Raw genomic sequence first — 53031 nt, forward strand, 5'->3', positions numbered from 1 at the left:
TGGTAATGGGGGGGTGGCTGGTTGGGTTGTACCGTACCGCCGTTTATCATCACCCTTGGGCGGTCGACGCGGTGCGCGCGGCGACCCGGGGCGGCTGTGCCCCCCGCGACTCCTCCACCGACGATGACGTACCGCTGCCTGGTCATCCCACGTCCACTCTGATGATGCCGTCGTCGCCGACCTCGCAGGGGTAGCGGCTCAGGCTGCAGTCGTCCGGGTTGACCCCCTGACCGCTGGCGGCGTCGAACTGCCACATGTGTCGCACGCAGGTCAGAGTCGCACCGTCGAAGTCACCCTCGTCGAGTGCCCAGGCCTGGTGCGGGCAGCGATTCTGGTAGGCCCTGACGTCGCCGTCGACGTTCATCAGGAGCACCTTGGTTCCGTTCACGTCGACCGGGGCCATATCGCCTTCCCACAGGTCGTCGATGTGGATCGTCTCGTGCATTGTCTGCATCGCCGCCGCCGGGTTCATGACGTCCCCCCTGAGGGGGCACCGAGGACTGTGGACAGGAACGCCTGACGCGCAGCCTGTGCCTGGCCGGCGACCTCGTGCGCGGCACGTGGAGCCTCGGGCAACGTCGCCAGGAGCGTGCCGAGGCCTGCCGCGGCTTCGTCGGCAGCCGGACTCCACTTCCGGATCCACCTCTCGATCGCCGGCCCGGAGCCGGCCCGACTGCCGATCGCGAAGTGGGCGGCTGCCGCGCTCCACCTGTTCCGCCGCTGATTGTCCGCGTCGAGGAAGCTCTGCAGCAGCCAGGTCACGTTGTCACCGTTGTCAAGGGCAACTTCTCCGAACTGCCTGGTGAGAACGTCGTCCAGGGTCGGTAGCAGGACCAGGTTGAGCGCGGTGAACGACTCGCCCCAGTCGTAGGTGGCGAGGATCGACTCGACGGCCTTGCGAGTGGGTTGCCAGGCCTCGTGCTCGAGCCAGTGCCGTCGTTCCTGATCGGTGCCGATCGCGGACTCCGGATGTGCCAGTTGCAGTTCGCGGGTGCGGTAGGCGATGGTCGTCACCCGTCGAAGGAAGTCCGCGGTCGACAGCCCGGCCGGATTGGTGAGGTACGACGTCGGCGCCAGATAGCCGATGTACGCCTCGACCTGCTGGAAGCCGTGCACCGGATAGCGCGACGGTGTGTACAGGGTGCCGAGGGTCGCCAGCCAGCCCGGCGAGAGGGAGCGGTCGGCGCCCAGTTCGGCGTACTCCTCGAGCACACCGTGGATCTTCGTCTCGGCCTCCGCCTGCTCGTTCACGTACATCCGGTAGGTGAGGCTGTCCGGCTCGCGGAACTGTTCCCAGTCGTCGGCCTGCAACGGCGACTGGTCGCGATAGGTGAGGAACCACAGGTTGGCCGGCGACGAGGGGTTCTGCTCGAATGCCGAGGGGCGGTTCTGGCGCATCGTCCAGTTCTGCCCGTGGGTGACGATCTCGTACTCGCTGGGCATCTTCCGGACCTCGCCGAACGCGCTGAAGGTCCGGCGCGGCCGCGGCGTGCGTGCTGTCGTTTCGTTCATCGGACCGTTCCTCCTCGTCCGCTGGTGATCTTCTCCCAGACGATCTCGTCGCTGCTGTTGACCACGCGCCCGGCGAACGACGACATCATCGTGCCGAACGACCGGAGCTCGTAGTCGTGACCGAGGTGCTCCCGAAGCGTCTGCTCGGTGACGCGGACCCGCTCCTCGCCTTGGACCCGGACGTACGAACCACGGTCGATGACCTCGATGTCCTGGCCGGGATTGTCGGCGCGGATCGCGGCGACCACGTCGTCGATCTGGTCGCCCATCCGGAGCACTGGGCCGACTGGGTTCTTCATGGCGTTTCCTCCGGTACGTCGTACTCGACGGCGATGTGGTCGAGCGGCGCGATGCCGGCTTCGGCGACGGTCAGGCCGGCGGGCAGCCGGCGGCCGTTGTGGATGACGACCTTCGGGTAGGGCAGCGCCCGGACCCGTTTGCCTTCGACGTGATGGGCGACCGCGGCGGCCACCTCGGTCATGGTGTTGGCGCTGGTGACCGGGACGAGGATCTGGACGAAGTCCGTGGCGAACACCGCGTTCAGTGGTACCAGCTCGGGCGCGCGGTCCTCGGTGGCCGGCGCGGTCATGATCCGGCTCCGACGAGGCCCGTGGCCGGACGGCCGACGTAGTCACGGGTCCAGGCCTTGTAGTCCGGATCGTCACCCATGGCCTCGGGCGTCATGCCCATGTAGGTGAGGATGCCGCCGACGTCCATGGGCTGGATCTGGCCGGCCAGGAACCGGTCGACGAGCGTTTCGTGGTTGATGTTGTCGCGGTCCTTCCAGAAGATCTGGCGGCACGCGTTGGTACAGAAGTGGTACTTGTGGCCGTCGTAGTCGAGCTGCCAGCTCCGCACCCGCCACTTGCCGTCACGGGACTGCGTCGCATTGCAGGCCGGCAGGTGGCAGGTGCTGCACAGCCACGGCAGGGTCTCCGGCAAGGTGGCCTCGACGTGATCGGCGTTGACCTGGTCGATGATCACGTCCCACTTGTCGCCGTACACGGTCTCCCAGTTCGGATACTTTTCCTGCAGCCACTCACGTTCGTCCTTGGAGACGCCCGCCTTCGGACGCCACCAGAGAGTCGGCCGCCAGTACCACAGACCCATGTGCAGGCCGTGGTGCCAGGTGTCGAGGCCGCGCATGAACTCGTCCCAGAACCACGGCTTCTTCAGGCCGTAGTCCTCGATCGTGCGGATGAACTGGTCGATGACCCATTCCTCCATGAACTCCCGGTAGGACTGCTTGCGATGCTCGAGTGGCGTGTAGTAGTCCATCGCCGGGCCGGTGAGTGCGGCGAACGCCCGGGCCGAGCCCCAGAAACTCTTGTCGATGATCCACTGCGCACGGACCGGATCGTGCTCGACGAGGATCTCCATCGTCGGGCCACCCTGCTGCGAGTGCCGGGCCTCGTCGGTCTGGATGGAGGAGATCATGTTCGCGAAGTTCACGTCGCCGGACTCCAGCGCGTCCGCCGACAGCGCGACGAACTGCAGATTGGTGAATCCGGTCTCGAACGTGAACGGCAACTCGATCGCCAGGTCGACGACGTTGGGCGCGATCATCATCCCGTCGAAGAGGTTGCGCAGGCTGATCGGTACCCAGTCGTTGGTGTGGAACGTCTTCTGCGTCCAGTCGTACTGTGGGTCCTTGGCGATGAACTCGTGTCCGAAGAACGTGGTGATCTGGGCGTGCCGCATCTCGTCGAGCTGACCGAAGGTCGCCATGTTCCGCCAGGCGCCGTTCAGCCCGAACCGGGCCATCTTCAACTCCGCCAGCACGGCCGCGTACTCCACCAGGGCGACGCCGCCGAAATGCATCTTGGTCGCTGACTTCCAGCCCTCGTCCAGGTGCTCGAAGGTTCCGGAGCGTTGGAGTGCGGCCTTGACCGCGTACGCGGCCGATTCCTTCTCCCGCTGGGTGGCGACGTACTCGGGGTAGGTCACCTTGTACGACTCTTCCCAGCCGAGCCAGGCGTCCCGGGGAACCTTTCCGGTGCCGGAGTGCCATTCGGGGTAGACGGCCTCGTCGTCGACGTACGTGGGGGTCCAGTCGACGTCTCGGACGAATCCCTGCCATTCTTCCCGTTTCAGCAATGTCATGGTGTTCTCCTAGTCGACTTCGAGGTGGCCGAGCTGGCGGCTGATCGCGCCGTTGTTCCAGTAGGCGGTGACCGACGCGATGAGGCCGTCTTCGCCGATCCGGAAGATGAACAGGTGCGGCTCGTCGTACGTCTTGCCCTGGGGGAGTACGTATCCCCACGGCGACCGCTGCGTACCGCTGATGCCGATCTGGGCGACGACGTCACCGTCGTCGTTCGCGGTGACCGAGTGCACGACGTTGGTGAGGTCGGGGAACGAGTTGATCAGGCCGGCCCAGATCGCCTTGCCGACCGTTCCGACCTTTCCGTCGCCACGCAGCACACGTTGCTTGCCCCACAGCTCGAACGGCGGGTAGGAGAAGTCCGCGTTGATCGAGCACAGCTCTGCCATGCCCTGCACGTCGTGCCCGCGGTACCGGTCGAAGAACTCCTCGACCAGCGCGGTGTTCTGTTTCGCAGTCATCATCTCCGCCCTCCTCAGACGATCGCTACCTGGTCGAACCGCTTGACGGCGAGCCGGCGGTACAACTGCTGCTGGCACCAATAGACGTCGAGCGCGGTGATCCGGTCGCCGGTCAGCTGGAACCGCCAGCCTTCGTCCAGGTCAAGGTGCTTCTCCTGATTGATCGCGCCGGCATACTCGGCAGCCTGCGTGCCTTCGGCCTTGAGCTGGGCGGTGACGACGTCGCCGGTGATCAGAACGCGCTTCACGGTCACGAGCAGGTCCGGGAACGCGGTGGCGATGTCGCCGAGCGCCTCGAGTACGAGCTCGGGTCCGGTACCGCTGCGTCCGAGCCCGTGGAAAGTCACCTTCGCGTCAGGCGCCAGTTCCGCGGCTGCGGCTGCCGCATCCCGTCGGGCGAATGCTGAAAGGAAGCGGTGCGCGGCGGTGGATCCGGAGAGTGCCTTGTCAGTGCTCACGTCACGCCGCCTTCGCTGTCGTGCCACGGAGGGCCCTGACGACGGCGGCCGCAACTGCCTCGGTCGAGCCCGGGTTCTGACCGGTGATGAGGTTGCGGTCGACCACGACGTGGCTGGCCCAGGCTGCTGGTCCGTCATCGAAGACAGCGCCGGCGTTCTTGAGGGCGGTATCGACGTACCACGGCAAGCCGAGCCGGCCGGGTTCGGTCTGGTTCTCCTCCTCGTCGGTGAAACACGTCATCCGATACCCGTCGAACAGCCACTGCCCGTCTGGGCGCTCCGGTGCCGACAGCAACAGTGCGGGCCCGTGACACAGCGCGGCGATCGGTGCTTGCTTGCCTTGCAGCGTGGTCAGCAGCCGGGCGACATCCGGGTCGTCAGCCAGGTCGACCATCGGCCCGTGGCCACCGGGAGCAAAGACCGCGTCGAACGCGGCGAGCTGCTCGTCGCTGAGTGAGCTGAGATCGAGAGGACGCCGGAATCCCTCGATCGACTGCAGCCGGTTGTGTCGCTCGGCGGCGAGAGCTTCGCTGTCCTGGCGCTGCGCGTCGACCGCCGCCTGTGCTTCCGCTCGGTTCACGGTGGGGGAGAAGCCGTCCGACGAGACGACGTCGACCAGCGGCCGGTCCTCCCGCCAGGCGATCTTCGCCGCCCGGCTGACCGCCGCGTGGGCCGCTGCGGGATCCAGGCCGCCGGCCTGCAGGATCGCGGCGATGCGGCGGGCCGCTGCGAGCCCGAGCTCCGTGTTCTGGTGGAGGGTGAACCGGATGTCGTCGGGGTCGTTGGCGAACGTGCGTACGACCGAGTCCAGATAGTCCTTGTCCTCGTCGGGGTAGTGGAAGTACCAGCGCAGACCGTACGGATCGGCGGTCGGCGGCCTGCCGTCAGGCGTGACGACGGCCACGTCGAAACCGGCCGCGACGAAGCGGTCGTACGGCTTCACGGCCTCCTCGGCGAAGTAGCCGGTGGGATGGGCGCTGCCGTCCGCCAGCGTGATCTCGGATGCGCTCGAGACCAGATACGCGATGCGTGTCATCGTGCCGCCTCTCAGATGTTCGGGACGGGTGGGTCTGGGAAGTAGGAAACCCGAGTGCGGCGGGACGTGGTGAAGAGTTCCTGCACGATGTGTGCCCATTCCGCGCCGGTTCCCGCGGCGATGCCGCACTCCGGCGAGCTTGTGCCGGAAACCGACGGGATTCAGCCCGAACCCGCGCCGGGACGCCGAGGTGCGAGGGACCCTGCCAGGGAGCCGACATCACGTACCAGAAGGGGTTCTCGACCATGACAAGTGTCCTGTTCGCCGTCACCGGTTCCAGCTACTGGACTCTGCGGGACGGCACCAGGCATCCCTGCGGCTACTGGCCAGAGGAACTGGCGGTACCGCACGAAGTGTTCACGCAGGCCGGCTTCGAGGTCGTCGTCGCGACACCTGGTGGTGTGGCACCGGCCCCGGACGAGGCGGGATTCTCCGCGGAGATGAACGGCGGCTCGGTCGAGCCCGGGCAACGGTTCCGCGCCTACCTGGACAGCATCGACATCGAGCCGATCGATCTCGATCGCACCGCCGCCGCGGACTACGATCTGGTCTTCGTGCCCGGCGGGCACGGGCCGATGGAGGATCTGGCCGTCTCGAAGACCTTCGGCGAGTTGGTTGCCGAGTTCACCAATCTGGGCAAGCCGGTGGCGGCGGTCTGCCACGGTCCGGCGGCCCTGCTGGCTGCCGAAGGCCCTGACGGGTGGCTGTTCCGCGGCCGCCGGCTGACCGGCTTCACGAACGTCGAGGAGACTCAGGTCGGGTTGGCCGACCAGGCCCCGTGGCTGCTGGAGGATCGCATGGGTGAACTCGGCGGGCGGTTCGAGGCCGGCGAGACGCCGTGGGCGCCGTACGTGATCCAGGACGGCAATCTGTATACCGGGCAGAACCCGGCATCGTCCCGGCCGTTGGCCGAGGCGCTGGTGGCTGCCGTCAGCTCGCCCCGTCCCTGAGCGCGTCGAGCTGCACGCCCAGGGTCTCGGCATCGACATAGGCCCTGGGCGTCGTGCCGAACCGTGTACGGAACTCCTTGATGAAGTGTGACGTACTGGAGTAGCCGACGGCCCGTGACACGTCCGTCACGCTCAACCGCCCGTCCAGCAACAGTTGCCGGGCTTGGTCCAGCCGCAGCTCCTTGAGGAACTGGTACGGCGAACGATCGGTGATCTCCCGGAACAGGTGTGAGAACGACGACGGACTCAGACAGACCTGTTCGGCCATGTCGTTCACGGTGATCTGCTCGGCGTAGTGCTTCCTCATGTACGTCAGCGCCGCCGAGACCGGGTTCTGCCCGGACTGCTTGGCCGCGATCTGAAGCATCCGTGCGTACTGCTCGCGTTGCAGCACGCGGTACACGATTTCCTGCAGGTACATCGGGGTCAGCACGCGACGGTCGGCGCCGGTACCGAGGCTCTGCAGGAACCGCAGGACGGCACTCATCATCTCCGGATCGAGGGCCGAGACCATGCCCTTGTCCTGGTGGATGCGGGCGACGCGCTCCGGCGGGAAGGCCACCACGGAGCGGTGCTCGAGCATGTCCGCGGAGACTTTCTTGACCACGGCCGGATCGATCTGCAGGACGAAGGACAGGAACGGCTTGCGGGCAGTCGCCTCCAGAATCTGTGCCTGGAAGTGCAGGTGGCTGCTCAGGATCAGATAGTTGAACGGGTCGTACATATAGGTCTTGCCGTCGATGATCACCGCCTTGCGTCCCTGCGCGACGATGCCCAGCGACAGCGACTGGATCTCTTCCCACTGCGGCTGTGTCGGCTCGACGAACCGGTAGATCGTGAGCCCTGGCCAGCCGGCGTCGTTGCCGCCGAGCTTCGGTGCCCTGGCGGCGAGTTCGGCGATCAGGTCACCGGTGGTCACCAGATGTTCCATGTGAGACATCGACATGGTCATGCTGAGTCTCCCTTCCTGCCCGGCTGGCGTGGCTCGAGGGGCGTTCCGAGTGTACGTGACCCCGGTCACAGCGGACAGCTGACGTATTGTGCGGTGAGGTACTCGTCGAGGCCTTCGGAGCCGCCCTCGCGGCCCATGCCGGAACTCTTCACGCCGCCGAACGGCGCGGCCGCGTTGGAAATGACGCCGGAGTTGATGCCGACCATGCCGACCTCGAGACGCGCCGCGACCGCCTCGCCGGCCTCCTTCGTCGGCGCGCAGACGTAGCCGGCCAAGCCGTACTCGGTGTCGTTGGCACGCCGAACCGCGTCGTCGACCGACGCGAACCCGCTGATCGGCGCGACCGGGGCGAAGATCTCCTCGGCGAGAATCTCGCTACCTGGCGTCACGCCGCTGAGCACGGTCGGTTCGAGGTAGTTGCCTTTGCCATCTATCCGCCTCCCACCTGCCAGCAGACTGGCACCGCGCGCCACGGCGTCGTCGATCAGCCGAAGAGAACGCTCGACGGCCGTCGAGGTGATCAGCGGACCGATCGTCGTCGCCGGATCGGCGCCCGGACCGACGACCAGTTGGCGGCTGCGGCGAGCGAGTTCTTCGCCGAACTCCGCGATCAACGATTCGTGGACCAGGAACCGATTGGCAGCGGTGCAGGCCTGTCCCATGTTCCGGTATTTCGCGGTCATGGCCGCGTCCACAGCCGCCGTCACGTCGGCGCCCGGCAGGACGACGAACGGAGCGTTTCCACCGAGCTCCATCGACGTACGCACCACCTGGCCGGCCGCCCGCCGCAGCAGGGTACGGCCGACGGCCGTCGAGCCGGTGAAGCTGACCTTGCGGAGCCGCGAGTCCGCGAAGACTGCTTCGCTGACCGCGCCCGGGTCCGAGGTCGTCAGCAGATTCACCACTCCGGGCGGGCACCCCGCGTCGGCGAGGACGTCGAGCATCAACATCGCGGTGAGCGGCGTGAGCTCGGCCGGCTTGAGCACCGCCGTACAGCCGGCGGCCAGGGCGGGCGCGATCTTCCTGGTCACCATCGCCAGCGGAAAGTTCCAGGGTGTGACGAGGTAGCACAGGCCGACCGGCCGACGACGTACCTCGAGTGACTGTCTGCCCTCGGGCCAGGCGCCGGTGCGCCCGTTGCTTCGCACCGCCTCCTCGGAGTACCACCGAAGGAACTCGGCGCCGTACTCGACCTCGGAACGAGCCTCGTGCAGGGGCTTCCCCATCTCGCTGGTGATCGTCGCCGCGAACTCGTCACGCCGATCGCGCACGGCGTCGAACGCTCGACGTAACACATCGGAGCGTTCCCGCGCCGCGGACGCCGCCCACGCCGGCGCCGCGGCAGCAGCCGCGTCAAGAGCCCGCTGCGCGTCGGCGGCACCGGCGTCGGCCACTTCCGCGACGACATCTCCGGTAGCAGGATCGTGGACAGCGAAACGGCCGCCGCTCCGCGCATCCTCCCAGCGGCCGCCGATGTGTACGCCGGTACGCCCGGCGTCGATGAGTGCGGTCGAGGCGTTAGCCATCGCTTCCTCCTAGGAGCGCGCGCGGTCGCTCACGACCGTCAGGTGAGCAGCGAGGCTAGGCGGTCACCGCCCCCACCCACCAGCATGTCGCCGGAAGTCCGTTGCATCGGACACCGATCGCCCAGGATCCCGACATCACCCGGCCGCCCAGCTGTTCCTGTCCGTGAAGACCGTTGAGGGCAACCTCAGCCGCATCTATCGCAAGCTCTCGGTGCAGTCCGGGGATAGGTGCCGGTGCAGCGTGAAGCGTTTGCCTTCATTCGGAGTGGTTGCTCTCGGCCCGTTGTTAGGTTCCGGGACATGAGACTGAAGAGCAAGGTTCGGGCGGGGATCGCGGCGCTGGCACTCGGGGTGCTGGGGACCGCGGTGGCGGCGGTGCCGGCGCACGCGGGTTCCGAGATGACCGGGTATTTCCCGTGGATCAAGGGCTGTACCAGCGACCAGCAGCAGATCTACTCGACCGGCGTCTGGGACAAGTACGGGCGGTACGTCGGCCAGGCCCGCGTCTACTGGTCCGCGCGCTGCGTGACCAACTGGGTCCAGGTCGCGCCGAGCAACCCGAACGGCATGGGGATCTACGCGAGCATCAGCAACCAGTACGGGCGGTACGGCCAGTCCGCGAAGGACAACACCGTCGGCACCGGCGCGATGCTGTACTCGCCGGCCTCGGCACCGTGCCTGACGATGGAAATTCTCGTCAGCGCCGGCCCCTGGAGCGACACCTACAACGACCCGGCCCCGAAGTTCACGGTGTGCTGACGCGCTGACAACCGAACACCACAACAACACCGCGACCGGCTCTCCGGTCGCGGTGTTCTGCTGTGCCCAGCCGCGAACCAGACTCAGGCCGGTGGGCGCACCTCGCCGGTGAGGGCGAGCCCGCGAGCGCGCTCGACCGCGTCGACGTCAGCCTCGGCGGCGACGCCGTACGAACGGAAGAGCAGCGCGAGCGCCGGGATCTCGTGGCGGCCGGCGGTGAAGGAACGCTCGGCCACCCGGTAGGTGAGCTGGGCGCGCGGGGCCATCCCGCGGTGGAGCTGGTCGAGTCGATCGGCCAGCAGAACCAGTGCTGGACCCGGATCGCGGTCGAGCGACTGCAGAACGTGATCGCGTTCGTCGGCGGTAACGGTCATGACGGCGCCGTCCTCTCTTACCCATTGACGAGGCATATTGCATCGAATATACAAGATGCAAGAACGGTGTGGGGCAGTTCACACCGTCGGGCCTCGCCCGGCGAGGCCGCATTCCACCAAGGCAAGGAGTGATCGCATGCGCGTAGGCATCGACGGCCGCAAGATCCCCGGCTCGAAGGCCAACGGACCGCTCGCCGGCCTGGACCACGCCAAGGACCTCGGCGTCTCCGGCATCTTCTTCCGCACCGTCCTGGACATGTCGCCGACGCTCGACCCCGGTGAGCTCCGCGACATCCGGCAGCGGGCCGACGAGCTCGGGCTGTACCTGGAGTCCGGTCTCGGCAAGGTCAACCCGTACGCGATGGCCGAGGCGCCCGAGCTGCGGCAGATCGGCGGCGGTGACACGCTGCTCGGTTTCCGGCGCATGATGACAGCGTGTGCCGAGATCGGCTGCCTGGAGCTGTGGGCGGGTACGGCGAACTACAAGCCGTACCCCGGCCGGCTGGCCTATGACCGGTTCCGCACCGACGTCAGCTGGGAGGACCAGCTCGTCGCCACCGAGCAGTACCTCCGCACCCTCGCCCCGATCGCCCGCGATCTCGGGATCCACATCAACCTGGAGACGCATGAGGAGATCACGACCTTCGAGCTCGTCCGGCTGGTCGAGGCGGTCGGACCGGACGCGATCGGCATCGTCTTCGACACCTCGAACCCGATGCAGCGGGCCGAACACCCGGTGCGAGCGGCCGAGCGGGTCGCGCCGTACGTCCGGCAGACGCACTTCAAGGACGCCGCGCTGGCCGTCGACGCGGACGGCGTGCTGTACCAGGAACGTCCGCTCGGCCAGGGACTGATCGACTTCGAGGCGATCCTGCGGATCCTCGCCGTCCGGACGCCGGAACTCACGCTGTCGATCGAGAACGCGCAGCCGTGGGACGAGGTGGCGGTCACCTACCCGACGTTCCGCGCGGACCAGATCCCGAGCCGGACCCAGACCGTCGTCGAGGTGTTCGACGACGCCTGGCAGGCGGCCCATCCGGATCTGTCGGTGAGCGAACTGGCGGCGTACCTCGGGCTGGCCCAGGACGGCGGCCGCCGGATCGCGGCCGGTGACCTGGCGTCGATCGAGGACTGCACGCCGACGACGTTCGGATTCACCGACGCGGTCGACGCGGCCCGGTCGAGCATCAAGTACCTGCACGCGCTGGTCGACAGCCTCGGACTGGCGACGTGAACGCCCCGCGGCTCGGCGCCTACGCGCTCAGCCTCGCCGACGAGGACCTCACCCCGGTGGAGGTTCTCCGGCTCGCGCACGATGCTGGGCTGGGCGCGGTCCTGTTCCCGACGGCATTCTCGCTGAGCCCTGACCTGGACGAGGCCGAGTTGGCCGAGGTTCGCGACCACGGTACGGACCTCGGCGTCGAGGTCGTGGCCGGCTTCCCGAACCTGCATCCGCACCGGCTCGACGACTCGGTGGCGCTGCTGCGGGCCGGGGACGGTGACGCGCTACGTGGGTTCGCCCGGCTCGCCGCGGCCACCGACGCGTTCGGGGTTGCCGACGTACCGGTGATCATCGGCCTGATCGAGGACCGGTACGCGCGCCTCGTCCCGTGGCACCGGCAGCTCGACGCCTTCGTCGCTCTGACCGGCGTGCTGCGGCCGATCCTCGCGGACCACAACCTGCGGCTCGCGGTGAAGACCCACGAGGAGATCTCGACGTACGACGTGGTCCGGCTGGTCGAACGCTGCGGCGAGGACCTGATCACGGTCGGGTTCGACCCGGTGAACGTGCTGGTCAACCTCGAGGACCCGGTGGCGGCCGCCGCCCGGGTCGCGCCGTACACGCGGCACGTGTACGTCGACGACGCGCTGTTCGCCGCGGCCGCCGGGGGAGCGGACCGGCTGCTCTGCCCGGTCGGTGACGGCCTGGTCGACTGGCCGGTCGTGACGGACCTGATCCCGCCGGCCGGCCGTACCGTCCGGTACTGGATCGAGCTGCATCGCGGCCAGTTCCAGGTACACCCCTTCGACCCTGAGTGGATGACCAACCACCCCGATCTGTCCGTCGCCGAGTACGCCACGACCGTACGAGCGATGTCCGCGACGCCCGACCAACAGGCGCTGCGTGTACTCCAGGCGAGCCAGGCTCGCCCCACCAGCCGACTGGGCCGCGCCCTCGAGGCGTGCGAGCGGCTCGGCCTCCGCGAGGCCGCGACCGCTCCCGCCTGACACCCGTTCCGGTCCACAGCATCAGTACGAGGAGGACCAGCATCATGACCCACCCGACATCCCCTGCAGGGGGTCACCTCTCGCGCCGCGGCTTCATCCTGAGCGCCGCCGCGGCAGCCATCGCCCCCGCCCTCGCGGGATGCTCGAACTCGGGCAGTGCGACGGCCGGTGCCGCCGTACCCACCGGGCCGGGCCCCGGCCACTACAAGCTCGACCTCGGCGGGTACCGCGGGCCGGAGCTGCCCAGCAAGCAGATCACGGTGCGCTTCATGCGGCAGGACTACCCGCCGCAGGTCAACGCGTTCCTGCAGAGCCTCTACGCGAAGTTCTCGGCCGCGTACCCGAACATCACCGTGAAGGAAGAGATCGTCCCGTACGGCGACCTGGTCACCAAGCTCCAGGTGTACGTCGCCGCGAACAACGCGCCGGACCTGATGATGGGCCGCAACGACTTCACCGTGGCGTACTCGGTGGGTCAGATCGCGCTGCCGCTCGAGGCCTACCTGACCGACGCGTTCGTCAAGGACATCAGCGCGCCGCTTCGCGAGGCCGGCTCGAACAACGGCCATCTGTACTGCCTGCCGTGGGACAACAACACCGAGGTCCTGTACTTCAACCGCGACATCTTCGAGCGGGCCGGTGTCGCGCCGCCGCCGGAGCCGGAGGACCCGGCCGGTGGCTGGACGATGGAGCAGCTGTTCGACGCGATGCACGCGCTGCGGAACAACCTGCGGAAGAAGGGCGACACCAAGACCTGGCCGCTCGCGGCATCCACCGCGGGCAACGGCGGTCCGGGCTCCAACTACACGCAGCACGAGAGCTTCTGGATCCGCACGATGGGGGACCGGTCCGCCGCGAAGGACAGCTCGGCGTACCGCACCTGGGCAGGCGTCAGTGAGGACGGCCTCACCAGCACCGGGTACCTGGACACCCCCGAGTCCATCCAAGGGATGACGTACTACCAGCAGACCTTCAAGGACGGGCTCACTCCGGTGGGTGCCGTGCCCGACCAGCTGACGGCCGGTACGGCGGCCCTCTCGCTCGACTCGTTCAGTGTGGCGAACTACTACGGGAGGCCGGAGAACAAGCCGAGCTTCTCGTGGGGCGTGACACCGTGGCCGCGGGGCAAGGCGTTGTTCGGCTGCAGCAGCTCGGACTCGCCGATCGTCTGGGCGAAGACCGCCAACCCCGAGGCGGCCGTTGCCCTCGGCGCCTATCTGACGAACGACGCGAACCGGGTGCAGTTCCACCGGCTGTGGGGGTCGATCCCGGCCCGGGCGTCGCTGATCGGCCAGATGACGGAGTACCAGCATCCGATCCAGAAACTCGCGGTGAAGCTGAGCGAGCAGAACTCGCCGGCGCCGCGGACGGTCGGCTGGTTCGACTACTTCAACACGATGAACCCGACGGTCAAGGACATCGCGCTCGGTGCCGATCCGGCGCAGGCGCTGCACGCGGCCGCGCAGAAGATCGACCAGAACCTCAAGAAGTACAAGTAGCCGACCACGTCAGGTAGGGACGTCATGGCCGTTCATCTCATCGCGTCGCCACTGCGGCTGCGTCGCCGCGACAACCGGTTCGCGTACTGGATCATCCTCCCGGCGGTCGCCGGCCTGGTGCTCTTCCAGTACTACCCGGTGCTGCAGGCGCTGGCCGGCAGCTTCCAGTCGTTCAACCCGTTCACCCACGCGGCCGGCGGATTCGTCGGCCTGGACAACTACCACGCACTGCTGGCCGATCCGCAGTTCCGGCGCGCGGTCCTGAACTCGCTGCTCTACATCGCGGCGATGATCGTGGTCGAGGTTCCGCTGGGCATGCTGCTCGCCCAGCTGATCAACCGCCGGATCGCCGGTTCGGCCGTCCTGCGGACCACCGTGATCGCGGCGCTGGCCGCGTCGGAGACCGTCGCCATCCTGATCTGGAACCAGATGTTCAGCCCGAACAGCGGCGTACTCAACGCGCTGCTGAACGCCGTCGGACTGCCGTCCCAGCCGTTCACCACCAGTCCGCACCAGGCGCTCCTCAGCCTGGTGGCGATCTCCGTCTGGAAGGACCTGGGCCTGCCGACGCTGATCTTCCTCGCCGGGCTCCAATCGGTTCCCACCGAGGTCTACGAGGCGGCCAGCCTCGACGGTGCCAGCGAGCGCCGGACCTTTCTCAGTATCACCGTTCCCCTGCTGCGCCGCAGTACCGCGGTGGCCGTCTTCATGGCCACGGTCACCGGGTCCCGGGTGTTCACCTCGATCCTCCTGATCACCCAGGGCGGACCGAACGACAGCACCCGGAACCTCATCTACTACTCGTACCAGCAGGGCTTCCAGTACTCCGCCTACGGCACCGCGTACGCGGCCACGATCTGCATGCTCGTGCTGCTCGGTCTGGTCACCGCGGCCCAGCTGTTCTTCCTGCGAGAGAAGGACTCGGCATGACCCACGACAAGCTCACAGTCCTCGCCGTCCGGCACCAGACCATCGGCCGTACGTCGGCCGAGCCTCGGACCCCGCTCGCGCTCGCCGCGATCGGGCGGCGCCTGCGCACAACCCTCGTGGTCGCCGTGGTGGTCCTGCTGATCGGGTTCCCGCTGCTCTGGATGACACTCTCGGCGTTCAAGTCGACCGGCGACATCGTGAAGGACTCGTACCCGTTGAGCTGGCGCACCTTCGTGCCGGCACCCTTCACCCTGCACAACTTCACGAACCTGTTCGGCTCCCTCGGCTTCGGCCGGAACCTGCTGAACACCGTGATCGCCTCGGCCGGTCAGATCCTCGGCGCGATGGTCGTGTCGACGCTGGCCGGGTACGGGTTCGCTCGCGTCCGGTCCCGGCTCGGCACCGCGGTGTTCGGGCTGTGCATGCTCGGCGCGTTCATCCCGGTCGAAGCGGTCATCGTGCCGCTGTACAAGACGGTGCAGGGCCTCGGGCTGCTGTCGACGTACCCGGTCCTGTTCCTGCCGTTCGTCGCGAACCCGTTCGGCATCTTCCTGATGCGGCAGAGCTTCCGCGACATCCCCGAGGAGCTGTACGACGCCGCGGCGGTCGACGGCGCCGGTCCGGCCAGGACGTTCCTGCGGCTCGCCGTACCGAACGTGAAACCGGCGCTCGCCACGTTGGCGCTGGTGCAGTTCATCTGGTCGTGGAGCAACTACTTCTGGCCGTTGGTGGCGAACCAGGACCCGAACAAACAGGTCGCGCAGGTCGCCATGGCGAGCCTGCAGACCGCGGCGAACTATCAGCCGATGTACGGCGAGATGTTCGCCGCGGCGACCGTGATCACCGTCCCGGTCGTGGCGCTGTCGGTCGTCATGCAGCGCTACTACATCCAGGGCCTGCTCTCGTCGGGACTGAAATGACCGTGGGCTACCGGGCCGCGCGGGTGCTCACCGGCCGCGACGGCCAGGTGCTCCGCGACGGCGAGGTGCTCGTGTCCGGCGAGCGGATCGAGGCGGTGCGACCGGGGACGACGGATCCGCCGTACCCGGTCGTCGACTTCGGCGACGCGACGATCGTGCCGGGGATCATCGACGCGCACGTGCACCTCACGATGCCGGCCGACGGTCGCGACTACGCCGCCATGCACCGCGACCCGGACGAGCTGCTGGCGCTGGTCGCGGCGGCCAACCTGCGCCGGCTGGCCGCGGCCGGCATCACCACGGTGCGGGACAACGGCGGCCGGAACACGGTGATGTTCGCGGTCCGGGACGGCGTCCGGCGGGGCTACCTCGCCGGTCCCCGGCTGCTGCTCGCGGGCCGGCCGATCACGCCCAGCCTCGGGCATTTCCACTTCTGCCACGGGGAGGCCGACGGCGCGGACGCGATCCGGGCAGCGGTCCGCCGGCTCGTCGCGCAGGGCGCCGACCACATCAAGCTGATGGCATCGGGTGGCGGTACGCCTGGCAGCCGGCCGGACCGGGTCACGTACACGGTCGCGGAGCTGCGGGTCGCGGTCGACGCGGCCCACGCTCTCGGCGTACCGACGACCGCGCACTGCCGGTCGACCCAGTCGATCCGGAACGCGGTCGAGGCCGGCGTGGACTGTGTCGAGCACGCGGACTTCCTCGCCGACGGCCGCGGCGGCGCGATCGACTACGACCTCGCGCTGGTCGAGCAGATGCTGTCTGCCGGGGTCTTCGTCAGCATGACCCTGCAGGCCGGTGGCGCCGAGCGGATGCAGCGGTTCCGGACCGCCGACGGCCCGTTGCCGCCAGCGGAGCAGGCCGAGTACGACGGACTGCGCCGGTACTTCGACGCGAAGCTGGACGTCGTACGGCGGCTGCTCGCCGACGGGTACGCCGGGCGGATGGCGATCAGCAGCGATGCCGGCCCGGGGGACACCGAGTTCGCGCGGACCGACCTGTGGCTGCGGCTGGCCGCCGAGGCGGGGATGCCGGCCGTGGCCGCGATCGAGGCGTTCACCCGGATACCCGCGGAGCTTCTCGGCCTGGACGACGCCGTCGGCACCCTGGCGGCCGGGAAGGTGGCGGATCTGGTCGTCGTGGCCGGCGATCCGCTGCTCGATCCGGACGCGATCTGCCACCCGGTCGCGGTCCTGCGGAGCGGCCGCCGGGCGGACTCGCCCCGCGACGGGACGCCGGGAGTACCGCTTCGCCGTGTAGAAAGAGACCTGTGCGCATCGGACCGGACCCGGCCGGAACGGTCGCGACATGTATGACCGGAGGTGTGTTGACCGTGCAGCCCATCGGCGGGATCGATCGTTCCTTGCCCCAGCTGATCTACCAGCAGTTGCGGGAGGAGATCATCAACGGCCGGATCCTTCCCGGCACCAAACTGCGCGAGACCTTGCTGGCGGACAGCCTGAAGGTCTCGCGGATCCCCCTGCGCGAGGCCATCCCGATGCTGGAGGCGGAGGGCTTCGTGACGAGCCAGCCGCGGCGCGGCGCGGTGGTGAACCAGCTGACCCGGCGCGACGTCGACGAGCTGTACGCCGTACGCGGCGCCCTCGAGCCGCTGGCCGCCGAGCTGGCGGCCGTCCGGGTCGGGGCCGACGGGACCCAGTTGCTGCGCGAGTTGCGGGCCGCGATCGACCGGGAGCGGACCGCGGTGGCGACCGGGGACGACGCGGACATCGCGACCGAGAGCTCGGACGTCCACCTGTCGGTCGTACTGCTGGCCGACAACAACCTGCTCACCCGGATGATGCGGCAGATCAGTGGTCGCGCGCGCTGGCTCACCAGGCTCACCTCGCCGCGGGACTCGCACTCGGCGCTCGACGACCACGAACTGCTGTTCGCGGCCATCGAGCGGGGCGACGGGGCCGAGGCCCGGCGGATCTCGGCCGACCACATCGCGAGCGGGCGCCGCAACTCGCTGGAGATGATCGGCGACATGCTGCCCGACCAGGCCTAGTTGGCGCTGCCGGCCAGCTCCTGGAGCAGCTTGGGCAACCGGATCGCCAGCAGTTTGGCCAGTTCGCCTTTGATCTCGGCGACCTCCGCCGCGTCGTCGTGCGCGATCCGGCGCCGGATCGCGTCGACGATCTGCCGGCCGTCGAGTCCGGTCGCGCTGATCAGGAAGACGTGGCCGTAGCGAGCCTCGTACGCGATGTTCGCCTGTTCCAGCTCGGCCAGCAGTTGCTCGTCGGTGCCGACTCCGCCGGACTCGCTCTTCGACCAGCGCGCCTCGGCGTGTTGGCCGCGGATCGGGGCACCGAGCCGGAGCAGGCCCTCGTGCGCCGCCACCACCTCGGCCGCCGTCAGCTGCGCCGCGCCGCGCTGCGCGGTCTCGACCAGGGTGGCGAGGTCCGGGTACGGCCGCGCGGCGGCCACGTCGTCCGCCCAGCGCCGTACCGGCAGATGGCAGGACGCGATCAGGTGAGTGGTCAGCTCGTCGTCCGGCAGTTTGTTGAAGCTGGTGAGTCCGCGCTCGGCTGTCATGTTCTCCTCCTCCGTGGGACAGCTGGATCTTCTGCGGCCCGGGATCCCGGAGTCAATGGCCGAACCTCAAATATATCTGTCATAAGGAAGATGTTTTCCGTATACCGGAATTATGAAAGAAGGTGCCGATGACAACCACTGTGGTCGCCAACGCCCAACTCCTCGAACGCGCGGGGCTCGCCGACCTGACCGTCACCGACGGCGTGATCACCCAGGTCGCCCCGGCAACAGGCACCCGGCGAACCGGTACCGTCGTCGACGCGGCCGGAGGTCTGGTCTGTCCGTCGTTCGTGGACGCACACTTCCATCCCGACAAGGCGTTGACCTTCCCCCGGCTCGGTCCGGTCGGCAACACCTCGATGACGGAGTCGATGGCCCGCGGCGCCGCCGTCAAGAGCGAGTTCACCCACGACGACGTCGTACGGCGTGCCGGCCTCGCGATCGAAGCCGCCGTCGGCAACGGTGTCGGCGCGGTGCGGGCCCAGGTCGACGTCGACAGCTCGGTCGGCCTCACGGGCCTGGAGGCGCTGCTCGAGGTACGGGCCGCCTACAGCGCGCAGATCGACATCCAGTTGGTGGCGTTCCCGCAGGAAGGCATCGTCCGCGACCCGGGCGCGGTTCCGTTGCTGCGCAAGGCGCTCGAGCTCGGCGCCGACCTGATCGGCGGCGGCCCCGACAACGAGGGCGACCCGGCGGCGTACCGGGCGCACCTGGACACGGTCTTCGGCTTGGCGACAGAGTTCGGCGTCGACGTCGACATCCACGCCGACATGTCCGAAGTACCGTCGCAGCGGGCGCTCGAACTCGTCGCCGAGCAGACGATCGCGCGGGGCCTGCACGGCCGGGTGAACGCGGTGCACTGCTGCGCGCTGGCGGCGTACCCGCAAGAGCATGCCGCCGAGGTGATCGCCCTGGTCGCCGAGGCCGGGATGCAGATCTGCATCTGCCCGATCGGCAACCTCCAACTCGTCGGCGAGGGTACGACGCCACGCGGGCGGGGCGCGTCCCGGCCCAAGGAGCTACTGGCCGCCGGCGTCAACGTGGCAGCCGGTACGGACAACCTGCACGACATGTGGTTCCGGTTCGGCAACCTCGATCCGGTCGAGACCTGCCTGATCACCTGCCTGTCCGCCGCGCTCCGCACCGACGCGGAGGTCCACGAGGGCTTCGCGATGGTGACGACCCGCGCCGCGCAGTACCTAGGCCTGACGAAGTACGGCGTACAGGAGGGTGACTACGCGGACCTGGTGGTCTTTTCCCACTCCAACCTGAACGACGTGATCCGCGGCCTTCCCGGCACCCGCCGCACCTTCAAACGCGGCACATTGGTCGCCACACGCACGACGACCGTCACCTAGGGGATCGCGCGGGGGTAGGTGGACAGGTTCGGGTTGTAGCGCACGTTGCCGGGTGGTGCGGCGGCGGGTCAGTTCGGGTCGTCGGCAGGCGTGATGTCGACGAAGGTTCGGGCGACGACCGTGCCGCCCGGGTCGGTGATCCACAGGTGCAGGCGGCCGGGGTGTGTCCTCGTGACCTCGATCGGCTCGGTGACCGTGAACGGTTTGGCGTCGATGGGTGCCGATCCTGACGACCAGTGCAAGGTGCCGAGCAACGGCTCCGGCCCGTGGTGCGAGACGCGGACCGGGATCGACGCTGATTCGCCCGCGAGTACAAGGTCGCGGCCGGGCGCCTCGGGAGTGACGTCGACGATCAGCACGGTGTCGGCGTGGACGTCGGACGGAACCACGCCGCCGAGGTCCTTCGGCCGGCGGTCGTAGGTGTAGATGCCGACGGTTTCGTGCTCGATGTCGTACAGCTCGGTGTAGATGTACCCGGCGTTCCGAGGATGCCGGCGAAGCTCCTGCGTCTGCCAGCGCAGGTGCCACCCGCGCTCCACGCTCGTCGACCCGCCGCCGTACTCGCCGTTCAGCCTCATCTTGCCGGTCCCGTCGAACCCGGGTGCCGCGATCGCCTTCTCCGCCACGAACTCCGGACCGAGCCGGACCGGGAACCTGCCGTCCGAGGTGTTGATCACGCGGTCCGCGATCGCGGCCCACGAGCCGACGTTCTCGTCGTAGTAGTGCCAGTCGACCAGATCGGTCTCGACGTGCGCCCAGCCCGAGTTGTCGACAATCGGACGACTCGGATCCGCCGCCTTGATGATCCGGTACGCCCGCCGTACGGCGTCCTGCTTCGCCGGGTCGCCGGGCACGTCCCAGTCCAGGCCCCATTCCTCGTTGTACGCGCCCCAGATCACGATGCTCGGGTGGTTGCCGTCGCGCGCGACCATCCCGGCGGCGACGTCCTCGAAGGAGGCGACGGCATCGGCCCGGAACCGGCCGGTCGACGGTGGCTCGGCCCACACGAGCATGCCGAGCCGGTCGGCCCAGTACAGCCAGCGCGGGTCTTCGAGCTTGATGTGCTTGCGGACCAGGTTGAACCCGGCCGCCCGCGCCAGCTCCAGGTCTCGCCGGAGCGCCTCGTCGCTCGGCGCCGTGTGCCCGCCGGTCGGCCAGAACCCCTGGTCGAGAACACCCCGGACGTACGTCGGGACGCCGTTCAGCACGAGGTTGCCGCTGTGCCACTCGATCGTCCGCAACCCGGTGTACCCGCGGACGGTGTCCGCGCCGGCGGTCACGATCACGTCGTACAAATGTGGATTGTCAACAGTCCACAATCGGGGCTCGGCGATCGGCAGCGTCACCGTCCCCGGCCACTCGTCGTACTCGCGGATCAGCACGCCCGGGATCTCGATGCGCACCGGCGACGGACCGGTCATCGTGACCTCGATGCTGTCCGCGGTCGGACGAAGCTCGAGTTGCGAGATGTACTCGGCCGGCCGTGGTTCGAGCCAGATGGTCTGCCAGATCCCGCTCGACGGCGTGAACGCGCAGCCGTCGTAGTCGTCGGGCGGTGTACTGCGTTGTTTTCCGTGCGGGATGAACCGCTTGTCGGTCGGTGCGTCCACCTGGACGACGAGCTCGCCGACGCCGTCGTCCAGCAGGTCGGTGATGTCGGCCTCGAACGGCAGGTACCCGCCGGTGTGCTCGACCGCCAGAACGCCGTTGATCCACACGGTGGCGTGGTGGTGCACCGCTCCGAAGTGCAGGACGGTCCGCTCGCTCGCCCAGTCCGCGGGCCGCTCGATCCGTCGCCGGTACCAGGCCCTCGGCAGCCAGTGCGCGACCACGCCGGAGTCAGGATGCTCCCACGGGAACGGTACGACGATGCTCTCGCCGTACTGCCCGGGTTCGCGGGCGAAGTCCCACTCACCGTTGAGGTTCAGCCAACGGTCCGACCGGTCGAAGTGCGGCCGGGGATATTCCGGACGTGCGGTGTTCTCCATGAATCAGCCTTTCAAGCTGCCGGCCATGACGCCTTTGATCAGGTGACGTTGCAGGACGACGAAGACGATCAGGACCGGGATCGCCGCCACGGTGCTTGCCGCGAGCAACTGACCCCAGACGCTGGTCCAGTCCGCGCCGAGCTGACCCGAGCGGATGTTCTGCGCGAGCGCCGAGAGCATCACCTGCAGCGTCTGGTGCTGCTCGTCGTTCACCGCGACCACCGGCCAGACGAAGTCGTTGTAGATGTTGATGAAGGTCAGTACGCCGAGCGCCGCCAGCCCCGGCCGGATCACCGGTACGACGATGCTCGCGAAGATCCGCAGTTCGTTCGCGCCGTCGACCCGGGCCGCGTCGAGCAGCTCGTCCGGGATCGCCAGGATCACCTGCCGCATCCAGAACACACCGAACGCGTCGATCGCGCCCGGCAGGATCAACGCCTGGAACGTACTCACCCAACCGAGCTGGCTCATCTCCAGCAGCAACGGGATCAGCAGTACGAGCGTCGGCAGCATCAACGTGGTCAGCACGGTCGCGAACAGCAGCCGCTTGCCCGGGAACACGTACTTCGCGAACGCGAACCCCGCCATCGGGCAGAAGATCATCGTCAGCGCCCCCTTGACGAGGACGACGATCGCGGTGTTCCGGAAACCGGTGCCGATCGGGATCGTGTCGAGCATCGACCGGAAGTTCGTCAGCGTCAGCCGGCCCGGGGCGAAGTTGAACGGGTTCGAGATGATGTCCGCGCCGGGCTTCAGCGACGAGACCATCATCCACAGCAGCGGCGCGAGACTGATGACGCCGGCCACGGTGAGCAGGCAGTAGCGTCCGAAGGCTCCGAGTTTCATGAGTCCTCCCTCGAGCGCAGCAACCGGATCGAGGCGAGCGACAGCCCCAGCACCATCACCACGAGCAGCATCGAGTTCGCGGCCCCGAGTCCGAGGTCGGAGTTGGTGATGTGCTTGTAGAGGTACAGCCCGGCGGTCCTGGTCGCGTTGAACGGTCCGCCGCCGGTCACGACGTACGGCTCGGCGAACAACTGGAAGACGGTCAGCGTGCCGATCACGACGACGAAGCTCAGCGTGCGCGTCACCAGCGGCACGGTGATCGACCAGAACTGGTGCCACGCGCCGGCGCCGTCGATCGTCGCCGCCTCGTAGACATCCGAGGGGATTGTCGACAATCCGGCGAGCAGCAGGATGACGGCGTACCCGGTCGTTCGCCAGAGCACGAGCAGCGCGACCGTCACCTTGGCGCCGGCGGCGGTCGTCAGCCAGCCGATTGCAGGCAATCCGATTGTCGACAATCCGTGGTTGACGGCGCCGAAGTCCTTGTCGAACAAGATGATCCAGACCTGCGCCATCGCCACCAGTGGAGTCACGAACGGCGCGATCAGCGTGGCGCTGAACACCCCGCGGAACCTTGCCTTGCGCAACGCCACCGCAATCACCAGCGCCAGCAGGACCTGCGCCGGTACGACAAGCAACCAGAGCACGCCGGAGGTCGCCATCGACTGCCAGAAGTCCGGGCTGGTCAGCAGGTACCGGTAGTTCGCGAACCCGATGACCTTCAGCGCGCCCGCGCCGTGCCAGTTGGTGAAGCTCAGCTGGAGCGCGAAGAAGATCGGATACGCGCTGAACCCGGCGAAGACGAGGATGAACGGCGCGACGAACAGGTACGGCGCGACCGGGACCCGGCGTCGTCGTACCCGCTGAGCGGTGCGCCGGGTCGTAGCCACTTCGGTGAGCGCCGCCATTCAGCTAGGCCCCATTAGGTTCTTCTGGATCTGCGACGCGGACGTCTTCAGCACCTCGTCGGGACTCATCTGCCCGGCCAGCAACTTCTGCACGTTCACGCCGAAGTAGTCGACGGCCTTCCCCCACCAGGTGGGAATCGTGTAGCCGCCCGGCACCTGCTTCCCGGCGTCGACGGCGACCTTCCACAGGTCCTGACCGCCGAGCGCCGCCAGTGGTTTGAACAGCGGTGCGTTCGGGTCGAGCGCGGGCAGGTACGACGGGATCGACGTGTTCAGGCCTCCCGGGTACACGTCGTTCGACCCGTAGACCGCGGTGTACCCCTCCTTGCTGAAGACCAGGTGCTCGTACAGTCGCCAGGCCAGCTCCGGGTTCTTCGCCTTGGCCGGGATGACGAACGACGAGCCACCCATCACCCCGGCTCGTGCACCGCCGGCCTGCCACGCGGGCAGCGCGGTCGCCCGCCACTTGCCCTTGCTTGCCTTCAGCAACTGCTCCGGCGCGAACACGAACCACTGCGCCCACGGTACGAACACCTGAGTGCCGTTGTCCTGTGTCTGCAGATCGGTCGGCTGGGTGTACTTCGCCAGCGTCCCCAGCTGCTCGGACCGGACCTTGTCCAGCCAGGTGAGCGCGTTGCGGTACGGGTCGGAGTCGATCGCAAGCTTGCCGTCGGCACCGACCATCGCCCCGCCCTGCTGGTTGGCGAACATGTCGACCCACAACTGCGCGAGGAACTGGTCGTTCTCGAGGTGAATCGGCTTCGCCGTGGGGAACTTCTCCCGGACGGTGCGAGCGGCGCCGAGCAGATTGTCGTACGTCGACAATCCGGCCGGGTCGACACCCGCCTGGGTGACGATGTCCTCGCGGTAGAACAGCAGACCCGGGTCGAGGTCCCACGGCACCGCGACGACCTTCCCGTCGACGGTCACCACACCGAGCTTGTACGGCGCGATGTCCGACTTGTACTGCTCGATCAGCTGACTGAGGTCGTACAGGTGCGGCGCCACACCGGTGAGCAGCGCGTCGTCGTAGAACGCGCCGTCCGGGACGCCGGCGCCGCTGATCAGGGTGGCCGGGAGCTTGGCGTTCACGTCGACCGCCACATGGTTGACCTTCACCTGCGGGTATTTCGCCGTGAACGACGCGATCGCCTTGTCGAACACCTTGTACAGGTCGCCCGTGCGATCCCAGATGGTGATCTCACCGGACGGTGGTTTGGTCGTGCCGGCACTCGGCAGCGACTTGCTGCCGGTCGTACCGCCCGGGGCGCAGGCGCCCAGACCGCCGGCCACCAGCGCGGCGCCGGCACCGCGGAACAGCGTGCGGCGGGACAGAGGAGCTAGGGGAGTGGTCATGTTGTGTTCCCTCATGACTTTGTGGAGCTTGCAACGTTGCAAGTGATGATGGAGACGCTAGGGTTGCAACGTTGCAAGTGTCAAGAGTTCATCGTCGGACGGAACGAGGTGCAGGGTGGCCGCCACACTCCGCGAGGTCGCCGAGCGGGCCGGTGTCTCGGTCCGCACGGTGTCGAACGTCGTCAACGACTTCAAGCAGGTCGCACCGGAGACGAGGGCCCGGGTCCAGCGCGCGCTGGACGAGCTCGGGTACCAGCCGAACGCGGTCGCCCGCACCCTCCGGAACGGCCGCTCCGGCCTGATCGCACTCGTCCTGCCCGAGCTCGACGTACCGTACTTCGCCGAGCTCACCCGGGCCGTGATCGAGCAGGCCGCGGCCGCCGGGTACACGGTCGTCGTCGACCAGACCGACGGCGATCCGGTCCGCGAGCGCGAACTGGTGATGCGCGGCAACCGGGCGGCGATGTTCGACGGGCTGATCTTCAACCCGCTCGCGCTCGGCGGCGCCGACCTGCGCGACCGGCCGTCCTCCACGCCGGTCGTCCTGCTCGGTGAACGTGTCGTCGAGGGCGGGCTCGACCACATCATGATCGACAACGTGGGCGCTGCCGAGCTCGCGACCCGGCACCTGATCGAGCTCGGCCGCCGGCGCATCGCGGCGATCGGCGACCAGTTCGACGAGACCCGGCAGACCGGTCAACTCCGTACGCAGGGCTACCTGTCCGCTCTCCACTCAGCCGGCCGGGAACCGATCCCGGAGTTGGTGCGCCCGACCGAGTTCTTCCACCGAGCGGACGGCGCGGCCGCGATGGCCGAGCTGCTCGCACTCCCGCAACCGCCCGACGCCGTCTTCTGCTACAACGACCTGCTCGCGCTCGGCGCCCTCCGTACCATCCTCAGCCGCGGCCTCCGCGTCCCCGACGACATCGCCCTGGTCGGATTCGACGACATCGAAGACGGCCGCTACAGCACCCCCAGCCTCACCACGATCAGCCCGGACAAGACCCAGATCGCCAAGAACGCCGTACGACTCCTCCTGAACCGTCTCGACGGCGACCACTCCGCCCCCACCGAGCTTTCCGCCGACTACGTCCTCGAAGTCCGCGAGAGCACCGCCGGCTGAGCCGGCTGTCGCGGCGGGCGCGGCTCGGTGCCCTGCCGGGCGCGGGTGCTCAGGGTTGGGGGGACCAGCCGGGGCCGCGGACGAGGTGGTTGAGGCGGGTGCGCCAGTTCGGTGCGCGGCGTACGTCGTGCCAGATGGCGGCGAACTCGTGTGTGGCGACGCGCAGTGGGTTGTGGGTGCGGATGTTCGTGGTCAGGCCGTAGACGACGCGTTCGCGTTCGGGTTCGAACGTGGTGAACAGGCGGTCCCAGACGATCAGGATGCCGCCGTAGTTGCGGTCCAGATAAATGGTGTTCGAGCCGTGGTGGACGCGGTGGTGGGACGGGGTGTTCAGGACGAGTTCGACGGGTCGCCAGAGCGTGCCGATCCGCTCGGTGTGGATGAAGAACTGGTAGACGAGGCTGATCGACTGCTGCAGCAGGATCATCCACGGCGGGAACCCGAGCACGGCCAGCGGCAGCCAGAACGGCAGCGACGTGAACGGCGTCCAGGGTTGCCGGAGCGCGGTCGACAGGTTGTAGAACTCGCTCGAGTGGTGCACGACGTGACTGGCCCAGAACACGCGGATGCGGTGGTGGCCGCGGTGGTACCAGTAGTAGGCGAGGTCGTCGGCGACGAACAGTGCGACCCAGGTCAGCGGATTGTCCGCGGGCAGGCGCAGCGGGGTGACCAGGTAGGCAGCGGCGTACACGGTGACGACCACCAGCTTCCAGCCGATGTTGATCACCACGTTGCCCAGGCCCATGGCCAGGCTGGTCCGCGAGTCACGCAGGTTGTACCCGAGTTCGTTGTCGTCGGGCAGCAGGTAGAACGAGGCGGCCTCCAGTGCCAGGCAGACCACGAACACCGGGATCGCGTGCAGGATCAGGTCGAACATCGTCCTCACTCCCTTGGGTTCACGGCGTCGACGAAGCGGCTGAGCAATCGGTGCGCGGTGCGCTGCGCGGCGGTCGCGTCGCGGGCGGCGATCACCGCGGCGAGCTTGCGGTGCTGCGCGGCCGCGGCGAACTCGGCGGCCAGCCCGAGGTCCGCGACGACCTGCCAGCCGACCTCGCCGAAGGCGGCCACCAGGGTGTTCAGCCCGAGCCGGTAAGCGACGTTGCCCGAGCCGGTGACCACCGCGGTCCAGAAGGCCAGGTCCCCGGCGAACACCTCGGCGCCACCCGGCGACGGATAGTCCGCGGCCGCCTGGGTGACCGCCGCCCGTTGCTCGTCGGTCGCGTTCACTGCACACAGCCGCGCGGCGTCGGCCGCCACGGACCGGCGCATCTCGGCGATGTCCCGCACCACCCGCAGCGGCGGGATCGCCCCGGACGCGGCCAGCGCCGACAGTACGTCGAGCCCGGCATGCGTACGCCAGTCCTGTACGGCGGTCTTGCCGCCGTGCGTGATCCGGATCAGCCCGGCCTGCTGGATCCGCTTCAGCGCCTCCCGGATCGCGTGCCGGTTGACCTGGAACGACTTGGCCAACTCACGCTCGGCCGGCAGCACCTCGCCGGGCGCGAGCCGCCCGGACAGGATCTCGTCGACCAACTGCCCGAACACGACATCCGACACCGCGGCCCTGACTACGGGCGTGACCTCCATGACGCCCCAGCATGCGGCTGTCTCCGTAACATGTCAACTGGTTGGACCAGTCGGCAGTTCCGCCGGCGCATAGTCGTACCGGCCCGGGAACCAGGGCGCGCCCGAGGTGACCCAGTAGAAGAAGCGGACCCGGCGGACGGCGAACCGCCACGCACCGTCGGGGTCGCGCACCATCGAGTCGGTGTAGCGACCGGCCGCGATCTGGGCGACGCCTTCGACGACGCAAGGCTGGTACAGCCAGGTCTGGCCGGTCGCGGTGTCGCTGTCGAGGTCGATCGTCTCGTTGGAGCTGAAGTGCCACCACGCGTCGAGCGGTCCTGCCAAGAGGTTCGGGAAGAAGGTACGGAGCGCCGCGCGGCCGCGGACCACCGACAGCCCGTCGAAGCAGCCGTCCTCGGTGAAGAGGCCGGCCAGCTCGTCCCACCGGCAGTCGTCCAGGAACTGGCAGTACCGGGCGCGTAGCTGGCCGATCGCGTGCAGATCCTCCAGCCGTTGAACGCGTTCCTCAACAGACATGTGCCGCGGTCGCCTCCCTGACCTCGTCGGCGGACACGCCCGGCGCCAGTTCGACGAGGGCGAAACAACCCCGGCGTACGTCGAGGACGGCGAGGTCGGTGACGACCCGGTCGACGACGCGGCGGCCGGTCAGCGGCAGTGTGCAGGACTCGACCAGCTTCGGGGCGCCCGTGCGGGTGCGGTGCTCCATCAGCACGATCACCCGGCGGGCGCCGCTGACCAGGTCCATCGCACCGCCCATCCCCTTGACCATCGAGCCGGGCACCATCCAGTTCGCGAGGTCGCCGTACCCGGAGACCTGCATGCCGCCGAGGACCGCGACGTCGACGTGGCCGCCGCGGATCATCGCGAAGCTGGTCGCCGAGTCGAAGTACGACGCACCCGCGACGACCGTGACCGTCTGCTTGCCCGCATCGATCAGGTCCGGGTCGACCTCGTCGTCGTACGGGAACGGGCCGAGGCCGAGGACGCCGTTCTCGGCCTGCAGGGTGACGCCCGCGCCGGGCGGCAGGTGCTCGGGGATCAGCGTCGGCAGCCCGATCCCGAGGTTCACGTACTCGCCGTCGTTCAGCTCCCGGGCCGCGCGGGCCGCCATCTCGGCACGGGACCACGGCATGTCAGGCCTCCGGTCGTGGTCGGGTGGTGCGCTTCTCGATGCTCTTGCGGGCCGCCTGTTCCGGCGTCAGCGGTACGACGCGCTGCACGAAGACACCCGGGAGATGGACCGCGTCCGGGGCGAGTGAACCCGTCTCGACGACCTGCTCGGCCTCGACGATCGTCAGCCGCCCGGCCGTCGCGGCGACCGGGTTGAAGTTCCGCGCGGCCGCGTGGAAGGCACAGTTGCCGGCCCGATCGGCCACCGCGGCCCGGACCAGCGCGACATCGGTGACGATCGCTTCCTCGAGGACCATCTCGCGACCCCGGATCGTCCGGACCTCCTTCGGCGGCGAGGCCACCGCGACCGTTCCGTCGGGGTGGTACCGCCAGGGCAGGCCGCCGTCGGCGACGAGCGTACCGACGCCGGTCGGGGTGAAGAACGCGCCGATTCCCGCACCGCCCGCCCGCAGCCGTTCGGCGAGGGTGCCCTGCGGGGTCAGCTCCACCTGCAGTTCGCCGGCCAGGTACTGCCGGGCGAACTCCTTGTTCTCCCCGACGTACGACGCGACGACCCGGCTGATCCGCCCCTGTTCGAGCAGCAGGCCGAGGCCGGCGCCGTCCACGCCGCAGTTGTTCGACACCACGGTCAGGTCCCGGGCGCCCTGCTCGAGCAGCGCCTCGATCAGGAACCACGGGATGCCGGCCAGCCCGAAGCCGCCCACGGCCAGGCTGCTGCCGTCCGGGATGTCCGCCACCGCGTCGGCCGGTGTCGCGACGACCTTGTCCACGGTCATTCGCCGGCCCCCAGCAGGTGCGCGATCACGGCCGGGTCGATCAGGTCCGGCCGTTCCGCGGCCGCCAGGTGCGCGGCGCCCGGCACGACCAGAAGATTGCCGTGGGCAACCGAGTTCGCGATCCGCTCCAGCTGCCAAGGGGGAGTGGCCGGGTCGTCGGCTCCGGCGACGGCGAGGGTGGGAGCGCTGATGCCGGCAAGGTCGGGCAGTAGATCCATGGTCGCGATCACCTCGCAGCACGACGCGTAACCCTCGGCCGGGGTGGACGCCACCATGGCCTCGGACCGATCGCGCAGCATCGGATCCGACTCCAGCCGTGCTGCGGTGAACCATCGACGTACGACGGCTTCCGCGACCGCCGCTGAGCCCTTCGCCCGGACGAGTTCGGCGCGCTCGGTCCACGCCGACGCGGGATCGAGCCGCGCGCCGGTGCACAGCACCACCAGCCGGTCGACGCGCTCCGGGTTGCGCGCGGCGAGCCGCATTCCGGTCATCCCGCCCAGCGACAGCCCGACGAAGTGCGCCCGCTCGACGCCGAGCCGATCGAGCAGTACGACGACGTCGTCGGCGAGGTCGTCGATGTCGTACGGACCGGGCGGGACCGGTGAGCGGCCGTGACCGCGGGTGTCGAAGCGGACCACCCGGAAGTGCTGCTCCCAGTCGGCGAGGTTGGCGTCCCACATCTCCCAGGTGGACCCCAGCGAGTTGGCCAGCACGACAGTCGGCGCATCTGGCCGGCCGCTGACGACGTGGGCGACGTCCGTCATCGGACGGCCTCGAAGATCGCGGCGATGCCCTGGCCGCCGCCGATGCAGAGCGTCTCTATCGCATAGCGCCCGCCGCGGCGGTGCAGTTCGTGTGACAGCGTGGCGAGGATCCGGGCGCCGGTCGCGCCGACCGGGTGGCCGAGCGAGATGCCGGAGCCGTTCGGGTTCAGGCGTTCGTCGGTGGGATCGAGCTTCCATTCCCGCAGGCACGCGAGTACCTGAGCCGCGAAGGCCTCGTTCAGTTCGATCAGGTCGAGCTCGTCGAGGGTGAGGTCCGCGCGGGCGAGCGCCGCGGCGACGGCCGGTACGGGTCCGATCCCCATCACCTCGGGGCCGACGCCGGCGACCGCCCAGGAGCGGAGCGCGACGAGCGGGCGGAGACCGCGGCGCTCGGCCTCCTCGCGCGTGGTCACCACGCAGACGGCGGCGCCGTCGTTCTGGCCGCTCGCGTTCCCCGCGGTCACGGTTGCCTCGGGATCTGCCTTCACCATCACCGGTCGCAGCCTCGCGAGACTCTCGAGCGTGGTGTCGGCCCGCGGGTGCTCGTCGGCGACCACGCCCGCGATCGGCACCAGTTCGCCGGCGAAGCGGCCCTCGGCCTGGGCGGCGATCGCGCGCTGGTGAGAACGAAGGGCGAACTCGTCCTGCTCCGCGCGGGAGATCCCGTACTCACGCCGTACGTTCTCGGCCGTCTCGAGCATCCCGCCGGGGACCGGGTGGTACTTCCCGCCGGCGGTCTCGCGGGCGCGGACCAGGCGGTCGTTCAGCTCGACGTTCCCGCGGACACCGGTCCGCAGCCCGAGTGCGTAGTGCTCGACCTGCGACATGGATTCGGTGCCCCCGGCAACAACCACGCGGGCGGCGCCGGTGGCGACCATGCCGGCGGCGTACAGCACGGCCTGCAGGCCCGAGCCGCAGCGGCGGTCCACCTGGACGCCGGGCACCGACGTACCGAGGCCGGCGTCGAGGGCGGCGATCCGGCCGATCGCGGGCGCCTCGCCGTTCGGGTAGCACTGACCGAGGATGACGTCGTCGACATCGCCTTCGCCGAGGCCGGTCCGCCGTACCAGCTCGGTGAGCGCGGCGGTCGCAAGGTCGGCCGCGGAGAGGGCTGCCAGCGCACCGCCGAAGCGGCCCACCGGGGTACGGATCGGCTCACAGATCACCACGTCGCTCATGCCCTCGACCGTAGGCCGGACAGACCGATATGGAGAAATACTCATTTACGCTCGATCAAGACTCTGAGAGTATGAATCGTGGAGCTGCGCCATCTGCGGTACTTCGTCGCCGTCGCCGAGGAACGGCACTTCGGCCGGGCGGCCGCCCGGCTGCATATCGCCCAGCCGCCCCTGTCCCAGCAGATCCGCCAGCTGGAGGCGGAGCTCGGCGTGCAGTTGCTGCGCCGGACGACGCGGCGGGTCGAGCTGACCGCCGCCGGTGAGGCCTACCTCGACCGCGCGCGGCAGATCGTCGCGGCCGTCTCGTCCGCGGCGGGGGAGGCGCAGCGGGTGGCGGCGGGACTGCAGGGCCGGCTGGTGATCGGATGCGTCGGGTCCGCGACCTACAGCCTGCTCCCGCAGCTCGTGCGGACCCTGCGCGAGGAGCTTCCGGACGTGGAGGTCTCGGTGCAGGGGGAGATGCTGGCCCCCGACCAGGCCGGCGCGCTGCTGGCCGGCCGGATCGATCTCGGCCTGCTCCGGCGGCCGGTCGACGAGGACGCGTTGCGGGTGCGGACGCTCCGCACCGACCGGTTGATCGTCGCGGTTCCCGACGGGCACCGGCTGGCCGGGCGGGCGCGCCTCCGGCTGCGGGACCTGGCGGGCGAGGACTTCGTGATCCACGCCGGCGGCGGCCGGTCGGTGATGCACGACGCGGTCCAGGCGCGCTGCCGGGAGGCCGGGTTCGAGCCGCGGGTCCGGCACGAGGTCGCGGAGACGTCGACGCTGGTCACCTTCGTCGCGGCGGGACTGGGCGTCGCCGTCGTACCCGAGCCGACGGCGGAGCTGATGGTCCCCGGAGTGGCCTACCGCCCGCTGACCGGCCGCGCCACGGTCGAACTCGCGGCCGCGACGCGCGCGGACGACGAGGCACCACACCTGCACCGCGCGCTCGCCGTACTGGCGAATCTGGTCTAGAAGAACCCGTCGCGAGGGGTGGCGTCGAGTTGCCGGGAGCCGCGGAGCAGTCGTAGGTCCGCGCTGATCGCGGCCGCGGCCTCCTGCATCAACGGGACGATCTTGGTCACGATCTGGTCGGTGCTCGTCCGCCCGACGGTCGTGGAGTAGGCCAGCGCCGCGAGGACGCCGCCGTCCGGTGCGTGCACCGGGACCGATGCGGACAGCAGGCCGTCCTCGAGCTCCGACTCGACCACGGCGTACCCGTCCTGCCTGACCTTGTGCAGGGCGTCGCGGAAGCCCGTCGCATCCGTGATCGTGTGCGCCGCCAGGCGTCGCAGCCCGCCCGCGATCACGGCGTCGACGACCGACGCGTCCGCCCACGCGGTCAGCACCCGGCCCATGGAGGTCGCGTGGGCCGGGACACGGCTGCCGACGTCGATCTGGATGCTGAGGATCCGCCGTACCTGGACGCGGGCGACGTACACGACGTCGGTCCCGTCGAGCTCCGCGAGCGACGCCGACTCCTGGGTCGCCTCGGCCAGCCGGAGCAGATGCGGCTGCGCGGTCTCGACGAACGTGTGCGTCGCCGCGTAGTGCTGGCCGATCGTGAGCACCCGCGGCGTCAGCGTCCACCGGCTGCCCGTGGCCGCGACGTACCCGAGCCGCTGCAGCGTGAGCAGGATCCGCCGTACGGCGGGCCGCGACAGTCCGGTCGCGGCCGCCACCTCGGCGAGCGTCGGGTTCGGCCGGTCGGCGTCGAACGCGAGCAGTACGGCGAACCCGCGCTCGATGCTCTGCACGTAGTCGCGCTCGTTTTCCTCCCCAGTCATGCGGTGCATCCTTCCAGAGAAAGTTGTTGAGCTCTTGACAGTCGACCGCGTTGACCCCAAGGTCTTGCTGTACGCCAAGCGTACGAAATGTACGCAGAGCGTACAATCTGAGGAGGTAACGCTGATGGACTCGCGAGAACTCCGGAACGCGTTCGGCCAGTTCGCCACCGGCGTGACCGTGGTGACCTGCACCAGTGCGGACGGCCGTCCGCACGGCGCCACCGTGAACGCCTTCACCGCCGTGTCGCTCGAGCCCGCGCTCGCGCAGGTCACGCTGACCCGCACGTCGAAGGCGTGCCAGTACCTCGACGGCAAGCCGTTCGCGATCAACGTGCTCGCCGACGACCAGCTCGACGTCGCCTGGCACTTCGCCGGGCGTCCCGCGCACCGCACCCCCGGCTGGGTCGACGGTCCGCTCGCTCCGCTGCTCCAGGGCGCGGCCACGACGATCTCGTGCCGGCCGTGGCGGACGTACGACGGCGGCGACCACCTGATCGTGATCGGTGAGGTGGCCGCGGTCGAGATCACCGCCCGGGACCCGCTGCTGTTCCACGGCGGCCGGTTCCGCTACCTCGGGCCGGTCGAGACCCACTGGTCGGGATCGCTCGACTGCCCGGACTTCGGCTGGTTCGACACCACCGCCGTCTTCACGCCACTGCTCGAAAGGAACCTTCGATGACCACTGTGGTCGAACAACAGACCAAGCGCCCGATGACGGGCGCGGAGTACCTGGACTCGATCCGAGACGACCGCGAGATCTGGATCTACGGCGAACGGGTCAAGGACGTCACCGAACACCCGGCGTTCCGCAACCCGGCCCGGATGACCGCCCGGCTGTACGACGCCCTGCACGACCCGGCGACGCACGACGAGATCACCGTACCGACCGACACCGGCAACGGCGGCTACACGCACCCGTTCTTCCGGACGCCGCACAGCTCCGCGGACCTGCAGAAGGACCGGGTCGCGATCGAGCACTGGGCCCGGCAGACCTGGGGCTGGATGGGCCGCAGCCCGGACTACAAGGCCAGCTTCCTCGGCACCCTCGGCGGGAACACCGACTTCTACCAGCCGTACGAGGAGAACGCGAAGCGCTGGTACAAGGAGTCGCAGGAGAAGGTCCTGTACTGGAACCACGCGATCATCAACCCGCCGGTCGACCGCAACCTGCCGCCGGACGAGGCGGGCGACATCTTCATGCGGGTCGAGAAGGAGACCGACGCGGGCGTGATCGTGTCCGGCGCGAAGGTCGTCGCGACCGGGTCCGCGATCACGAACTACAACTTCATCGCCCACTACGGGCTGCCGATCAAGAAGAAGGAGTACGCGCTGATCTGCACGGTCCCGATGGACGCGCCGGGCGTGAAGCTGATCTGCCGGCCGTCGTACACCATGCAGGCCGACGTGATGGGCAGCCCGTTCGACTACCCGCTGTCCAGCCGGATGGACGAGAACGACACCATCTTCGTCTTCGACAAGGTCTTGGTGCCGTGGGAGAACATCTTCCTGTACGGCGACGTGGACAAGATCAACGGGTTCTTCCCACAGTCCGGATTCATCCCGCGGTTCACGTTCCACGGCTGCATCCGGCTCTCGGTGAAGCTCGACTTCATCGCCGGACTGTTGCTCAAGGCCCTCGAATGCACGGGCAGCAAGGACTTCCGCGGCGTACAGACCCGGGTCGGTGAGGTGATCGGCTGGCGCAACCTGTTCCGCTGCATGGCCGACGCGATGGCGCTGAACCCGGACCCGGGCCCGAACGGGACGGTGCTGCCGAAGCTCGACTACGGCCTGATCTACCGCCAGTTCATGATCACCGGGTACCCGCGGGTCAAGGAGATCATCCAGCAGGACGTTGCCTCCGGCCTCATTTACCTCAACTCCAACGCGATCGACTTCAAGACTCCCGAGGTACGCCCGTACCTGGACCGCTTCGTCCGCGGCTCCAACGGGTACGACGCCGTCGAGCGGACCAAGCTGATGAAGGCGCTGTGGGACGCGGTCGGTACCGAGTTCGGCGGGCGGCACGAACTGTACGAACGGAACTACTCGGGCAACCACGAGAACGTCAAGGCGGAGATCCTGTTCGCCGCCGAGGCGCAGGGCGAGACCGCGGCGATGAAGGGCTTCGCCGAGACCATGCTCGCCGAGTACGACCTGGACGGCTGGACGGTGCCGGACCTGGTCAACCCGACCGACGTCAGCCGGATCCTCAACCGCTGAAGGAGCGCATGATGACAACTGTGCAGCACTCTCCCACCGCCGCGGGCTCCGGCGCGAACGCGAGCTCCAACTTCAAGGCGAAGCAACGCTCGGCTGCCGACGTCTCTCCGGAACGCGTGAGCGCCGTGGTCACGGCCGTTCTGCAAGGTATCCATTCTTCCATCCGGTCGCAGCAGGTGACCTATCCGGAGTTCCAGGCCGCGAAGGCGTGGCTGATGGAGGTCGGCGAGGTGGGCGAGTGGCCGCTGTTCATGGATGTCTTCGTGGAACACGTCGTCGAGGAGGTCGCGGCCACGACCCAACACGGCACCAAAGGAACAATTGAAGGCCCTTACTACCTTCCCGACCAGGTACGGCTTTCGTCGTCTTGCGAGCTGCCACATCGCGAAGACGAGAAGGGCACCCCGCTGGTGCTGTCCGGCCAGGTGCGTGACCTGGACGGCATGCCGCTGGCCGGTGCCGAGGTCGACATCTGGCACGCGGACGCCGACGGCTACTACTCGGGCTTCGCGCCGCACCTGCCGGACGGCAACCTGCGTGGCGTGGTGGTGACCGACGACCAGGGCCGCTTCGAGATCCGGACCGTGCAGCCGGCGCCGTACCAGATCCCGACCGACGGCCCGACCGGCCGGCTGATCGAGGCGGCCGGGTGGCACCCGTGGCGGCCCGCGCACCTGCACCTGATGGTGCGGGCCGACGGGCATCGCACGATCACCACCCAGCTGTACTTCGCCGGCGGCGACTGGCTCGACTCCGACGTCGCGGAGGCGACCAAACCCGAGCTGATCCTCGACCCGGCCGACGACGGGACCGGCGTCCGGCGGGTGGCGTACGACTTCGACCTCGAGCAGGGCTGATGGATCTCACCATCGACCGGCTGGAGACGGTCATCATCGACGTACCCCTCCGGCGGCCGCACCGGTTCGCCCGCGTCACGATGACCGCCCAGCCGGTACTCCTGGCCTTCGTCCACACCCGCGACGGTGTCGTCGGCGTGGGTGAGGGCGTGGTGCCCGGCGGGCCGTGGTGGGGAGGCGAGTCGGTCGAGTCGATGAAGGTCACCCTCGACACGTACGTCGCCCCGCTGCTGCCGGGCCGCCGGGTGTCGGAGATCGCCGCGATCTGGCAGGACGTCACCGATCACGTCAACGCGAACCTGTATGCGAAGTGCGCGGTCGAGGTCGCCCTGCACGACGCGTGGGCGCGGTCCCTCGGCGTACCGGTGCACGTCCTGCTGGGCGGCCTGGCGCGGACGTCGATCGACGTGACCTGGGCGCTCGGCGCGGATCCGGAGGAGGTCGTCGTCGAGGAGGCGCTGGCCAAACTCCGGTCGGGTCAGCACAAGACCTTCAAGCTGAAGATGGGCGCGCTCGACCCGGAACAGGACACCCGCCGGATCTGCGCGATCGCCGAGAAGCTGGCCGGGTCGGCCGGCGTCCGCGTGGATCTCAACGCCCGCTGGGACCTCACGACCGCGAAGACCTACCTGCCACGGCTCGCGGCGGCCGGGGTCGAACTGGTCGAGCAACCCGTTCCCGGCGACCAGGTCGAGGCCTTGGCCGAGCTCAACCGGCTGCTGCCGATCCCTGTCATGGCGGACGAATCTCTCCGTACGCCGGTCGACGCCCTCCGGCTCGTGGGGCTGCGAGCCGCCGACGTCTGGTCGATGAAGACCACCAAGGTCGGCGGACTGCGCAGGGCCCGGGACATCGTCGCGATCGCCGCGGCCGCCGGGATCCCGTGCCACGGCGGTACGTCGATCGAGACCGGGATCGGCACCGCCGCCTCACTCCAGCTGGCCTGCGCGGCACCCGGCGTGACCTGGGGCAGCGAGCTGTTCGGCCCCCTCCTGTTCGCCGAGGAGATCCTCCGCACGCCGCTGCGCTACGAGAACGGCGCACTCCAGCTCCCCGACGGGCCAGGCCTGGGCGTCGACCTGGATCTCGACGCCGTCGCCGCCCTCCGCCGTACGCACCTCACCCGGGAGGACTGATGCTGTTCCACGTCCGCATGGACGTCCACCTACCGCCCGACCTGCCGACGGAAACCCGCACCGACCTCATCGCCCGCGAGAAGGCGCGCGCGATCGAACTGCAGCAGCAGGGGGTCTGGCCGGAGCTGTGGCGCATCGTCGGCGAGTACGCCAACTTCAGCATCTTCGACGTCGCCTCCAACGACGACCTCCACACCCTCCTGTCCAGCCTGCCCCTGTTCCCGTACATGACCATCCACGTGACCCCGCTCGCCGATCACCCGTCGAAGCTCCGGACCTGACTCCGATCGAGTGCTGCGTGTCAGGGTTGGTCGTCAACGAGGGCGATCGCGCGTGCTTCGGGTACTCCGAGCATCAGGAGGCTCGTGATGGTTGCTGCTCGGGCGCCGCGGGCCCTGGTCGTCCGGTCGTTGTCCGCGATGGTGAACACGGTGCCGTAGGCAAGTTGGCTCAGGATGCCGGCCGGTAGGTGCTGCGCGAACACGTCGCTGTCCTGGCCCCGTTTCACGAGGGCCGCGAGGAGGTCGTCGAGTGGTCCGAGCAGGCTGTGGATCGCGTCGCCGTACTCGCCGCGGCGCAGCGCGAGCAGCACCCGGTACCGGTGCGCCACCGGCCAGACGCGGGCGATGAATTCGACCCAGGCCGCGTCCGCTGCTGCGTCGATGGCGTTGGCTTCGGCTTCGGTGAGTACGGCGGTCATCTCGGTGACGGCCCGTTCGGTCAGCGTCCGGATCAGGTCGAGGCGCGAGGGGAAATGGCCGTAGACCGTCCGGCGGACGACGCCGGCAGCGGCGGCGATGTCACCCATTCCGGCGTCGGGATTCTCCCCCAGTACGTCGAGGGCGACGTCGAGGATGCGATCGCGTGTCTCGTTCGTCGAACGTACGCGGGAGGACTCGGCGGGCACGGGACGATTCTTGCACACCGGTGTGCAATGACGTAGATTGCACACTGGTGTGCAGCGAAGAACTCCCAGGAGGAGAAGGCCATGACCCTCGTCCGCCCGTTCGCCGTCTCGATCCCGGAGGCGGAGGTCGACGACCTGAAGCAGCGACTGGCCAGGACCCGCTGGCCGGATCCGGAGACGGTGGGCGACTGGTCGCAAGGGGTTCGGGTGCAGAACGCCAGAGCCCTGGTCGAGTACTGGGAGCACGGCTACGACTGGCGGCGCTTCGAGTCCGAACTCAATCGGTTCCCCCAGTTCCTGACCGAGATCGACGGGCTGGACATCCACTTCCTGCACGTCAGGTCCAAGAATCCCGGCGCGATGCCGCTGCTCCTGACGCACGGATGGCCGGGCTCGATCGTCGAATTCCTGCAGCTGATCGGCCCGCTGACCGATCCGGTGGCGTACGGAGGTGACGCTGCCGACTCGTTCGACGTCGTCGTACCGTCGTTGCCCGGATTCGGGTTCTCCCAGAAGCCCACGGCGACCGGGTGGACCGTGTCGCGCATCGCCGGCGCTTGGGCGGAACTGATGCGGCGCCTCGGGTACACGAGGTGGGCTGCGCAAGGCGGCGATTGGGGTGCCGTCGTCACGACCGCCCTCGGGGCTATGCAACCCGAGGGGCTTGCCGGAATCCATCTGAACACCCAGTACGCCTTCCCCGCACAGATCCCCGACACGTTGTCGCCCGAACAGCACTACGCCGTGGAGACCCTCGCCCGCTACACCGGCGAGCTCGGTGGGTCGAATCACCTGCAGGGCACGAAGCCGGAGACTGTCGGGTTCGCCCTGGCGGATTCTCCGGTCGGCCAGGCAGCCTGGATCTACGAGAAGTTCCAGTCCAAGACCGACAACCAGGGGCTCGCCGAGGACACCCTCAGCATGGACGCCATGCTCGACGCGATCTCCCTTTACTGGTTCACCAACAGCGCGGCGTCGTCCGCCCGCATCTACTGGGAGAACAGGTCGGCCACTTTCGCCGGCCCGAAGCTGACGCTTCCGGTCGCGGTGACGGTCTTCCCGAGGGACATCCCTCGGCTGCCACGAAGCTGGATCGAAGACACCTACAGCAATCTGATCCACTACGGCGAGGCCGACAAGGGCGGGCACTTCGCGGCCCTGGAACAGCCCGAGATCCTGGTGGACGAAATACGCACGGGCCTACGCGCCCTCCGATCCTGACCCAACGCGCGAGTACGCCGGCCCGTCAGTCCGGGGGCAGTGCGCCGCGGTGGACGAAGTAGGTACGGGCGTTGTCGTCGAGCAGGTCGGGGCGCCGGCGGACCCACTGGTCGACGTACTGCATCGCGTCGAGCGCACCCTTGCCCGACTGGAGTTGGAGGCGCACGGTGAGCCTTCCGACGGTTCCCCGGATCGCGAGCGGCTCGAATCCGGCGATCTCCTGGGCGTCCGTGATGCCGCCGGGGTCGATGCCTGTGCGGCTCTTGAGGACGTCGGCGGCCCGTGGCCGGAAGTAGCTCGTGAGGCTGATCGAGGTCATCGCCTCGACCGGGAGGCGACGGCTGCGGACGAGCCTGCGGTACCGTACGCCGGCCTCGCTGAAGTACTGCCGCATCAGGATGGCCGAGAGCCCGAGGTACACCATGAACAGCCAGAGCAGGTTGAGTGCGAGGCTGATCGTCTGCAGCACACCGGGCGGGAAGTCGCCCTCGACGCGGTAACGCTCGGCGTGGGCGAGTACGAACGGGTCGTGGTGGATGATGCTCGGTACGGCGACGAGCAGGAACGGCGTACTGCACAGCAGTAAGGCCCAGCCCAGCGCCGGTGCGGGTCCGGCGACCGCGACCTCGTGCTGAGAATCCCCGTGATGACTCACGGAGCGCATTATCACTTGGTGGCAGGTCTCGCGATGCGCCCTATCGCGGCGACCAGGCATCGGCGGATCGATGCGCCGTGCTCGTCGGTGTCGTCGGTCGGGCGCCAGTCGTCGCACGGGACCAGGCCGGGATCGAGCAGCTCCTGGTCCGGGAAGAGCGCTGCGATCTGGTCGAGCGTCCGGAACCAGCCGGAGCCGATCGGGCCGTCCACGAGGGCTGCCTCGGCGATGCCGGCCATCCGGCGCAGGCTGTCCTGGTCCGGCGTGGCGAAGTGCGAGACGACGGTGTACGAGCCGGCCGGAAGCGCCTCGACGTATCCGCGCATCACGTCGACCGGCCGCCGGTCGTCGGGGTAGTGCGGGAGTGTCGCGGTGTGGATGAGCGCGATCGGCGCGGTCCAGTCGAAGAAGGTTCGTACCGCGTCGTCGTGGAGGACTGCTTTGGGGTCGAAGATGTCGGCGTCCACGACTCGTACCCGGTCGTCGGCCTCGAGCAGCGCCCGGCAATGGGCGAGGACGAGCGGATCGTTGTCGGCGTACAGGACCCTGGCCTCTGGGGCGAACTGATGGAGGATGGTCGACGCGCTGGCCGGGTTCGGGAACCCTGGACCGCAGTCGATGAACTGCGTGACGCGGCCGGGTCCGGCGAGGTGTTCGAGGGCGCGTCGGCGGAAGTCCGCGTTGGCCGCGACCAGTTCACTGAGACAGACCGCTTGCTCCAGCCGTGCCGCCTCGGCGCGGTCCGGGACGCGGTTGTCCTTGCCGCCTTGGAGGGCATCCCAGACACGGGCCAGGCTCGGTGCCTCCGGCGCTGGCCGTCTGTCGTCGTACTCGCTGCCCATCGGCTCACCATCCCATGCTGCGGGGTCCTGTACCTGGTAGACGGTCGAGTGCGGGCGGCATGACGCGAAACCGAGAAGAAATCCGCGGCCTTCGAACGAAAACATCATGTCCTGACTTTTCTGGTGGCGGCCCGGACGGCCGGTGTCGCGAACTGTCCGAGGCGTTCCAGGGGAGCGAAGGCCAGCCAGCAGATCGCGGTCGGTAGGAAGGTGATCCCCAGCATCGCGGTGTTGGCCGCATGGAAGCCCAGGAAGAACAGTGCCGCGAGCAACAACCACCGGCCTCGCAGCCAGAGGACGACCGGGGACAGGATCTCACCGGTGAAGCCGATCCACTGCATGATGTGCAGCAGCCACGGGTAGTTCAGCAGCCGCTCGCCGAGCGGGTTGGGACGCCGTACGATCGCCCACGTCAGCACCGCGCTGTCAGGCCAGGTGAACGCCCAATCCGCGCTGCGGATCTTGGCCAGCGCCGACAGTGCGTACGTCGCGACGACGGCGATCTGGACGCACCGCACGGCCCAGCCCGCGAGCTCGCTCGGCCGCAGGTCGCCGTACCGCGCTCTGCCGACCGTAGGGAGGACCCACAATGCCACGACCAGGGCGAGGTGGTCGTGGTCGACCTTGCCGTCGCTCATCCCGATCAGCACCCACCAGGTGAAGGCGGGCGCGACGATCCAGCCGGCCAGGCGGGGGAGCCGGTTCGTCGCGCCGACCAGGCAGGCCACGATCAGGACGCCGTACAGCGTGTTCGTGAGCGGGACGCTCGGCCGGGGGAGGTCGAGCAGCCGGGCCAGGAACAACGGCTGGTACAGCTCCGGGGAATGGCCCTTCGAGCGAGTGTCGTTGACGAAGACGTGCATGTCGAGGAGGACGAACAGATAGAGGATCGTCCGTAGCCAGGCGATCCGGGCGATCGCGACCGGCGGCAGGAACCAGCTCGTCATCGGACCTGCCAGACGGCGAGTACCTTCGACGCGGGGTGGCCGGAGACCCGGCCGCGCACCAGTGTGGTGGTATCGCGGACCAACTCCAGCCGGACGTACCTGGGCTTGTCCGGATGCTTGCGGGCCCAGTCGTCCGCGACCGACTGCAGGAGTGACGGATCGGCCACGATCGCGCTGGTGCGTGCCTCGATCTCGGCACGCCGCACTCCGGCGCCGTTGGTGTCCAGCGGAACGTCGACCGTCGTACCGGCGTCCGTCAGCGCCACGACCCGGATGGAGTCGATCGAGGTGTCGCCCGGGACCGACATCGCGTACTGCGACATCGGCCCGAACGGCCAGAGGTCATCAGTGCCGCGGACCGTACCGTGGATCAGCAACCCGACCCCGACGACAACGACGGCCAGCCGGACGAGGCATCCCGTTCTGCCCGCCCGTACCACCTCAACGCTCATTGCGTACCCCCTTGATCGCCCGAATTATCCACCCGCCGTCGTGGTGAGGGCCGCTCGAGTGTCCGGCGCGCCGGGGGTCAGACGTTGTCGCCGAAGAGTTCGTCGATGCGCCGGGCCCAGTCTGGGTACTTCCGCATCTTCCGTGCGGCGATCTCGTAGACGGCCTGGCCGAGCTCCTGGTCGCTGTCGTCGGTGAAGCGGACGGCGCTCATCTTCTCGAGCTTGTCCAGGATCAGGTCGTCGCCGCTGAGATGCACCGGGTCGTGCATGTACCGCTCCAGCGCGTCCAGGTCCGGGATCGCCGCCAGGTACGAGTGTGTGAACCCGTCGGCCGGGTTGCCGAAGTCTTTGCCGACGGCACCGAACGCGACGCTGTCGAGGGACGCCGTACGGCGCATCACCGCCAGCACCTCCTCCTGCTCCGCGACGGTCACGCCGTCCTTGAACCGGATCCGCAACAGGTTGACGATCATCGATCCTCCTCGTGATTGCACTGGCCAGTGCAGTTTACCGTACGACATGGTGCTGTGGGCTACCCTGATCAGGTGACGGTCAACCGGGGCAGGATCGACAAGCGCCAGGCGATCCTGGACGCGGCGTTCACGGTCTTCGCCCGGGACGGGTACCGGCAGGCGAGTGTGGACTCGGTCGCGGCCACCGCCGGGGTCGCGAAGCACACGATCTACAACCACTTCGGCGACAAGGAGTCGCTGTTCCGTGCGGCGGTCGCCGCGCTGGCCGATGACGCGCTCGCCCGCAACCTGGCGGCCGTCGACGCGCTCCGCCCGGACCGGGACCCGGCCGAGGTGCTGACCGAGGTCGGACGGAAGCTCGCCGACTGCTACTGCGACGAGAAGTCGTGGGCCTTGCGCCGGCTGCTGCACGCCGAGCTGGGGAGTATGCCGGAGTTGCAGGACATCGTCCGCGACCGCGCGACCGACAAGGTGAACGACGCCCTCGCCGACCGCCTCGCCCGCCTCGCCTTGGCCGGCAAGCTGAAGCTCGGCGATCCGGTCGTCGCCGCCGAACAGTTCGGCGCCCTGCTGACCGCACCGTTGGAGACCCGATCCCGCCTCGGCACACGCAAGCTGAGCAGGGCCGAGCTCACCGAGGTCACGGACAACGCCGTACACACGTTCCTGCTCGCATTCGGACCAGACTGACTACTTCACCTTCTGTCGCCGTCCGGGTGTACTTGTCGTGAGCAAGGGGGACGAAGGTGGACATCGAGTACTCCGAAGTCGTGCGGCCGGATGACACCGAGAAGGCGCGGTCGACGATCACGGTCGGGTTCTTTCCGGACGACCGCCGGCCGTGGGCTGTCGACTTCGCCGGCCGATGCCCGCGCTGCGACCACCCCCAGCCGGAGAGCCGGCACTGGGTCGTTGCGGTCGCCGGTGCCAGCAAGTTCAACCAGGCCCAGCGGGCAAAGGCCGAGGCCGAGTTCGCCGAGCTCGACATCGACCTGTCGAGCGGTGACGAGTCGTTCGACCTACGGTGCGGATGCGACAAGGCGCACACGCACCGGCCGCACGGGAAGTCGGGGTGCGGTGCGGCCTACCGCGTCCGGGTGGTGTGGGCGCCGTGACGCCGGGCGGACTGCAGCCACCGGACGGCGTACCGGACCCGAACGATCTGGCGATCGACCAGCAATGGGCAACCTTGTTCTCGGACCAGCTCGCGTCCGTGCGCAAGAGCGCGGAGAACTGGCGGACCGGGCTGGCCGCGCTCCTCGGTCTGGTGTCGATCTTCTCGGTCGTCGGGGCGCCCAAGGCAACAAAGGACCTCGACCCGCTGGCCGCGCAGCTGACCGGGCTCGGCGTGCTGTGCGCCGCGCTGTTCGCGGTCCTTGGCGCGGTCGCGGCTTTGCGGGCGGCCTACGGCGTACCGAAGACGATCACGCGTGCGGTGTTCCGCGAATCGGGTGGCAGAGCCGGCCTCGACTTTCAGCAAGCGGACAAGGCCCGTCGTGACCTGCGGTGGGCGAAGGCGCTGACCTACCTGACCTTGGCGTTCCTGGGCGCCAGCTTCGCGCTCGCCTGGTACGGGCCGTCGAAGGCGAGGAACCAGGTCCGGGTGACCGAGACGTCGAAGGTGGTCGTCTGCGGGACGCTGGTCCGGTCCGGCGACGGAGAGATTCAGATCGACTCGACCACGGCCGGTACGACGGTGCTCAAGCTGTCCGACGTGGTGAAGCTGGAGACCGTGGAGTCGTGCGATGCCGGCTGACGACTTCCTGATGGAGGAGCACCTCGACGCGGCCGTGGGCAACATCCTGCAGGCCGTGATCTCGCCGGCCGAGTTGCACGAACGCCTGCGGCCGCCGCGGACCCGGATCGTGAAGTCGAAGGGCACGGACTACAAGACCTTCACGGTCCGGACCGGCGACAAGGCGGTGATCCGGATGGGCGGCGCGACGTACCGGGTGCTGAACGCGCTCACCTCGACCGCGGCCACGTACTTCGTCGCGGACGAGCACGGCCGGCGGCCGTCGACGTACTGGCCGGCTGCCCGGGACCGGCTGGCGGCGGCCATCGACAGCTACGCCTCGCCGCTGCGCTCGCCGTCGGTCCGCCCGATCGACATCTCGCCGCGGCAGGTCACGGCGGCGACGTCCTTCGCGCAGTACGCGTACCGGTTCATCATCTGCCACGAGCTGGCACACGTCGCGCTCGAGCACACCTTCGGCGCGGGAGCGGACCCGGACGACGTCGACTCGCTGCGGGCGTCGCAGGACGAGGAACTCAGCGCCGACGCGTTCGCGCTGCGGCTCCAGCTCGGCTCGCTGCCGCACCCGGACCTGATCGTCACGGCGCTGTCGGCGCCGGTCTACTTCATCTTCCTGCTCCGAGCGTTCGACGACTTCCGCCTTGCGCTCCTCAGTCAGCTGGTCGATCACGAGCAATGGGCGATCGAGTACTCGCACCCGCCGTACCTGCATCGCATCCTCAACCTGATGCGCGAAGCCACCGCCTCGGTCAGCGACGACGCGGGCGAGGGGCTCGCCGCCGTCCAGGGCGCGCTGGAGGAACTGGTCCAGAACGTCTGGTCGGCGGCCCTCGAGTCCCGGGACAAGGTCGCCGCCAAGGCCACCGAACTCCTCGCCGATCCGAAGCCCGCCGATGCCCCCAAGCTGACGAAACTCCTTGCCAAGAGCCCGATCGGCGTCCTCCAGGCCCTGGACGCCAACCAGCAGTGGCGCCAGCCCACCTGGCCGTTCCACACCACGGTCCCCACCGAACTGACAACCTTCCTGAAACTCTCCCGCTCCGACCGCGCCCGCTCGATCGCCTGACCCCGGCCACGACCAGGGACGGGCAGGGGAGTGGGTACGGCTTGACGGCCGGGCCTTCCGGATCCGGAGGAGCTATCCGCACTCGTCCTGCACGAGTACCCATCCCGCGCGCTGATCCCGGCGGACGAGTAGCACCTGAGTACGGGACCTTCGACCCTGCACGTACCGCCCTCCGCACCGGTGGAATGAGTGCAAGGGAAGGCGAGGAGGTGCCATGGACAGGGAGTACGTCGTACGGCTGGACGACGAGGCGAAGGCGGCGCTTGATCCGTCGCAGGTCGGTCTGAAGGTGTCCCGGCTGGCGGAACTGGCGCAGCGGGGGATCCGGGTGCCGGAGGGTTTCGCGGTGACCGCGTCGGCGTACGAGGCCTTCGTCGTCGACGCTCGGCTGGGACCGACGATCGCGCGGGCGCTCCGGCGGTTCCGCGCGGGGCGCGACTTGGCCGTGGCCGCGGCCGAGATCCGCACGGCGTTCCGCGATGCCGCGCTGCCGTCGGAGGTGGTGGACGAGATCGTCGCGGCGTACCAGCAGCTCGGCGGGGACGGTACGGACGTTGCCGTGCGGTGTAGCCCGACGTCGGCCGACGCGACGTCGGACGAGGTGTTCCTGCACCTCCGGAGCGCGCAGGACATCCTCGCGGCTTGCCGGCGGTGCTTCGCCTCGCTCTACAACACTGTTGCTGTCGGCAACCGTGAGGCGTCGGGGATCGATCAGCTCCGGATCGCGATGCCGGTGGTCGTGCAGCGGATGGTGCGCTCCGACCCGGGCAGGTCCGGTACGGCGCTTACCGACGATGAGCTTCACGAGCTGGCCCGCTGGTCGGCCGCGGCGGACGGGCACTTCCGCCAGCCGACCACGCTCGACAAGGCGAAGGACGGCCACACCGGCGAGCTGTACGTCCTCGAGGTCCGCCCGGACGTGCGCCCTCAGTCAGTGGACGACGGCGATCGGGCAGTGGGTGTGGTGGAGGACGTTCTGGCCGACGGATCCGAGGAGGAGTCCGGTGAATCCGCCGTGGCCGCGGGTGCCGACGACCACCAGGTCGGCGGACTCGGAGTGTCGTACGAGAGCGTGGCCTGCCGACCCCGTCGGTAGGTCGCTGGCCCACGGTACGTCGGGGTGGTCCGCTGCGGCGCCGGCCACCGACTCGGCGACCAGGAGCTGCGCCTCCTCCCGGACCGTGTCCTCGTCGAACTCGAGCATCGACTCGCCGTCGCGGTAGGTGAGGTACGGCGAAGTCCACGCGTGGACGGCGACCACTCGGGCGTGCAGGGATTCGGCCTGGTCGAACGCGAAGTCGATGGCGCGAGCGGAGTACTTGGAGCCGTCGACGCCGACGACCACCGTGGGCTCCACCTGCGTCTGTGGCTGGTAGTCGTGGGGGACTACCACGACGGGGCAGGTCGCGTGGGTGGTGACCTGGACGGCGACCGAGCCGATCAGCAGTCCGCTCCAGCCGCCGAGTCCGCGGGAGCCGAGGATCACGAGCCGGGCGTCCTGGGCGGCTTCGACGAGGGTTTTCGCGGCGGCGCCGCCGATAAGGCTGGTCTCGACATTCAGGTCGGGGTGCTCCAGGCGGAGTTTCGCGGCGAGCTCGTCGAGCCGCTGCCGGCGGGCCGTGCGGACCGCTTCGAGCGGTACGACGTGCCCGGGCGACGGGCGGGTGGTGATGACGAGCTCGAACGCCTCGACGATCCGCAGCGGTGCCATTGCGCGGCCGGCCGTGGCGACGGCCCAGTCGAGCGCGGACACGCTGCCGGGCGATCCGTCGTACCCGATCACCATCGGTGCGGGATGTGTCGTCATGGTGGCCTCCAGCCTTCGTGGTCGAGACCTCACCGTCTTGCGGTGCGGGCGGCGCGGACAGTGGCATACGGCCCGGGACGAGGGGTCGTTCGGCATGTCCGAACGGGGTGCGAAGGGCTCTGACCGACGGCATCGGGACGTTCGACGATGAAGGTGCCGGATCGAACGGAAGGACGACATCATGACCACAACGCCGCATCGGCGGCAGCAGCACCTCGCGGCTCCGGCGATGGAGCCGGACGGTGATCGGCATCCGATCATCACCACGTCGGCCGGGCGAATGCTGGCCGTACTGCGGATCGCCTACGGGCTCACGTTCCTGTGGGCGTTCTTCGACAAGCTGTTCGGTCTCGGCTACTCGACCAAGTCGGGCAAGGCCTGGGTCGACGGCGCGGACGTGACGGCCGGGTTCCTGAAGGGATCGACCGGCCCGCTGTCCGGGTTCTACCACTCGCTGGCCGGCGACTGGTGGGTCAGCCCGCTGTTCATGATCGCGCTCGCAGGTCTTGGGCTGGCGTTGACGCTGGGCATCGGGATGCGAGTCGCGGCCGTCAGCGGCGTACTGCTGTACCTGCTGATGTGGTCCTCGAACCTGCCGCCGACCACGAACCCGGTGCTGGACGACCACATCCTCGGCGCGATCGCGGTCGTGGTCCTCGCACTGGTTGCTGCTGGCAACGTGTGGGGTCTCGGCACGTGGTGGAGCGGCCTGGACTTCGTCCGGAAGTACCCGTGGTTGCGATGACCAAGCCGGTGATCCACGTAGGGTTCGACGACTCGTGGCGTGACACCGGTGCACTGGAGTGGGCCTTGCAGGAGTCGTTGCTCCGGCAGGAGCCCCTCCAGGCGGTGCACGTGATCGACGACCGGATCCGGACCGTTGCGGGTGTTCCGCCGGACCTGGTCGACGACCAGGCGACTGAGCTCGTCAACACCGTGCAGGGCTACCTGGACGGGCGGCCGGGCGGAAGTGACCACGAGGCTGAGCTGATGGTCGGCCCGCCGGCCCGGACGCTCACCGAGGCCGCTGCCGAGAGCCGGATGCTGGTCGTCGGCCGCCGCGGGATGGGGACGTTCAAGCGGCTGCTGATCGGGTCGACGTCGGAGGCGGTCGTGTCCCGTACGACGGTTCCGGTGGTGATCGTGCCTGACCGCTGGACGCCGTCCGGCCACGCCGGACCGGTGGTGGTGGCGCTGGACCAGGGCGATGACAACGCCGCGGTGCTCGAGTTCGCGATCACCGCCGTGCGGGAGCGGAAGGTCCCGGTCCGGATCGTGTACGTCTTCGACCTGCCGGGCCTGTACGGCTGGCAGGCGGTGAACCTGGACGACGGCATGCGCGAGAAGGCCGAGCGCCACTTCGGGGACGTGGTCGGCGAATGGCAGCAGAAGTACCCGGACGTGGCCTTCGAGGTCGACGTCCGGCGTGGGCACCGGGTCGACGGTGTGCTGAACGGCGCCGCGAACGCCGACGCGCAGCTGCTGGTCGTCGGCGCCCACCACCATGCCCGCGTGGCGGCCGCCTTCCTCGGCACCGTGACGCGCGGCGTGTTGCACCACGCGACGTGCCCGCTGGCCGTCGTACCTGTGTGAGGGAGAACGATGAGTACCTGGAACCGGACCGGATCTGTCGTGGTCGAGGTCGACGGCAGCGCGGAGAACCTCCGCGTGGTGGACTACGCGTGCGCCGAGGCGCTGCGGGAAGGTGCCAAGCTGGTGCTGATCGCGCCGTACTCCGCCCACACTGCGTCCTCGCCGACGGCGCAGTCACCTGGTGAGTTGGCGGACGCCGCAGTGCGGGCCGCGGTGACGCACGTGCGCTACCGCGACGGGTACGCGACCGAGCTGGCCGCGGTCACCGAGGAGGGCTCCCGGCTCCGGGTACTCGCGCACGCCGCGCGGAAGGCACGAATGCTGGTGGTCGCCAGATCCCGCAGCCGCGGGCCGCAACGGTTGGCGCACACCCAGGCCAACCTGCGGCTGGCGGCGCGGGCCGGTTGCCCGGTGGTCGTCGTACCGCTGTCGTGGCGGCCGTCGTTGCTGGACCGGAAGGTTGCCGTCGGCATCGACGGTACGGCGTTGTCGGCCGAGGCGCTGGAGTTCGCGTTCGGCGAGGCCGCGGGACGCGACGGTGACCTGACCGTCGTCCACGCCGGGCTGCCGGCGGAACGGCCGTTCGCGGACGAGGACCCGGAGTGCTCGTGGATCAGCCGCGCCGACTACCTGCTGTCGGAGACGCTCGCGCCGTGGACGAGCCGGTTCCCGGACGTGAAGGTAACCCGGTTCCTGAGCAGTCGGCCGCCGGCGGCGGCGCTGGTCCACGAGAGCAGTTCGGTCGGCCTGATCGTGGTCGGTGCGCACACCGGCGTACTGCCGATCGACCCGGTGGCGCGGCGTTCGCTGGCCGCGATGACCTGTCCGGTCGCGGTCGTGCCGCATCAGCCGACCGACGACGAGCTGTCTACCGTGCGGCGGCGTGACGCGGTCGTTCACTGAGGGGAGTAGGGCGACGCCCGCGCTCGCCTGCGTGAACACCAACTCGACCTCTGAGCCTGCTGCCGAAGGTCCCGGGTGGGGTGGGACCGAGGTCCCTGGTGGGTGGGGGCGCGGCGGGGGATGCTGGGGTGGTGCCCGGTGCGGATCCGGGGCTGAAGGAGACGGTGATGGCGATCAAGGTGTTCCTGCTCGACGATCACGAGGTGGTGCGGCTGGGCCTGCACCAGCTGCTCGACGCGGAGCCGGACATCGAGGTGGTCGGCGACGCGGGGACGGCGGCGGAGGCGATCGCGCGGATTCCCGCCGTACGGCCGGACGTCGCCGTGCTGGACGTCCGGCTGCCCGACGGTGACGGGGTGACCGTGTGCCGCGAGGTCCGTTCGAGGATGGCGGAGCCGCCGGCGTGCCTAATGCTGACGTCGTTCTCCGACGACGAGGCGCTGTTCACCGCGATCATGGCCGGCGCGTCCGGATACCTGCTGAAGCAGATCAACGGCCACGCGCTGGTGGACGCCGTACGTCGGCTCGCGGCCGGGGAGTCGCTGCTCGACCCGAGCATGACCGCGAAGGTGCTGGAACGTCTCCGGCACCCGGCGGAGGTGGAGGACCCTCGGTACGCGTCGCTGACCGATCAGGAGCGGCGCATCCTCGCCGAGATCGCAGCCGGGAAGACCAACCGCCAGATCGCCCAGTCGCTGTACCTGGCCGAGAAGACCGTCAAGAACTACGTCTCCTCGCTGCTCCGCAAGCTCAACGTCGAACGCCGCACCGAGGCGGCCGTCTTCGCCATCGAACACGAGCGGAAGCAGCAACGCCGTTAGTGGAGGTCCTCGAGATCGAGGGCGACGGTGAACGGCTCGGTGCTGTTGAAGGTGCCGCCGACGACCTCGGCATCGAGATAGCCGAACTTCTCGGTCAGGTGGCATGCCAGTAGCGAGACGGGCTCCTGGATGTCGACGATCCAGTAGTGCGGAATCCCGGCGTCGGCGTACTCGGCTCGCTTGACCACGTTGTCCGTACGGCGTGATCCCGGTGAGACGATCTCGATCACGACAAGTACCTCTACCGCCCGGATCAGCCCGCCCTCGGCGCGAACACGCCGACGGGCAGAGCGCTGCACGACGATGACGTCGGGTCGCCGGGAGAAGCCGGGCTGGTCGGCCGGCGCCAGCTCAAGATCGATGTCCACATCGGTGATGACTTCGAAATCCTGAGTGAGTTGCGGCATCAACTGCAGAGCAATCCGCAGTCCGGCCATGTTGTGGTCCGGGCTCGGACTCGGCGACATCACAAGGTTGCCTTCCATGAGCTCGGAGCGGCCGCAGTCGTCCTCGCCGAGCGCGGCGTACTCACCAACGGTGAGCAGATGGGCCGGCGGCAACGGGACAGCTGTTGTCATCATCTCCTCCTCGTTTCCGGGACCCATTGTTCCACGTGCCGGTCATTTCGGTGTGGATCTGCTCGGCACGCCCGGTTGCCCAGGCTGATCAGCCGAGGAGTGACCCGCCGGCGGGCGGTGCCAGGTGCTGCGTTGGGTGGCTTCGATGGCGGCGCTGATGTCGGCCGCCCAGCGGCGGATCTTGTCCCAGTCGCGGACGTCGCCGGCCAGGTTGCCGCTGGCGAGCCGGCGGGCGAGGAAGCCGGTGATCACCTCGCCGGCCTGCAGCGGCCATGGTTGCCGGGACGTCCGGCCCATCACGCCGGCGGTCTCCCGCTCCAGCCGGCCGGCGAACGTGACCGCGGGGGTCGCGCCGATCTCGTGCGCGAGATGACGTACGGCGGGCGGCATCGCCTGGTCCTGATCCTTGTCCGGACCGACCGGCCCGCTGTGGAACAGCCAGACCTGACGCTGCCGGAGTTCGTCGACGTGGTGCCGCAGGAAGTGCACGGCTTCGTGACGCCACCGCCTGATGTAGATCGCACTGCCCAGGACCACAGCGTCGTACGGCGTAATGTCCTTGACGCGGGCGACGTCCAGTACGTCGACGTCGTGCCCGTGGGCGCGTAGCTCGTCGCCGATCGCCTGGGCGATACCGGCGGTCGCTCCCATCTTGCTGGCGTACGCCACCAGAACCTTCTTCGACATCCCAGCCTCCTTCGTCAGCTACAGCACATCAGTAAGTCCCGTCCTCAGGCAGAGCCGAAGGACCCTAGTGCGCCTGCGGTATGACGGCGACCGGGCAGGGCGCTTGGTGCAACATGGTCTGGCTGACCGAGCCGGCCGCTTCGGCCGCGGCCCAGCGGAGCGCGTTCTCGCAGTCGGGTCGTCCGTCGATGCCTACGACAACCTTCATGACGCGGGTTCCAGACGTAGGGCGAGCTGGACCAACGCGCGCAGGGCGGCGACGGTTTCGGCGATCTCCTGGTGCGAGGTGACCGGGTGGACGGTCCGGAACAGGTCGTTGCGGAGGTCCTCGAGGCGGTCGACGAGATGCTCGATCTCGGTCGCCACGAACCGGTCCTCGGGCTTGCCGAGCAGCGGCAGGATGCGACCGCGATACGTGACCACGGTCTGCTGCGCCTCGGCAAGCCGACGCTCCTCCAGGAACCAGTCGTCGGCCTCGCCGGTCTCGGCGATGTCATCGAGCTGGGCTTCCCAACGGTCGATCTCCTGCTGCAACTGCGTGCTCATCACCGGCTCCTTCGCTCACCTCCAGCCTCACCCGGATCCGCGACAAGCACACCGGCCAAAAGCCCCGCCCAACCAGGCCATTCGGCCACTGCATCGAGTTGAAGGACGGGCGGGCGGAGCGCGACAGTTCGGCGATCTATGGCGCCGTGCTGGGCAGGTAGGTCAGTTGTCTCGGCCCTGCCAGGTGGTGATGCAGGCTTCGTTGCCCTCCAGGTCGGCGAGCACCCAGAAGGCGGGGGCGCGGGTTGCGGACACGAGCCGGCCGCCGGCCGCCAGTGCGGCTTCGAGCCGTCGGGGTGCCTCGTCGTGCGGAACGCTGACGTCGAGGTGGATGCGGTTGCGTTGCGGGCGTTCCCGGTCCATCTGCTGGAACCAGACGGCCGGGCCCTGCCAGAGCGGGTCGATGAGCGGATCCTCCGGCCCCGCGGCGCCCGCCTCGTCGGCGTACCCCAGCACTGCCTTCCAGAACGGCCGGATCCCGGCGATGTCCATGGCGTCGATCGCGATCTCCAGCAACTGGACC

General features: G+C 68.9%; 62 protein-coding genes and 1 pseudogene (1 of these 63 only partly in view). 27 read left to right on the forward strand and 36 right to left on the reverse strand.

Going from position 1 to position 53031, the window contains the following annotated elements; translation table 11 throughout:
- Positions 1-142 precede the first annotated feature (142 nt).
- From ACFV9C_RS33360 to ACFV9C_RS33395, 8 genes are read right to left on the reverse strand one after another with little or no spacing between them, the layout of a single operon-like run.
- Positions 143-472, reverse strand: a complete 330-nt coding sequence (locus ACFV9C_RS33360; RefSeq protein ID WP_380199769.1) for a Rieske 2Fe-2S domain-containing protein — start codon at positions 470-472, stop codon at positions 143-145.
- Positions 469-1512 (reverse strand): hypothetical protein, encoded by a 1044-nt coding sequence (locus tag ACFV9C_RS33365; RefSeq protein WP_380199771.1) that lies wholly within the window; start codon positions 1510-1512, stop codon positions 469-471. Before ACFV9C_RS33365 ends, ACFV9C_RS33360 begins: the two co-directional genes overlap by 4 nt.
- Positions 1509-1811 carry an MmoB/DmpM family protein gene (locus ACFV9C_RS33370; RefSeq protein WP_380199773.1) on the reverse strand — a complete coding sequence of 101 codons (303 nt, stop codon included), beginning with the start codon at positions 1809-1811 and terminating at the stop codon, positions 1509-1511. The genes ACFV9C_RS33365 and ACFV9C_RS33370 overlap by 4 nt, the downstream gene beginning before the upstream one ends.
- Positions 1808-2101, reverse strand: a complete 294-nt coding sequence (locus tag ACFV9C_RS33375; protein WP_380199775.1) for a toluene-4-monooxygenase system B family protein — start codon at positions 2099-2101, stop codon at positions 1808-1810. The genes ACFV9C_RS33370 and ACFV9C_RS33375 overlap by 4 nt, the downstream gene beginning before the upstream one ends.
- Positions 2098-3615: a toluene monooxygenase gene (locus tag ACFV9C_RS33380; RefSeq protein ID WP_380199777.1), complete on the reverse strand. Its 1518-nt coding sequence runs from the start codon at positions 3613-3615 to the stop codon at positions 2098-2100. The genes ACFV9C_RS33375 and ACFV9C_RS33380 overlap by 4 nt, the downstream gene beginning before the upstream one ends.
- Positions 3616-3624: 9 nt before the next feature.
- A complete protein-coding gene (locus ACFV9C_RS33385) occupies positions 3625-4080 on the reverse strand; it encodes a nuclear transport factor 2 family protein (protein WP_380199779.1) in 456 nt (151 codons plus the stop codon).
- Between the two features lie 11 nt (positions 4081-4091).
- On the reverse strand, positions 4092-4535 hold the full coding sequence (locus ACFV9C_RS33390; RefSeq protein WP_380199781.1) for a nuclear transport factor 2 family protein: 444 nt from the start codon (positions 4533-4535) through the stop codon (positions 4092-4094).
- A gap of 1 nt (position 4536) precedes the next feature.
- Positions 4537-5571, reverse strand: coding sequence for a type 1 glutamine amidotransferase domain-containing protein (locus tag ACFV9C_RS33395; RefSeq protein ID WP_380199783.1), 1035 nt, complete (start codon positions 5569-5571; stop codon positions 4537-4539).
- 245 nt (positions 5572-5816) lie between these two features.
- On the opposite strand from ACFV9C_RS33395, the gene ACFV9C_RS33400 reads away from it, so the two are divergent.
- The gene (locus ACFV9C_RS33400) at positions 5817-6521 is read left to right on the forward strand and encodes a type 1 glutamine amidotransferase domain-containing protein (RefSeq protein ID WP_380199785.1); all 705 of its coding nucleotides are present in this window, start codon (positions 5817-5819) and stop codon (positions 6519-6521) included.
- On the opposite strand, the gene ACFV9C_RS33405 is transcribed toward ACFV9C_RS33400, so the two are convergent.
- Both ACFV9C_RS33405 and ACFV9C_RS33410 read right to left on the reverse strand, forming a co-directional pair.
- The gene (locus ACFV9C_RS33405; protein WP_380199787.1) at positions 6502-7452 is read right to left on the reverse strand and encodes an AraC family transcriptional regulator N-terminal domain-containing protein; all 951 of its coding nucleotides are present in this window, start codon (positions 7450-7452) and stop codon (positions 6502-6504) included. The genes ACFV9C_RS33400 and ACFV9C_RS33405 overlap by 20 nt on opposite strands.
- A gap of 86 nt (positions 7453-7538) precedes the next feature.
- Complete coding sequence (locus ACFV9C_RS33410) at positions 7539-8999, reverse strand: NAD-dependent succinate-semialdehyde dehydrogenase (RefSeq protein WP_380199789.1); 1461 nt, start codon at positions 8997-8999, stop codon at positions 7539-7541.
- 300 nt (positions 9000-9299) lie between these two features.
- Here ACFV9C_RS33410 and ACFV9C_RS33415 point away from each other — a divergent pair, with 300 nt between their 5' ends.
- Positions 9300-9758: a hypothetical protein gene (locus ACFV9C_RS33415; protein WP_380199791.1), complete on the forward strand. Its 459-nt coding sequence runs from the start codon at positions 9300-9302 to the stop codon at positions 9756-9758.
- Positions 9759-9841: 83 nt separating this feature from the next.
- On the opposite strand, the gene ACFV9C_RS33420 is transcribed toward ACFV9C_RS33415, so the two are convergent.
- Positions 9842-10132: a hypothetical protein gene (locus ACFV9C_RS33420; protein ID WP_380199793.1), complete on the reverse strand. Its 291-nt coding sequence runs from the start codon at positions 10130-10132 to the stop codon at positions 9842-9844.
- A 136-nt stretch (positions 10133-10268) separates the two neighbouring features.
- Between ACFV9C_RS33420 and ACFV9C_RS33425 the strand changes: the two genes are divergently transcribed.
- Genes ACFV9C_RS33425 through ACFV9C_RS33455 form a run of 7 tightly spaced genes read left to right on the forward strand, consistent with a single transcriptional unit; the run spans position 10269 to position 17724 of the window.
- Positions 10269-11366, forward strand: coding sequence for a sugar phosphate isomerase/epimerase family protein (locus tag ACFV9C_RS33425; RefSeq protein ID WP_380199795.1), 1098 nt, complete (start codon positions 10269-10271; stop codon positions 11364-11366).
- Positions 11363-12361: a sugar phosphate isomerase/epimerase family protein gene (locus ACFV9C_RS33430; protein ID WP_380199797.1), complete on the forward strand. Its 999-nt coding sequence runs from the start codon at positions 11363-11365 to the stop codon at positions 12359-12361. Before ACFV9C_RS33425 ends, ACFV9C_RS33430 begins: the two co-directional genes overlap by 4 nt.
- Positions 12362-12405: 44 nt before the next feature.
- Positions 12406-13860 (forward strand): extracellular solute-binding protein, encoded by a 1455-nt coding sequence (locus ACFV9C_RS33435; protein WP_380199799.1) that lies wholly within the window; start codon positions 12406-12408, stop codon positions 13858-13860.
- Positions 13861-13884: 24 nt separating this feature from the next.
- Positions 13885-14790 carry a carbohydrate ABC transporter permease gene (locus tag ACFV9C_RS33440; RefSeq protein WP_380199801.1) on the forward strand — a complete coding sequence of 302 codons (906 nt, stop codon included), beginning with the start codon at positions 13885-13887 and terminating at the stop codon, positions 14788-14790.
- Entirely contained in the window at positions 14787-15710 is a 924-nt protein-coding gene (locus ACFV9C_RS33445) for a carbohydrate ABC transporter permease (protein WP_380199803.1), read from the forward strand. Before ACFV9C_RS33440 ends, ACFV9C_RS33445 begins: the two co-directional genes overlap by 4 nt.
- Positions 15707-17029: an amidohydrolase family protein gene (locus tag ACFV9C_RS33450; RefSeq protein WP_380199805.1), complete on the forward strand. Its 1323-nt coding sequence runs from the start codon at positions 15707-15709 to the stop codon at positions 17027-17029. Before ACFV9C_RS33445 ends, ACFV9C_RS33450 begins: the two co-directional genes overlap by 4 nt.
- Before the next feature lie 17 nt (positions 17030-17046).
- Positions 17047-17724 carry a GntR family transcriptional regulator gene (locus tag ACFV9C_RS33455; protein WP_380199807.1) on the forward strand — a complete coding sequence of 226 codons (678 nt, stop codon included), beginning with the start codon at positions 17047-17049 and terminating at the stop codon, positions 17722-17724.
- Here ACFV9C_RS33455 and ACFV9C_RS33460 read toward each other — a convergent pair.
- Positions 17721-18251 (reverse strand): 2-oxo-4-hydroxy-4-carboxy-5-ureidoimidazoline decarboxylase, encoded by a 531-nt coding sequence (locus tag ACFV9C_RS33460; RefSeq protein ID WP_380199809.1) that lies wholly within the window; start codon positions 18249-18251, stop codon positions 17721-17723. The genes ACFV9C_RS33455 and ACFV9C_RS33460 overlap by 4 nt on opposite strands.
- A 128-nt stretch (positions 18252-18379) precedes the next feature.
- Here ACFV9C_RS33460 and ACFV9C_RS33465 point away from each other — a divergent pair, with 128 nt between their 5' ends.
- Entirely contained in the window at positions 18380-19609 is a 1230-nt protein-coding gene (locus ACFV9C_RS33465; protein WP_380199811.1) for an amidohydrolase family protein, read from the forward strand.
- Between the two features lie 68 nt (positions 19610-19677).
- On the opposite strand, the gene ACFV9C_RS33470 is transcribed toward ACFV9C_RS33465, so the two are convergent.
- The 4 genes from ACFV9C_RS33470 to ACFV9C_RS33485 are packed head-to-tail and all read right to left on the reverse strand — an operon-like array spanning position 19678 to position 24707.
- The gene (locus ACFV9C_RS33470; protein ID WP_380199813.1) at positions 19678-21597 is read right to left on the reverse strand and encodes a glycoside hydrolase family 2 protein; all 1920 of its coding nucleotides are present in this window, start codon (positions 21595-21597) and stop codon (positions 19678-19680) included.
- Positions 21598-21600: 3 nt separating this feature from the next.
- Entirely contained in the window at positions 21601-22443 is an 843-nt protein-coding gene (locus tag ACFV9C_RS33475) for a carbohydrate ABC transporter permease (protein WP_380199815.1), read from the reverse strand.
- Positions 22440-23333 (reverse strand): carbohydrate ABC transporter permease, encoded by an 894-nt coding sequence (locus ACFV9C_RS33480; RefSeq protein WP_380199817.1) that lies wholly within the window; start codon positions 23331-23333, stop codon positions 22440-22442. The genes ACFV9C_RS33475 and ACFV9C_RS33480 overlap by 4 nt, the downstream gene beginning before the upstream one ends.
- Before the next feature lie 18 nt (positions 23334-23351).
- Positions 23352-24707, reverse strand: coding sequence for an ABC transporter substrate-binding protein (locus tag ACFV9C_RS33485; RefSeq protein WP_380199819.1), 1356 nt, complete (start codon positions 24705-24707; stop codon positions 23352-23354).
- Positions 24708-24822: 115 nt separating this feature from the next.
- On the opposite strand from ACFV9C_RS33485, the gene ACFV9C_RS33490 reads away from it, so the two are divergent.
- Positions 24823-25830 carry a LacI family DNA-binding transcriptional regulator gene (locus tag ACFV9C_RS33490; RefSeq protein WP_380199821.1) on the forward strand — a complete coding sequence of 336 codons (1008 nt, stop codon included), beginning with the start codon at positions 24823-24825 and terminating at the stop codon, positions 25828-25830.
- 49 nt (positions 25831-25879) lie between these two features.
- Here ACFV9C_RS33490 and ACFV9C_RS33495 read toward each other — a convergent pair whose 3' ends face one another.
- The 7 genes from ACFV9C_RS33495 to ACFV9C_RS33525 are packed head-to-tail and all read right to left on the reverse strand — an operon-like array spanning position 25880 to position 31269.
- Entirely contained in the window at positions 25880-26707 is an 828-nt protein-coding gene (locus ACFV9C_RS33495; protein ID WP_380199823.1) for a sterol desaturase family protein, read from the reverse strand.
- A 5-nt stretch (positions 26708-26712) separates the two neighbouring features.
- Entirely contained in the window at positions 26713-27417 is a 705-nt protein-coding gene (locus ACFV9C_RS33500; RefSeq protein ID WP_380199825.1) for a FadR/GntR family transcriptional regulator, read from the reverse strand.
- A 33-nt stretch (positions 27418-27450) separates the two neighbouring features.
- Complete coding sequence (locus tag ACFV9C_RS33505; RefSeq protein ID WP_380199827.1) at positions 27451-27933, reverse strand: nuclear transport factor 2 family protein; 483 nt, start codon at positions 27931-27933, stop codon at positions 27451-27453.
- On the reverse strand, positions 27923-28549 hold the full coding sequence (locus ACFV9C_RS33510; RefSeq protein ID WP_380199829.1) for a 3-oxoacid CoA-transferase subunit B: 627 nt from the start codon (positions 28547-28549) through the stop codon (positions 27923-27925). The genes ACFV9C_RS33505 and ACFV9C_RS33510 overlap by 11 nt, the downstream gene beginning before the upstream one ends.
- A 1-nt stretch (position 28550) precedes the next feature.
- Positions 28551-29324: a CoA transferase subunit A gene (locus ACFV9C_RS33515; RefSeq protein ID WP_380199831.1), complete on the reverse strand. Its 774-nt coding sequence runs from the start codon at positions 29322-29324 to the stop codon at positions 28551-28553.
- Positions 29321-30091, reverse strand: a complete 771-nt coding sequence (gene pcaD, locus ACFV9C_RS33520; RefSeq protein WP_380199833.1) for a 3-oxoadipate enol-lactonase — start codon at positions 30089-30091, stop codon at positions 29321-29323. Before pcaD ends, ACFV9C_RS33515 begins: the two co-directional genes overlap by 4 nt.
- The gene (locus ACFV9C_RS33525; protein WP_380199835.1) at positions 30088-31269 is read right to left on the reverse strand and encodes an acetyl-CoA C-acetyltransferase; all 1182 of its coding nucleotides are present in this window, start codon (positions 31267-31269) and stop codon (positions 30088-30090) included. Before ACFV9C_RS33525 ends, pcaD begins: the two co-directional genes overlap by 4 nt.
- Before the next feature lie 78 nt (positions 31270-31347).
- Between ACFV9C_RS33525 and ACFV9C_RS33530 the strand changes: the two genes are divergently transcribed.
- A complete protein-coding gene (locus ACFV9C_RS33530; RefSeq protein ID WP_380199837.1) occupies positions 31348-32226 on the forward strand; it encodes a LysR substrate-binding domain-containing protein in 879 nt (292 codons plus the stop codon).
- On the opposite strand, the gene ACFV9C_RS33535 is transcribed toward ACFV9C_RS33530, so the two are convergent.
- Positions 32223-33038: an IclR family transcriptional regulator C-terminal domain-containing protein gene (locus ACFV9C_RS33535; protein ID WP_380199839.1), complete on the reverse strand. Its 816-nt coding sequence runs from the start codon at positions 33036-33038 to the stop codon at positions 32223-32225. The two genes, ACFV9C_RS33530 and ACFV9C_RS33535, sit on opposite strands and share 4 nt — an antisense overlap.
- Positions 33039-33162: 124 nt before the next feature.
- Here ACFV9C_RS33535 and ACFV9C_RS33540 point away from each other — a divergent pair, with 124 nt between their 5' ends.
- The 5 genes from ACFV9C_RS33540 to catC are packed head-to-tail and all read left to right on the forward strand — an operon-like array spanning position 33163 to position 37535.
- On the forward strand, positions 33163-33717 hold the full coding sequence (locus tag ACFV9C_RS33540; protein WP_380199842.1) for a flavin reductase family protein: 555 nt from the start codon (positions 33163-33165) through the stop codon (positions 33715-33717).
- Positions 33714-35261 carry a 4-hydroxyphenylacetate 3-hydroxylase family protein gene (locus tag ACFV9C_RS33545; RefSeq protein ID WP_380199844.1) on the forward strand — a complete coding sequence of 516 codons (1548 nt, stop codon included), beginning with the start codon at positions 33714-33716 and terminating at the stop codon, positions 35259-35261. Before ACFV9C_RS33540 ends, ACFV9C_RS33545 begins: the two co-directional genes overlap by 4 nt.
- An 11-nt stretch (positions 35262-35272) precedes the next feature.
- Positions 35273-36118 carry a catechol 1,2-dioxygenase gene (catA, locus tag ACFV9C_RS33550; protein ID WP_380199846.1) on the forward strand — a complete coding sequence of 282 codons (846 nt, stop codon included), beginning with the start codon at positions 35273-35275 and terminating at the stop codon, positions 36116-36118.
- Positions 36118-37254, forward strand: coding sequence for a muconate/chloromuconate family cycloisomerase (locus tag ACFV9C_RS33555; RefSeq protein ID WP_380199848.1), 1137 nt, complete (start codon positions 36118-36120; stop codon positions 37252-37254). Before catA ends, ACFV9C_RS33555 begins: the two co-directional genes overlap by 1 nt.
- A complete protein-coding gene (gene catC / locus ACFV9C_RS33560; protein WP_380199850.1) occupies positions 37254-37535 on the forward strand; it encodes a muconolactone Delta-isomerase in 282 nt (93 codons plus the stop codon). Before ACFV9C_RS33555 ends, catC begins: the two co-directional genes overlap by 1 nt.
- A gap of 20 nt (positions 37536-37555) precedes the next feature.
- Here the strand turns inward: catC and ACFV9C_RS33565 are convergent, their stop codons facing one another.
- Complete coding sequence (locus ACFV9C_RS33565) at positions 37556-38161, reverse strand: TetR/AcrR family transcriptional regulator (protein WP_380199852.1); 606 nt, start codon at positions 38159-38161, stop codon at positions 37556-37558.
- An 81-nt stretch (positions 38162-38242) separates the two neighbouring features.
- Here ACFV9C_RS33565 and ACFV9C_RS33570 point away from each other — a divergent pair, with 81 nt between their 5' ends.
- Positions 38243-39382 (forward strand): epoxide hydrolase family protein, encoded by a 1140-nt coding sequence (locus ACFV9C_RS33570; protein WP_380199854.1) that lies wholly within the window; start codon positions 38243-38245, stop codon positions 39380-39382.
- 25 nt (positions 39383-39407) lie between these two features.
- Here the strand turns inward: ACFV9C_RS33570 and ACFV9C_RS33575 are convergent, their stop codons facing one another.
- From ACFV9C_RS33575 to ACFV9C_RS33595, 5 genes are all read right to left on the reverse strand, one after another.
- Complete coding sequence (locus ACFV9C_RS33575; RefSeq protein ID WP_380199856.1) at positions 39408-40037, reverse strand: hypothetical protein; 630 nt, start codon at positions 40035-40037, stop codon at positions 39408-39410.
- A gap of 11 nt (positions 40038-40048) precedes the next feature.
- Complete coding sequence (locus ACFV9C_RS33580) at positions 40049-40879, reverse strand: SAM-dependent methyltransferase (RefSeq protein ID WP_380199858.1); 831 nt, start codon at positions 40877-40879, stop codon at positions 40049-40051.
- Between the two features lie 104 nt (positions 40880-40983).
- On the reverse strand, positions 40984-41826 hold the full coding sequence (locus tag ACFV9C_RS33585; protein WP_380199860.1) for a hypothetical protein: 843 nt from the start codon (positions 41824-41826) through the stop codon (positions 40984-40986).
- Positions 41823-42278, reverse strand: coding sequence for a hypothetical protein (locus ACFV9C_RS33590; protein ID WP_380199862.1), 456 nt, complete (start codon positions 42276-42278; stop codon positions 41823-41825). Before ACFV9C_RS33590 ends, ACFV9C_RS33585 begins: the two co-directional genes overlap by 4 nt.
- Positions 42279-42355: 77 nt before the next feature.
- Positions 42356-42751: a Dabb family protein gene (locus ACFV9C_RS33595; RefSeq protein ID WP_380199864.1), complete on the reverse strand. Its 396-nt coding sequence runs from the start codon at positions 42749-42751 to the stop codon at positions 42356-42358.
- A 72-nt stretch (positions 42752-42823) separates the two neighbouring features.
- Between ACFV9C_RS33595 and ACFV9C_RS33600 the strand changes: the two genes are divergently transcribed.
- From ACFV9C_RS33600 to ACFV9C_RS33620, 5 genes and pseudogenes are all read left to right on the forward strand, one after another.
- Positions 42824-43441 carry a TetR/AcrR family transcriptional regulator gene (locus ACFV9C_RS33600; protein ID WP_380199866.1) on the forward strand — a complete coding sequence of 206 codons (618 nt, stop codon included), beginning with the start codon at positions 42824-42826 and terminating at the stop codon, positions 43439-43441.
- A gap of 56 nt (positions 43442-43497) precedes the next feature.
- Positions 43498-43866, forward strand: a complete 369-nt coding sequence (locus ACFV9C_RS33605; RefSeq protein ID WP_380199868.1) for a hypothetical protein — start codon at positions 43498-43500, stop codon at positions 43864-43866.
- On the forward strand, positions 43863-44507 hold the full coding sequence (locus tag ACFV9C_RS33610; RefSeq protein WP_380199870.1) for a hypothetical protein: 645 nt from the start codon (positions 43863-43865) through the stop codon (positions 44505-44507). Before ACFV9C_RS33605 ends, ACFV9C_RS33610 begins: the two co-directional genes overlap by 4 nt.
- Entirely contained in the window at positions 44497-45573 is a 1077-nt protein-coding gene (locus ACFV9C_RS33615) for a hypothetical protein (RefSeq protein WP_380199872.1), read from the forward strand. The genes ACFV9C_RS33610 and ACFV9C_RS33615 overlap by 11 nt, the downstream gene beginning before the upstream one ends.
- Positions 45574-45787: 214 nt before the next feature.
- Positions 45788-46351, forward strand: a pseudogene (locus tag ACFV9C_RS33620) (PEP/pyruvate-binding domain-containing protein); the annotation flags it as partial.
- 153 nt (positions 46352-46504) lie between these two features.
- Here ACFV9C_RS33620 and ACFV9C_RS33625 read toward each other — a convergent pair.
- Positions 46505-47380 carry a universal stress protein gene (locus ACFV9C_RS33625; protein ID WP_380199874.1) on the reverse strand — a complete coding sequence of 292 codons (876 nt, stop codon included), beginning with the start codon at positions 47378-47380 and terminating at the stop codon, positions 46505-46507.
- Between the two features lie 181 nt (positions 47381-47561).
- On the opposite strand from ACFV9C_RS33625, the gene ACFV9C_RS33630 reads away from it, so the two are divergent.
- The 4 genes from ACFV9C_RS33630 to ACFV9C_RS33645 all read left to right on the forward strand — a co-directional run bounded on the left by ACFV9C_RS33630 (position 47562) and on the right by ACFV9C_RS33645 (position 50697).
- A complete protein-coding gene (locus ACFV9C_RS33630) occupies positions 47562-48125 on the forward strand; it encodes a hypothetical protein (protein ID WP_380199876.1) in 564 nt (187 codons plus the stop codon).
- Positions 48122-48973 carry a universal stress protein gene (locus ACFV9C_RS33635; protein WP_380199878.1) on the forward strand — a complete coding sequence of 284 codons (852 nt, stop codon included), beginning with the start codon at positions 48122-48124 and terminating at the stop codon, positions 48971-48973. The genes ACFV9C_RS33630 and ACFV9C_RS33635 overlap by 4 nt, the downstream gene beginning before the upstream one ends.
- 9 nt (positions 48974-48982) lie before the next feature.
- On the forward strand, positions 48983-49876 hold the full coding sequence (locus ACFV9C_RS33640) for a universal stress protein (RefSeq protein WP_380199880.1): 894 nt from the start codon (positions 48983-48985) through the stop codon (positions 49874-49876).
- Between the two features lie 167 nt (positions 49877-50043).
- Positions 50044-50697 carry a response regulator gene (locus tag ACFV9C_RS33645; protein WP_380200062.1) on the forward strand — a complete coding sequence of 218 codons (654 nt, stop codon included), beginning with the start codon at positions 50044-50046 and terminating at the stop codon, positions 50695-50697.
- Here ACFV9C_RS33645 and ACFV9C_RS33650 read toward each other — a convergent pair.
- The 5 genes from ACFV9C_RS33650 to ACFV9C_RS33670 form a co-directional block, all read right to left on the reverse strand.
- The gene (locus tag ACFV9C_RS33650) at positions 50694-51275 is read right to left on the reverse strand and encodes a Uma2 family endonuclease (protein WP_380199882.1); all 582 of its coding nucleotides are present in this window, start codon (positions 51273-51275) and stop codon (positions 50694-50696) included. The genes ACFV9C_RS33645 and ACFV9C_RS33650 overlap by 4 nt on opposite strands.
- 42 nt (positions 51276-51317) lie before the next feature.
- Positions 51318-51962 (reverse strand): flavodoxin domain-containing protein, encoded by a 645-nt coding sequence (locus tag ACFV9C_RS33655; protein WP_380199884.1) that lies wholly within the window; start codon positions 51960-51962, stop codon positions 51318-51320.
- A gap of 64 nt (positions 51963-52026) precedes the next feature.
- Complete coding sequence (locus ACFV9C_RS33660; protein ID WP_380199886.1) at positions 52027-52170, reverse strand: hypothetical protein; 144 nt, start codon at positions 52168-52170, stop codon at positions 52027-52029.
- Positions 52167-52508: a hypothetical protein gene (locus tag ACFV9C_RS33665; protein ID WP_380199888.1), complete on the reverse strand. Its 342-nt coding sequence runs from the start codon at positions 52506-52508 to the stop codon at positions 52167-52169. The genes ACFV9C_RS33660 and ACFV9C_RS33665 overlap by 4 nt, the downstream gene beginning before the upstream one ends.
- A gap of 162 nt (positions 52509-52670) precedes the next feature.
- Positions 52671-53031: the 3' portion of a VOC family protein gene (locus ACFV9C_RS33670; protein WP_380199890.1), read on the reverse strand. It continues 326 nt past the right edge of the window; 361 of the gene's 687 nt are visible here — the last part of the coding sequence; its start codon lies beyond the right edge, outside the window; it ends in the stop codon at positions 52671-52673.

This window comes from Kribbella sp. NPDC059898, from assembly GCF_042730855.1.
Classification (GTDB): domain Bacteria; phylum Actinomycetota; class Actinomycetes; order Propionibacteriales; family Kribbellaceae; genus Kribbella.

What these genes read in the sequence shown, in the direction of transcription:
- ACFV9C_RS33580 (WP_380199858.1), bottom strand. Translation starts at nt 40,879, where the DNA reads ATGGGCAGCGAGTACGACGACAGACGGCCAGCGCCGGAGGCACCGAGC.
- ACFV9C_RS33545 (WP_380199844.1), top strand. Translation starts at nt 33,714, where the DNA reads ATGACCACTGTGGTCGAACAACAGACCAAGCGCCCGATGACGGGCGCG.
- ACFV9C_RS33440 (WP_380199801.1), top strand. Translation starts at nt 13,885, where the DNA reads ATGGCCGTTCATCTCATCGCGTCGCCACTGCGGCTGCGTCGCCGCGAC.
- ACFV9C_RS33385 (WP_380199779.1), bottom strand. Translation starts at nt 4,080, where the DNA reads ATGATGACTGCGAAACAGAACACCGCGCTGGTCGAGGAGTTCTTCGAC.
- ACFV9C_RS33590 (WP_380199862.1), bottom strand. Translation starts at nt 42,278, where the DNA reads ATGAGCGTTGAGGTGGTACGGGCGGGCAGAACGGGATGCCTCGTCCGG.
- ACFV9C_RS33655 (WP_380199884.1), bottom strand. Translation starts at nt 51,962, where the DNA reads ATGTCGAAGAAGGTTCTGGTGGCGTACGCCAGCAAGATGGGAGCGACC.
- ACFV9C_RS33650 (WP_380199882.1), bottom strand. Translation starts at nt 51,275, where the DNA reads ATGACAACAGCTGTCCCGTTGCCGCCGGCCCATCTGCTCACCGTTGGT.
- ACFV9C_RS33540 (WP_380199842.1), top strand. Translation starts at nt 33,163, where the DNA reads ATGGACTCGCGAGAACTCCGGAACGCGTTCGGCCAGTTCGCCACCGGC.
- ACFV9C_RS33375 (WP_380199775.1), bottom strand. Translation starts at nt 2,101, where the DNA reads ATGACCGCGCCGGCCACCGAGGACCGCGCGCCCGAGCTGGTACCACTG.
- catA (WP_380199846.1), top strand. Translation starts at nt 35,273, where the DNA reads ATGACAACTGTGCAGCACTCTCCCACCGCCGCGGGCTCCGGCGCGAAC.
- ACFV9C_RS33495 (WP_380199823.1), bottom strand. Translation starts at nt 26,707, where the DNA reads ATGTTCGACCTGATCCTGCACGCGATCCCGGTGTTCGTGGTCTGCCTG.
- ACFV9C_RS33370 (WP_380199773.1), bottom strand. Translation starts at nt 1,811, where the DNA reads ATGAAGAACCCAGTCGGCCCAGTGCTCCGGATGGGCGACCAGATCGAC.
- ACFV9C_RS33435 (WP_380199799.1), top strand. Translation starts at nt 12,406, where the DNA reads ATGACCCACCCGACATCCCCTGCAGGGGGTCACCTCTCGCGCCGCGGC.
- ACFV9C_RS33665 (WP_380199888.1), bottom strand. Translation starts at nt 52,508, where the DNA reads ATGAGCACGCAGTTGCAGCAGGAGATCGACCGTTGGGAAGCCCAGCTC.
- ACFV9C_RS33585 (WP_380199860.1), bottom strand. Translation starts at nt 41,826, where the DNA reads ATGACGAGCTGGTTCCTGCCGCCGGTCGCGATCGCCCGGATCGCCTGG.
- ACFV9C_RS33410 (WP_380199789.1), bottom strand. Translation starts at nt 8,999, where the DNA reads ATGGCTAACGCCTCGACCGCACTCATCGACGCCGGGCGTACCGGCGTA.
- ACFV9C_RS33485 (WP_380199819.1), bottom strand. Translation starts at nt 24,707, where the DNA reads ATGACCACTCCCCTAGCTCCTCTGTCCCGCCGCACGCTGTTCCGCGGT.
- ACFV9C_RS33405 (WP_380199787.1), bottom strand. Translation starts at nt 7,452, where the DNA reads ATGGAACATCTGGTGACCACCGGTGACCTGATCGCCGAACTCGCCGCC.
- ACFV9C_RS33500 (WP_380199825.1), bottom strand. Translation starts at nt 27,417, where the DNA reads ATGGAGGTCACGCCCGTAGTCAGGGCCGCGGTGTCGGATGTCGTGTTC.
- ACFV9C_RS33450 (WP_380199805.1), top strand. Translation starts at nt 15,707, where the DNA reads ATGACCGTGGGCTACCGGGCCGCGCGGGTGCTCACCGGCCGCGACGGC.
- ACFV9C_RS33425 (WP_380199795.1), top strand. Translation starts at nt 10,269, where the DNA reads ATGCGCGTAGGCATCGACGGCCGCAAGATCCCCGGCTCGAAGGCCAAC.
- ACFV9C_RS33630 (WP_380199876.1), top strand. Translation starts at nt 47,562, where the DNA reads ATGACCACAACGCCGCATCGGCGGCAGCAGCACCTCGCGGCTCCGGCG.
- ACFV9C_RS33570 (WP_380199854.1), top strand. Translation starts at nt 38,243, where the DNA reads ATGACCCTCGTCCGCCCGTTCGCCGTCTCGATCCCGGAGGCGGAGGTC.
- ACFV9C_RS33535 (WP_380199839.1), bottom strand. Translation starts at nt 33,038, where the DNA reads ATGACTGGGGAGGAAAACGAGCGCGACTACGTGCAGAGCATCGAGCGC.
- ACFV9C_RS33615 (WP_380199872.1), top strand. Translation starts at nt 44,497, where the DNA reads ATGCCGGCTGACGACTTCCTGATGGAGGAGCACCTCGACGCGGCCGTG.
- ACFV9C_RS33465 (WP_380199811.1), top strand. Translation starts at nt 18,380, where the DNA reads ATGACAACCACTGTGGTCGCCAACGCCCAACTCCTCGAACGCGCGGGG.
- ACFV9C_RS33380 (WP_380199777.1), bottom strand. Translation starts at nt 3,615, where the DNA reads ATGACATTGCTGAAACGGGAAGAATGGCAGGGATTCGTCCGAGACGTC.
- ACFV9C_RS33525 (WP_380199835.1), bottom strand. Translation starts at nt 31,269, where the DNA reads ATGAGCGACGTGGTGATCTGTGAGCCGATCCGTACCCCGGTGGGCCGC.
- ACFV9C_RS33470 (WP_380199813.1), bottom strand. Translation starts at nt 21,597, where the DNA reads ATGGAGAACACCGCACGTCCGGAATATCCCCGGCCGCACTTCGACCGG.
- ACFV9C_RS33625 (WP_380199874.1), bottom strand. Translation starts at nt 47,380, where the DNA reads ATGACGACACATCCCGCACCGATGGTGATCGGGTACGACGGATCGCCC.
- ACFV9C_RS33510 (WP_380199829.1), bottom strand. Translation starts at nt 28,549, where the DNA reads ATGCCGTGGTCCCGTGCCGAGATGGCGGCCCGCGCGGCCCGGGAGCTG.
- ACFV9C_RS33400 (WP_380199785.1), top strand. Translation starts at nt 5,817, where the DNA reads ATGACAAGTGTCCTGTTCGCCGTCACCGGTTCCAGCTACTGGACTCTG.
- ACFV9C_RS33660 (WP_380199886.1), bottom strand. Translation starts at nt 52,170, where the DNA reads ATGAAGGTTGTCGTAGGCATCGACGGACGACCCGACTGCGAGAACGCG.
- ACFV9C_RS33415 (WP_380199791.1), top strand. Translation starts at nt 9,300, where the DNA reads ATGAGACTGAAGAGCAAGGTTCGGGCGGGGATCGCGGCGCTGGCACTC.
- ACFV9C_RS33475 (WP_380199815.1), bottom strand. Translation starts at nt 22,443, where the DNA reads ATGAAACTCGGAGCCTTCGGACGCTACTGCCTGCTCACCGTGGCCGGC.
- ACFV9C_RS33460 (WP_380199809.1), bottom strand. Translation starts at nt 18,251, where the DNA reads ATGACAGCCGAGCGCGGACTCACCAGCTTCAACAAACTGCCGGACGAC.
- ACFV9C_RS33505 (WP_380199827.1), bottom strand. Translation starts at nt 27,933, where the DNA reads ATGTCTGTTGAGGAACGCGTTCAACGGCTGGAGGATCTGCACGCGATC.
- ACFV9C_RS33420 (WP_380199793.1), bottom strand. Translation starts at nt 10,132, where the DNA reads ATGACCGTTACCGCCGACGAACGCGATCACGTTCTGCAGTCGCTCGAC.
- ACFV9C_RS33555 (WP_380199848.1), top strand. Translation starts at nt 36,118, where the DNA reads ATGGATCTCACCATCGACCGGCTGGAGACGGTCATCATCGACGTACCC.
- catC (WP_380199850.1), top strand. Translation starts at nt 37,254, where the DNA reads ATGCTGTTCCACGTCCGCATGGACGTCCACCTACCGCCCGACCTGCCG.
- ACFV9C_RS33645 (WP_380200062.1), top strand. Translation starts at nt 50,044, where the DNA reads ATGGCGATCAAGGTGTTCCTGCTCGACGATCACGAGGTGGTGCGGCTG.
- ACFV9C_RS33365 (WP_380199771.1), bottom strand. Translation starts at nt 1,512, where the DNA reads ATGAACGAAACGACAGCACGCACGCCGCGGCCGCGCCGGACCTTCAGC.
- ACFV9C_RS33595 (WP_380199864.1), bottom strand. Translation starts at nt 42,751, where the DNA reads ATGATCGTCAACCTGTTGCGGATCCGGTTCAAGGACGGCGTGACCGTC.
- ACFV9C_RS33445 (WP_380199803.1), top strand. Translation starts at nt 14,787, where the DNA reads ATGACCCACGACAAGCTCACAGTCCTCGCCGTCCGGCACCAGACCATC.
- pcaD (WP_380199833.1), bottom strand. Translation starts at nt 30,091, where the DNA reads ATGACGGACGTCGCCCACGTCGTCAGCGGCCGGCCAGATGCGCCGACT.
- ACFV9C_RS33640 (WP_380199880.1), top strand. Translation starts at nt 48,983, where the DNA reads ATGAGTACCTGGAACCGGACCGGATCTGTCGTGGTCGAGGTCGACGGC.
- ACFV9C_RS33360 (WP_380199769.1), bottom strand. Translation starts at nt 472, where the DNA reads ATGAACCCGGCGGCGGCGATGCAGACAATGCACGAGACGATCCACATC.
- ACFV9C_RS33395 (WP_380199783.1), bottom strand. Translation starts at nt 5,571, where the DNA reads ATGACACGCATCGCGTATCTGGTCTCGAGCGCATCCGAGATCACGCTG.
- ACFV9C_RS33515 (WP_380199831.1), bottom strand. Translation starts at nt 29,324, where the DNA reads ATGACCGTGGACAAGGTCGTCGCGACACCGGCCGACGCGGTGGCGGAC.
- ACFV9C_RS33635 (WP_380199878.1), top strand. Translation starts at nt 48,122, where the DNA reads ATGACCAAGCCGGTGATCCACGTAGGGTTCGACGACTCGTGGCGTGAC.